This window comes from Frischella japonica, from assembly GCF_014489845.1.
Taxonomy (GTDB): Bacteria; Pseudomonadota; Gammaproteobacteria; order Enterobacterales; family Orbaceae; genus Frischella; species Frischella japonica.
This window is the reverse complement of record NZ_JABURY010000018.1, coordinates 115,343-173,013: the sequence shown is the minus strand read 5'-3', so window position 1 is coordinate 173,013 and position 57,671 is coordinate 115,343. Positions and strand designations below refer to the sequence as shown.

At 34.7% G+C, this 57,671-nt stretch carries 55 protein-coding genes and 2 tRNA genes (2 of these 57 running past the window's edge); 37 read left to right on the top strand and 20 right to left on the bottom strand.

The genetic code is table 11. From position 1 onward, the window contains the following. The 6 genes from FcAc13_RS09325 to tssE form a co-directional block, all read left to right on the top strand. A protein-coding gene (locus tag FcAc13_RS09325) for an ImcF-related family protein (protein ID WP_187755945.1) crosses the window boundary here: on the top strand, positions 1–371 show its 3' portion. It extends 3,004 nt beyond the left edge of the window; only the last 371 of its 3,375 coding nucleotides appear in the window; its start codon lies beyond the left edge, outside the window; the stop codon is at positions 369–371. A gap of 175 nt (positions 372–546) precedes the next feature. Continuing rightward, on the top strand, positions 547–2,157 hold the full coding sequence (gene tssA / locus FcAc13_RS09320; RefSeq protein WP_187755944.1) for a type VI secretion system protein TssA: 1,611 nt from the start codon (positions 547–549) through the stop codon (positions 2,155–2,157). A gap of 69 nt (positions 2,158–2,226) precedes the next feature. After that, the gene (gene tssF / locus FcAc13_RS09315) at positions 2,227–3,990 is read left to right on the top strand and encodes a type VI secretion system baseplate subunit TssF (protein WP_187755943.1); all 1,764 of its coding nucleotides are present in this window, start codon (positions 2,227–2,229) and stop codon (positions 3,988–3,990) included. Further along, complete coding sequence (gene tssG, locus FcAc13_RS09310; protein WP_187755942.1) at positions 3,954–4,973, top strand: type VI secretion system baseplate subunit TssG; 1,020 nt, start codon at positions 3,954–3,956, stop codon at positions 4,971–4,973. The genes tssF and tssG overlap by 37 nt, the downstream gene beginning before the upstream one ends. Positions 4,974–4,992: 19 nt before the next feature. Beyond that, positions 4,993–5,508, top strand: a complete 516-nt coding sequence (gene tssJ, locus FcAc13_RS09305; RefSeq protein WP_187755941.1) for a type VI secretion system lipoprotein TssJ — start codon at positions 4,993–4,995, stop codon at positions 5,506–5,508. Between the two features lies 1 nt (position 5,509). Beyond that, complete coding sequence (gene tssE / locus FcAc13_RS09300; protein WP_187755940.1) at positions 5,510–5,935, top strand: type VI secretion system baseplate subunit TssE; 426 nt, start codon at positions 5,510–5,512, stop codon at positions 5,933–5,935. 132 nt (positions 5,936–6,067) lie between these two features. Here tssE and FcAc13_RS09295 read toward each other — a convergent pair whose 3' ends face one another. Beyond that, complete coding sequence (locus FcAc13_RS09295) at positions 6,068–6,607, bottom strand: hypothetical protein (protein WP_187755939.1); 540 nt, start codon at positions 6,605–6,607, stop codon at positions 6,068–6,070. 129 nt (positions 6,608–6,736) lie between these two features. On the opposite strand from FcAc13_RS09295, the gene ffh reads away from it, so the two are divergent. After that, positions 6,737–8,119 (top strand): signal recognition particle protein, encoded by a 1,383-nt coding sequence (gene ffh, locus FcAc13_RS09290; RefSeq protein WP_187755938.1) that lies wholly within the window; start codon positions 6,737–6,739, stop codon positions 8,117–8,119. A gap of 105 nt (positions 8,120–8,224) precedes the next feature. Here the strand turns inward: ffh and FcAc13_RS09285 are convergent, their stop codons facing one another. Further along, the gene (locus FcAc13_RS09285; RefSeq protein WP_187755937.1) at positions 8,225–8,971 is read right to left on the bottom strand and encodes a M48 family metallopeptidase; all 747 of its coding nucleotides are present in this window, start codon (positions 8,969–8,971) and stop codon (positions 8,225–8,227) included. 334 nt (positions 8,972–9,305) lie between these two features. On the opposite strand from FcAc13_RS09285, the gene queA reads away from it, so the two are divergent. Further along, on the top strand, positions 9,306–10,334 hold the full coding sequence (gene queA, locus FcAc13_RS09280) for a tRNA preQ1(34) S-adenosylmethionine ribosyltransferase-isomerase QueA (RefSeq protein WP_187755936.1): 1,029 nt from the start codon (positions 9,306–9,308) through the stop codon (positions 10,332–10,334). A 51-nt stretch (positions 10,335–10,385) separates the two neighbouring features. Here queA and FcAc13_RS09275 read toward each other — a convergent pair whose 3' ends face one another. After that, on the bottom strand, positions 10,386–11,066 hold the full coding sequence (locus tag FcAc13_RS09275) for a M48 family metalloprotease (RefSeq protein ID WP_187755935.1): 681 nt from the start codon (positions 11,064–11,066) through the stop codon (positions 10,386–10,388). A gap of 159 nt (positions 11,067–11,225) precedes the next feature. Here FcAc13_RS09275 and tgt point away from each other — a divergent pair, with 159 nt between their 5' ends. The 3 genes from tgt to FcAc13_RS09260 all read left to right on the top strand — a co-directional run bounded on the left by tgt (position 11,226) and on the right by FcAc13_RS09260 (position 14,773). Continuing rightward, complete coding sequence (gene tgt / locus FcAc13_RS09270; RefSeq protein ID WP_187755934.1) at positions 11,226–12,368, top strand: tRNA guanosine(34) transglycosylase Tgt; 1,143 nt, start codon at positions 11,226–11,228, stop codon at positions 12,366–12,368. 612 nt (positions 12,369–12,980) lie between these two features. After that, positions 12,981–13,057 (top strand) — tRNA-Pro (locus tag FcAc13_RS09265). Positions 13,058–13,609: 552 nt separating this feature from the next. After that, positions 13,610–14,773, top strand: a complete 1,164-nt coding sequence (locus tag FcAc13_RS09260) for a M20 aminoacylase family protein (protein WP_187755933.1) — start codon at positions 13,610–13,612, stop codon at positions 14,771–14,773. A gap of 59 nt (positions 14,774–14,832) precedes the next feature. On the opposite strand, the gene FcAc13_RS09255 is transcribed toward FcAc13_RS09260, so the two are convergent. Genes FcAc13_RS09255 through FcAc13_RS09240 form a run of 4 tightly spaced genes read right to left on the bottom strand, consistent with a single transcriptional unit; the run spans position 14,833 to position 17,473 of the window. Next, positions 14,833–15,657, bottom strand: a complete 825-nt coding sequence (locus FcAc13_RS09255) for a PTS system mannose/fructose/sorbose family transporter subunit IID (RefSeq protein WP_187755932.1) — start codon at positions 15,655–15,657, stop codon at positions 14,833–14,835. Positions 15,658–15,671: 14 nt separating this feature from the next. After that, positions 15,672–16,514 carry a PTS mannose/fructose/sorbose/N-acetylgalactosamine transporter subunit IIC gene (locus FcAc13_RS09250; RefSeq protein ID WP_187755931.1) on the bottom strand — a complete coding sequence of 281 codons (843 nt, stop codon included), beginning with the start codon at positions 16,512–16,514 and terminating at the stop codon, positions 15,672–15,674. A gap of 23 nt (positions 16,515–16,537) precedes the next feature. Continuing rightward, positions 16,538–17,029 carry a PTS sugar transporter subunit IIB gene (locus tag FcAc13_RS09245; RefSeq protein WP_187755930.1) on the bottom strand — a complete coding sequence of 164 codons (492 nt, stop codon included), beginning with the start codon at positions 17,027–17,029 and terminating at the stop codon, positions 16,538–16,540. Between the two features lie 24 nt (positions 17,030–17,053). Beyond that, positions 17,054–17,473 (bottom strand): PTS sugar transporter subunit IIA, encoded by a 420-nt coding sequence (locus FcAc13_RS09240; RefSeq protein ID WP_187755929.1) that lies wholly within the window; start codon positions 17,471–17,473, stop codon positions 17,054–17,056. A gap of 190 nt (positions 17,474–17,663) precedes the next feature. Between FcAc13_RS09240 and deoC the strand changes: the two genes are divergently transcribed. After that, the gene (deoC, locus tag FcAc13_RS09235) at positions 17,664–18,377 is read left to right on the top strand and encodes a deoxyribose-phosphate aldolase (RefSeq protein ID WP_187755928.1); all 714 of its coding nucleotides are present in this window, start codon (positions 17,664–17,666) and stop codon (positions 18,375–18,377) included. 111 nt (positions 18,378–18,488) lie between these two features. On the opposite strand, the gene FcAc13_RS09230 is transcribed toward deoC, so the two are convergent. Then, positions 18,489–19,220 (bottom strand): GntR family transcriptional regulator, encoded by a 732-nt coding sequence (locus FcAc13_RS09230; protein ID WP_187755927.1) that lies wholly within the window; start codon positions 19,218–19,220, stop codon positions 18,489–18,491. A gap of 266 nt (positions 19,221–19,486) precedes the next feature. On the opposite strand from FcAc13_RS09230, the gene FcAc13_RS09225 reads away from it, so the two are divergent. Next, complete coding sequence (locus tag FcAc13_RS09225) at positions 19,487–21,610, top strand: TonB-dependent receptor (protein ID WP_187755926.1); 2,124 nt, start codon at positions 19,487–19,489, stop codon at positions 21,608–21,610. 245 nt (positions 21,611–21,855) lie between these two features. On the opposite strand, the gene hemH is transcribed toward FcAc13_RS09225, so the two are convergent. The 3 genes from hemH to orn are packed head-to-tail and all read right to left on the bottom strand — an operon-like array spanning position 21,856 to position 24,651. Next, the gene (gene hemH, locus FcAc13_RS09220; protein ID WP_187755925.1) at positions 21,856–22,809 is read right to left on the bottom strand and encodes a ferrochelatase; all 954 of its coding nucleotides are present in this window, start codon (positions 22,807–22,809) and stop codon (positions 21,856–21,858) included. A 7-nt stretch (positions 22,810–22,816) separates the two neighbouring features. After that, positions 22,817–24,094 carry a lipid IV(A) 3-deoxy-D-manno-octulosonic acid transferase gene (gene waaA / locus FcAc13_RS09215; protein ID WP_187755924.1) on the bottom strand — a complete coding sequence of 426 codons (1,278 nt, stop codon included), beginning with the start codon at positions 24,092–24,094 and terminating at the stop codon, positions 22,817–22,819. A gap of 5 nt (positions 24,095–24,099) precedes the next feature. After that, on the bottom strand, positions 24,100–24,651 hold the full coding sequence (gene orn, locus FcAc13_RS09210; protein WP_220679986.1) for an oligoribonuclease: 552 nt from the start codon (positions 24,649–24,651) through the stop codon (positions 24,100–24,102). Positions 24,652–24,992: 341 nt separating this feature from the next. Here orn and rsgA point away from each other — a divergent pair, with 341 nt between their 5' ends. Continuing rightward, on the top strand, positions 24,993–26,027 hold the full coding sequence (gene rsgA / locus FcAc13_RS09205) for a small ribosomal subunit biogenesis GTPase RsgA (protein ID WP_187755923.1): 1,035 nt from the start codon (positions 24,993–24,995) through the stop codon (positions 26,025–26,027). A 66-nt stretch (positions 26,028–26,093) separates the two neighbouring features. Here rsgA and FcAc13_RS09200 read toward each other — a convergent pair whose 3' ends face one another. Together FcAc13_RS09200 and FcAc13_RS09195 are read right to left on the bottom strand one after the other, a co-directional pair. After that, positions 26,094–26,651, bottom strand: coding sequence for an HdeD family acid-resistance protein (locus tag FcAc13_RS09200; RefSeq protein ID WP_187755922.1), 558 nt, complete (start codon positions 26,649–26,651; stop codon positions 26,094–26,096). 163 nt (positions 26,652–26,814) lie between these two features. Beyond that, a complete protein-coding gene (locus FcAc13_RS09195; RefSeq protein ID WP_187755921.1) occupies positions 26,815–27,093 on the bottom strand; it encodes a helix-turn-helix domain-containing protein in 279 nt (92 codons plus the stop codon). Positions 27,094–27,262: 169 nt separating this feature from the next. On the opposite strand from FcAc13_RS09195, the gene FcAc13_RS09190 reads away from it, so the two are divergent. The 6 genes from FcAc13_RS09190 (at position 27,263) to FcAc13_RS09165 (ending at position 33,093) form a co-directional block, all read left to right on the top strand. Beyond that, a complete protein-coding gene (locus tag FcAc13_RS09190; protein WP_187755920.1) occupies positions 27,263–27,625 on the top strand; it encodes a DNA-binding protein in 363 nt (120 codons plus the stop codon). 252 nt (positions 27,626–27,877) lie between these two features. Further along, complete coding sequence (proQ, locus tag FcAc13_RS09185; protein ID WP_187755919.1) at positions 27,878–28,531, top strand: RNA chaperone ProQ; 654 nt, start codon at positions 27,878–27,880, stop codon at positions 28,529–28,531. A gap of 24 nt (positions 28,532–28,555) precedes the next feature. After that, on the top strand, positions 28,556–30,652 hold the full coding sequence (gene prc / locus FcAc13_RS09180; RefSeq protein WP_187755918.1) for a carboxy terminal-processing peptidase: 2,097 nt from the start codon (positions 28,556–28,558) through the stop codon (positions 30,650–30,652). A gap of 185 nt (positions 30,653–30,837) precedes the next feature. Beyond that, positions 30,838–30,925, top strand: a tRNA-Ser gene (locus tag FcAc13_RS09175). Positions 30,926–31,717: 792 nt separating this feature from the next. Continuing rightward, complete coding sequence (gene lpcA, locus FcAc13_RS09170) at positions 31,718–32,296, top strand: D-sedoheptulose 7-phosphate isomerase (RefSeq protein ID WP_187755917.1); 579 nt, start codon at positions 31,718–31,720, stop codon at positions 32,294–32,296. A gap of 29 nt (positions 32,297–32,325) precedes the next feature. Further along, positions 32,326–33,093, top strand: a complete 768-nt coding sequence (locus tag FcAc13_RS09165) for a class II glutamine amidotransferase (RefSeq protein ID WP_187755916.1) — start codon at positions 32,326–32,328, stop codon at positions 33,091–33,093. Between the two features lie 39 nt (positions 33,094–33,132). On the opposite strand, the gene mdtH is transcribed toward FcAc13_RS09165, so the two are convergent. The 5 genes from mdtH to pncB form a co-directional block, all read right to left on the bottom strand. Further along, the gene (gene mdtH, locus FcAc13_RS09160; RefSeq protein ID WP_187755915.1) at positions 33,133–34,362 is read right to left on the bottom strand and encodes a multidrug efflux MFS transporter MdtH; all 1,230 of its coding nucleotides are present in this window, start codon (positions 34,360–34,362) and stop codon (positions 33,133–33,135) included. Position 34,363: 1 nt separating this feature from the next. Then, positions 34,364–34,822 carry a methylglyoxal synthase gene (locus FcAc13_RS09155; protein ID WP_187755914.1) on the bottom strand — a complete coding sequence of 153 codons (459 nt, stop codon included), beginning with the start codon at positions 34,820–34,822 and terminating at the stop codon, positions 34,364–34,366. Positions 34,823–34,996: 174 nt separating this feature from the next. Next, positions 34,997–36,043, bottom strand: a complete 1,047-nt coding sequence (locus FcAc13_RS09150) for a porin (protein WP_187755913.1) — start codon at positions 36,041–36,043, stop codon at positions 34,997–34,999. 265 nt (positions 36,044–36,308) lie between these two features. Further along, a complete protein-coding gene (asnS, locus tag FcAc13_RS09145; protein ID WP_281382625.1) occupies positions 36,309–37,712 on the bottom strand; it encodes an asparagine--tRNA ligase in 1,404 nt (467 codons plus the stop codon). A gap of 39 nt (positions 37,713–37,751) precedes the next feature. Beyond that, positions 37,752–38,954 (bottom strand): nicotinate phosphoribosyltransferase, encoded by a 1,203-nt coding sequence (pncB, locus tag FcAc13_RS09140; RefSeq protein ID WP_187755911.1) that lies wholly within the window; start codon positions 38,952–38,954, stop codon positions 37,752–37,754. 131 nt (positions 38,955–39,085) lie between these two features. Here pncB and pepN point away from each other — a divergent pair, with 131 nt between their 5' ends. The 8 genes from pepN to FcAc13_RS09100 all read left to right on the top strand — a co-directional run bounded on the left by pepN (position 39,086) and on the right by FcAc13_RS09100 (position 45,902). Next, positions 39,086–41,698, top strand: a complete 2,613-nt coding sequence (gene pepN / locus FcAc13_RS09135; RefSeq protein WP_187755910.1) for an aminopeptidase N — start codon at positions 39,086–39,088, stop codon at positions 41,696–41,698. Between the two features lie 203 nt (positions 41,699–41,901). Beyond that, positions 41,902–42,231, top strand: a complete 330-nt coding sequence (locus FcAc13_RS09130; protein ID WP_220679976.1) for a rhodanese-like domain-containing protein — start codon at positions 41,902–41,904, stop codon at positions 42,229–42,231. A 114-nt stretch (positions 42,232–42,345) separates the two neighbouring features. Further along, a complete protein-coding gene (gene mlaF, locus FcAc13_RS09125; protein ID WP_187755908.1) occupies positions 42,346–43,176 on the top strand; it encodes a phospholipid ABC transporter ATP-binding protein MlaF in 831 nt (276 codons plus the stop codon). Beyond that, on the top strand, positions 43,176–43,952 hold the full coding sequence (gene mlaE / locus FcAc13_RS09120) for a lipid asymmetry maintenance ABC transporter permease subunit MlaE (RefSeq protein ID WP_187755907.1): 777 nt from the start codon (positions 43,176–43,178) through the stop codon (positions 43,950–43,952). The genes mlaF and mlaE overlap by 1 nt, the downstream gene beginning before the upstream one ends. Positions 43,953–43,968: 16 nt before the next feature. Continuing rightward, positions 43,969–44,520: an outer membrane lipid asymmetry maintenance protein MlaD gene (gene mlaD / locus FcAc13_RS09115; protein WP_187755906.1), complete on the top strand. Its 552-nt coding sequence runs from the start codon at positions 43,969–43,971 to the stop codon at positions 44,518–44,520. Between the two features lie 38 nt (positions 44,521–44,558). Next, positions 44,559–45,218 carry a phospholipid-binding protein MlaC gene (gene mlaC, locus FcAc13_RS09110; RefSeq protein WP_187755905.1) on the top strand — a complete coding sequence of 220 codons (660 nt, stop codon included), beginning with the start codon at positions 44,559–44,561 and terminating at the stop codon, positions 45,216–45,218. 27 nt (positions 45,219–45,245) lie between these two features. Then, entirely contained in the window at positions 45,246–45,515 is a 270-nt protein-coding gene (locus FcAc13_RS09105; RefSeq protein WP_187755904.1) for an STAS domain-containing protein, read from the top strand. Between the two features lie 129 nt (positions 45,516–45,644). Beyond that, positions 45,645–45,902, top strand: a complete 258-nt coding sequence (locus FcAc13_RS09100) for a BolA family protein (protein WP_187755903.1) — start codon at positions 45,645–45,647, stop codon at positions 45,900–45,902. A 96-nt stretch (positions 45,903–45,998) separates the two neighbouring features. Here FcAc13_RS09100 and FcAc13_RS09095 read toward each other — a convergent pair whose 3' ends face one another. Both FcAc13_RS09095 and FcAc13_RS09090 read right to left on the bottom strand, forming a co-directional pair. Then, complete coding sequence (locus tag FcAc13_RS09095; RefSeq protein ID WP_187755902.1) at positions 45,999–47,033, bottom strand: CobW family GTP-binding protein; 1,035 nt, start codon at positions 47,031–47,033, stop codon at positions 45,999–46,001. A gap of 35 nt (positions 47,034–47,068) precedes the next feature. Beyond that, complete coding sequence (locus FcAc13_RS09090) at positions 47,069–47,266, bottom strand: YbdD/YjiX family protein (RefSeq protein WP_187755901.1); 198 nt, start codon at positions 47,264–47,266, stop codon at positions 47,069–47,071. Positions 47,267–47,481: 215 nt separating this feature from the next. Here FcAc13_RS09090 and murA point away from each other — a divergent pair, with 215 nt between their 5' ends. The 9 genes from murA to rfbB form a co-directional block, all read left to right on the top strand. Next, the gene (gene murA, locus FcAc13_RS09085) at positions 47,482–48,741 is read left to right on the top strand and encodes a UDP-N-acetylglucosamine 1-carboxyvinyltransferase (RefSeq protein ID WP_187755900.1); all 1,260 of its coding nucleotides are present in this window, start codon (positions 47,482–47,484) and stop codon (positions 48,739–48,741) included. 156 nt (positions 48,742–48,897) lie between these two features. After that, positions 48,898–50,157, top strand: coding sequence for an oligosaccharide flippase family protein (locus FcAc13_RS09080; RefSeq protein ID WP_187755899.1), 1,260 nt, complete (start codon positions 48,898–48,900; stop codon positions 50,155–50,157). A 158-nt stretch (positions 50,158–50,315) separates the two neighbouring features. Continuing rightward, positions 50,316–51,431: a glycosyltransferase gene (locus FcAc13_RS12430; protein ID WP_187755898.1), complete on the top strand. Its 1,116-nt coding sequence runs from the start codon at positions 50,316–50,318 to the stop codon at positions 51,429–51,431. 5 nt (positions 51,432–51,436) lie between these two features. Next, on the top strand, positions 51,437–52,612 hold the full coding sequence (locus FcAc13_RS09070; protein ID WP_187755897.1) for a hypothetical protein: 1,176 nt from the start codon (positions 51,437–51,439) through the stop codon (positions 52,610–52,612). A gap of 16 nt (positions 52,613–52,628) precedes the next feature. After that, a complete protein-coding gene (locus FcAc13_RS09065; protein ID WP_220679970.1) occupies positions 52,629–53,678 on the top strand; it encodes a glycosyltransferase family 4 protein in 1,050 nt (349 codons plus the stop codon). Positions 53,679–53,681: 3 nt separating this feature from the next. After that, the gene (locus tag FcAc13_RS09060) at positions 53,682–54,770 is read left to right on the top strand and encodes a glycosyltransferase (RefSeq protein WP_187755896.1); all 1,089 of its coding nucleotides are present in this window, start codon (positions 53,682–53,684) and stop codon (positions 54,768–54,770) included. Further along, on the top strand, positions 54,767–56,179 hold the full coding sequence (locus tag FcAc13_RS09055; RefSeq protein ID WP_187755895.1) for a mannose-1-phosphate guanylyltransferase/mannose-6-phosphate isomerase: 1,413 nt from the start codon (positions 54,767–54,769) through the stop codon (positions 56,177–56,179). Before FcAc13_RS09060 ends, FcAc13_RS09055 begins: the two co-directional genes overlap by 4 nt. Positions 56,180–56,204: 25 nt before the next feature. Continuing rightward, complete coding sequence (locus FcAc13_RS09050) at positions 56,205–57,575, top strand: phosphohexomutase domain-containing protein (protein ID WP_187755894.1); 1,371 nt, start codon at positions 56,205–56,207, stop codon at positions 57,573–57,575. Between the two features lie 22 nt (positions 57,576–57,597). After that, positions 57,598–57,671: the beginning of a dTDP-glucose 4,6-dehydratase gene (gene rfbB, locus FcAc13_RS09045; protein ID WP_187755893.1), read on the top strand. It continues 982 nt past the right edge of the window; the window shows 74 of its 1,056 coding nt (coding positions 1–74); the start codon lies at positions 57,598–57,600; its stop codon lies beyond the right edge, outside the window.

Sequence of the window (57,671 nt, the reverse complement as noted above, 5' to 3'; positions counted from 1 at the left end):
ATATTGATAAACAAAAACTGGATTATTTTAATCAAATGCCAGTTTGGCAACGTTTTACTTGGCCAGGTGATGGTTATGCACCCTATGCTCAAATAAATTGGAGTAGTAATGAAACTGGGCAACAACTTTATGAATATTATTCCGGAGATTGGGCATGGATTCGATTGTTGGAATCGGCGACGATTCGTCAGATTGATTCAGGTCGTTACGAAATAATCTGGCGGCTACCAAATCGAGGTAAACTAAAATATATCTTGCGTAGTCAGTCTGGTGAAGGTCCATTAATTTTACTTAAATTGCGTGATTTTAGTTTACCGGAAAATGTATTTGAAATTCGTAAAATGGATGAAACAATGAAAATGACATTATGATTAAGTTTATGTTAACTATTGGAAACGCCAAGTTAGTTTTTTCAAACTTATCAGAAGTCGGAAAGCGTTATCATTAAGATTAGAAAAAAATTGCTCAATCAAGTGAAATTATTAGGCTAATAGCATATTGCCAGTATAACACGATAAATAATAATAAAAGATGTAAGGAATCGTTATGCTAAATCAATTAATTAGTCGCTTCTTTAGTAAACAAGATGCGCAGCAATCGATAGAATCACGGCTCAGTGAGCAATGGGCGGATTGGTTATTACCGATTAGTCCAGAAAAACCTGCTGGCGAAGATTTAACTTATCATGATAATTTTCAAGAAATTAAAGAAGAAGTTGCGAAATTGTCAGGTGTGGATTATCCATTAATTGTCCGTATCAGTGAAGATATCTTAAAACAAAATAGTAAAGATATTCGTGTAGCGACGTATTATTGTTTAGCGCGCTTACAAGTTGATGGAGCATCTGGTTTTGCCGATGGTTTAGAACTCTTAGCGGGGTTATTACAAAAATTTGGTTTAACGCTTTATCCATCACGAAGCAATATTCGAAAAAATGCTATTGAGTGGTTAGCCAGCGCCAAATTTACTGACATTTTAAATAAGTTACAACCCATTGCGGAAGTAAATTTAACGCGGATTGTAGCTGCACTCAATCTAATTAATGATTGTAATCAAGCATTATTCCATAATGATAATGCAACAGAATCATCAATACCTAATTTAGATGCATTAATTCAATTTTTTGCTAATAGTATCAAACAACCTGTGAAAATCGAATCGTCCCGAGCTATTCAGCCGGATGCTCAACAGCAAGAAACACCTTTGCCAACAAGCCAAAATAAGAGTGATTTTACGATAAGTTCGCAGCGAGATTTGCTTGAACAAGCCAGACGAATGGCGGCTTATTTGCGTGAGAAACCGAGTGGTTATTTAGCTGCTGGTCGAATGTTACGTGCGCTGCGTTGGGATATCATTGATCAATTACCGCCAATGGATCATCGTGGTAAAACTCGGTTACCCGCGCCACGGACTGAGCTCAGACAAAATATCAATCGTTTAATCATTTCGCAACAATGGGATGAGTTATTCGAACGCGTTGAAGCTGCGTTTATGGAAGGCGCAAATCATTTTTGGTTAGATCTACAGCGCGCAGCGGTATTGGCATTACATAAAAAAGGAGGAGATTTTCAGCGTTGGGCAGAAATCTTTTTAACAGATGTTGGTCTATTTTTAGAACGTCTACCTGGCATTGAACAATTAACCTTTGATAATGGCGTACCATTTGCTGATGCTGACACGTTACAGTGGATTGAAACACAAGCTAAAATTCATCATTTAGATGAAGATACCAGTCTAGTACCCATTATTGTTTCTGGCGATAACGACTGGAATGAAATTGAAAAACAAGCGTTAGAATTAGCAGAAAGTGGCGGATTAGAGAAGGCATTTGTGTGGTTACAAAATTTACCAACGATACGTTTACCTAAACAAATCTTCTTATTGCAATATACCCAAGCGCGTATTGCTGAACAAGCTGATAAAGTTGAAATTGCCTATAAGTTATTAGTTGGTTTAGACAACAAACAGCACGACATCCATTTGAGTGAATGGGAACCAACATTAATTTTTGATATTAAACAACAGCTAATTCGCTTAATTAAACAGAAAATGCAACATAAAGATAGCGATAGAACACAATTGATGAATGAAATAGAACGATTACAGCAGGAACTTGTCTATTTAGATCCGGCACGCGCTATTACGGTGATCGGTTAACAACTTGGTAATAATTTGCTATCACGTAATAGCAATCAATACTACTAAATAAGATAATAGAGAACAACAATGAACGATTTAATCCAGCGTTATTATGAATCTGAAATGCGTTATTTGCGTGAAGCCGGTAAAGAATTTGCGAAAATTCATCCTGATAGAGCCGCGCAATTAAATTTAGATAAAGTAGGGGATCGCGATCCATATGTGGAACGTTTATTTGAAGGATTCGCCTTTTTAATGGGGCGTTTACGGCAAAAAGTGGATGATGATTTACCTGAACTAACCGAAAGTTTAGTTAGTTTACTCTGGCCACACTATTTGCGGTTAATACCATCATTATCGATTGTTCAGTTACAACCTGATTGTGCCACTTTATCACGTCTGGAAAAAATAGATGCGGGGTTAATGGTACAAACCGAAGCTGTAGGGCCAGCGAGTACACGTTGTAAATATCGTACTACTCAAGCCGTCAATTTACAGCCATTGGAAATAACCCAGGCCAAACGCTCGTTCGGTTCTGACGGGCGAAGTATTATATCCTTACGTTTGAGCTTTGGGGAGTTAGCTGATTTTGAACAGTTAGACTTGTCGTGTTTGCGATTGTATTTTAATGCCGATGCGCCGATTGCCAGCCATTTACATTATATGTTTATCCATCAAGTTAGTTCAATGCATTTACGTTATTCTGACAAACCAGAAAGCCGAATAGCGTTTAATGGTCATATTACTCCCGTTGGTTTTGCTGAAGATGAACGTTTATGGTTAAAACCGGATAACGCATTTGCAGGCTATCAACTGTTATTAGAGTATTTTTCCTTCCGTGAAAAATTCATGTTTGTTGATCTACATGGTTTAGAAGTACAGCAACTTTCAGAGTATTGTCGTTATATTGATATTGAGTTAGTGTTAAACGAAACATGGCCGTCAGATATGCCTTTTGATCACCATAATATCTGTTTACATTGCGTACCCGTGATCAACTTGTTTGCGCTTGAAGCCGATCCAATTATTGTTAATCAATTAGAAAGTGAATATTTGCTTCGTCCGTTGTTGCGTCAAGATGGTCATGTTGAAATTTATTCTATTGAACATGTTGAAGCAATTACGCGTAATGGGCGTTATGATTATGTGCCTTTTACCAGTTTTAAACATCGTGGCGGTATGTTACGGCATGATGCACCAGAACGTTATTATCATACTCACGTTCGCAAAGGTGCATCAGGTTTACATGATACTTGGCTGATTTTAGGTGGCAAAATTTGGGATAAAAAGGAAACGTTAGAAACTGAAACGTTATCGCTACGCGTTACTGGGACCAATGGTATGCTACCGCGTAAAGCATTGCGCAATGCCAGTATTAACCACTTAGCAAGTGCGCAAGCTTACATCAAAAATGTGAAGAATCTGTCGGCCTTGACATTACCTTGTTATCCACCAACCGAAGATCGCTTTCATTGGCGTATATTGTCACATTTGGCGCCGAATTACTTATCATTGATGAATGCTGAGGTATTGCGCGGTACACTCGCACTGTATGATTGGACCGATAACGAGCTTAATCGCCGTCGCCTCGAAGGTATTGTGGAAGTTAATCATCGTGAAATTAAACGTATCGAAAAGGGTCTATTGCAACGTGGTGTTGAGATTGAAGTAACCCTAAATACTTATCAATTTACCGGGGAAGGCGACGTTAGATTATTTGGCGAATTACTTAATCAATTTTTTGCACTTTATGCGGATATGAATTTATTTACTAAACTTGTTTTGATTTTATTACCCACTGGAGAAAAGGTGACATGGAACAGCAGCAAGACATCACGACCAGCCCTTTGATGCAGCAACTTGAAGCTAAGTTAGCTAAAGTCAATTTTTACCGGTTTTGTCAATTATTAGAACAAATGACTGATTATGAACTTAAAATGGGTACCAGTGAATCGCCGGCAGATGATCCGTTACGTTTTGCTCCGTCTGCTGAAATGAGTTTTCCTGCCGCTGAGTTATTGTGTATTGAACGGGAACCATATTTAAATCGTCCAGTAACGGTGAGAACACGTTTTCTTGGTTTATATGGGGTGGATTCGGTATTACCGCCGATTTTATTGGATGATATTGTGTGTAAAGTTGATGGTTATCAAACTGTTATTGATTTTCTGGATATTTTTAATCACCGAATTTTGACACAGTTTTATCGAATTTGGTTGAAATACCATTACCCAGCAAGCTATTTAAGTGGTGGTAAAGATCCTATTTCTCGTTGTTTGCTCGGGTTAACTGGATTAGGTATTAAAGGTACACATGAACAAATTGGCACGCCGATTTCAAGATTTTTAGCTCTGTTAGGTCTGGTGACACAGCGCACCCGTACCGCAGGCGGAATTATTGGTGTGATTAAGGTGTTGGTGGCGGATTGTGATGTCGAAGTTGAGGAATTCAATACCGTTTGGGTCAATACGCCAGACTTAGCTAAATTAGGCGATGGTAATACGGCTTTAAACGGCAATATGGTATTAGGACGTCGTTTCAGAGAGTGTAACCAAAGTGTTAAGGTCATTATTAAACCACGTAAGGCATCAATTGTTGAATCGTTACTGCCTGCAGGACAATTACACCAAGATATTATGACCTTATTGCGACTGTATTTAGGATATCAGATTGATGCTTATTTGATTTTATCTATTTCTAGCATTTTTTTACCCCGAACCCGATTAGTTCATGCAGGGGCGAGATTAGGGCAAACAGCATCTTTAATTCAATTAAATACTAAACCAAAAGAGATTAGAGTTAATATCGGGCGTTACCGTGGGTTGGCGGCATAATATTTTAATAAGGAATAACATGAAAGCGTTTAATAATATCATTTATTTAGCACTATGCATTGTGTTAACAGGCTGTGGGTTGGCTCAATCGGTGTCGGAAGGAACGGCAAACGTTGCGAAAGCAATTTTCATTTGGGACGTTAGAACCGTTCATTTGGATTTTACTGCACGCGCAGAACTTAATATCGATGATAATCATCAATCATCACCAGTGATGATTCGCATTTATCAATTAAAAGAACCCAAGAGCTTTGAATCTGCAACATACTCTTCGTTAGTTCAAAATGATCAAGAAACGTTAGCTGCATCATTATTGGCTACAAAAGAGATTGTACTTAAGCCAAAGACATCTATTTCGATCGATATGCCTTTTGATAAAGAGGCCGATTATGTTGGTATCATTGCGCTTTTCAAAGATCCGGATATTAAAGCTAATAATTGGCGGATTTTACTAAAACGTGGTGATCTTAATATCAATAGTCCACGGTCGATAATTGCCAATAAATTTTCTATTACGCTAGTTGCAGAGGAATAAAATGGGCGCGTCAATCTATGATACATTATTTGGTTTTTTTCAATCAGGCACATCGGTTAATGATACTGATGAAAAAATGCAGACGATTATCAGTGTGATGGATAATATTGGTCGTATTTTAAATAGCCGAGCGGGAGCTGTTAAGCATTTACCTGACTATGGTTTGCCGGATATGTCGATGATCTACCAAGCTTTACCGACATCGGCCTATGGGTTAATGCGAGCCATGCAGGTAACCTTGTTAAAGTATGAACCTCGTTTATCAGCAGTTGAGATTGAGCTACTAGATGACGATGACAAAATGGTATTAAGCTATGAGCTAACCTGTCATTTTAAAGAAGGTGGTCTGGTAAAATATGGCACCTATTTTACGCCGGATGGCAAAGCGCAAATGGAGTACACCCATCGAAAACGCCGGCAGTCATAAGTATGAATTTCAAACCATATTATTTAAAGTTTAGACTAATGGGTAGTAGCCAAATAGGGTTAATACAGGGGCGGTTGCAAAAAATCAGTGCAGTGATTTTTTGCAATATTCAATTAGTGAGTAAAGTTTAAATTATAGAATCACACTAGTACCATCAAGCTCCTTTTTGATTTGTTCAGTACTTTTTTCCAAAGCGGGAATTAATTGCTGTTCAATAATATCAATTTGCGCTTGAAATTGTTTAATGCCACTAGGGATGGAAATATCGCCTTTGGCAATTTTTTGTTGGGTTGTGGCAATGTTACGGTAAAATTGTTGAGCAAGACGTAAAAATTCTGGCGGTGTACCTAATGTTGTTTTAGAATACTTCATGTTTTCCCAAACTAATGAGTAGAAATTAGGTGATTCATTGCGAGCACCAAAGTAATTTGGGTCTTGTAAGCGAATCATTAACTCTTTAAGAATAGCAATATTATCTTGTAGTTCGTATTGAAGCGATTTTTGTAAATAATAATTTTCTTTGTAGCTGGTCATATTTTCAAATTGCACCGCTTGTTGATAACCTTGATTTGCGGCTAAAAAAACACCGACTACGGTTGACACTAAGATAAACAGCTGGCTAACCCAAAAGCTTGTTTTTTTTATTTCATTAAAATTTTCTACAGACATCATGGTTTTCCTTGCAAGTTTTTTTTATTAAAATTAAGCAAAATATGTGATCAGATAACACAATCACATCACCCAATATTATAATTTTCTGTTATTATTGTACAAAAATTTTTTAGTGTGATTGAGAACATTATGTTTGAGAATTTAACCGACAGATTATCACAAACGTTACGTAATATTAGCGGTCGAGGTCGTTTGACTGAAGACAATATTAAAGATGCACTCCGTGATGTGCGTATGGCATTATTAGAGGCCGATGTAGCGTTACCGGTGGTACGTGAATTTATTAAACAAGTTAAAGAAAAAGCACTTGGTTTAGATGTCAATAAGAGCCTGACACCGGGGCAAGAGTTTATTAAAATTGTTCAGCACGAATTAACGGTAGCGATGGGGGAAGTTAATAGTACCTTAAATCTTGCAACTCAACCGCCTGCAGTTATTTTGATGGCCGGTTTGCAAGGTGCCGGTAAAACGACCAGTGTGGCAAAATTAGCTAAATTTTTAAAAGAAAAACAGAAGAAGAAAGTATTAGTGGTATCCGCTGACGTGTATCGTCCAGCAGCGATTAAACAGCTTGAAACACTGGCTAATGCGATTCAAGTGGAAGTTTTCCCTTCAGAAATCAATCAAAAACCACTTGATATTGTTAACCGCGCCATTGCACACGCCAAATTACAATTTTTTGATGTTCTGATCGTCGATACAGCAGGGCGTCTGCATGTTGATGGCGAAATGATGGCTGAAATTCAAGCATTACATCAGGCGGTTCAGCCGATCGAGACATTATTTGTTGTTGATGCGATGACCGGGCAAGATGCTGCCAATACCGCTAAAGCATTTAATGATGCCTTACCATTAACGGGTGTGATTTTAACGAAAGTCGATGGTGATGCGCGCGGTGGGGCAGCATTATCAATTAGACAAATTACCGGTAAACCGATCAAATTTTTAGGGATGGGGGAAAAAACCGACGCCTTGGAGCCATTCTATCCCGATCGTATTGCGTCTCGCATCTTAGGAATGGGGGATGTGATCTCTTTAATTGAAGAGTTAGAAAGTAAAGTTGATCGTGAAAAAGCCGAGCGAATGGCAAAAAAATTCAAAAAAGGTGATAAGTTCGACTTTAATGATTTTTTAGACCAACTCAAACAGATGCGAAATATGGGGGGAATGAGTGCGATGCTGGCTAAATTGCCAGGAGCCGGCCAATTGCCTGAACATATTAAAGCGCAAATGGATGATAAAATTACTGTTAAAATGGAAGCAATCATCAATTCCATGACATTCAAAGAACGCTTAAATCCAGAATTAATTAAAGGTTCGCGTAAACGTCGTATCGCACAAGGTTCAGGGACCCAAGTGCAAGATGTAAATAAGTTGCTCAAGCAGTTTGACGATATGCAGCGCATGATGAAAAAAATGAAGGGTGGTGGCATGATGAAAATGATGCGCAATATGAAAAGTATGATGGGCGGAGGTATGGGCGGTTTTGGTGGTGGCTTACCACGTCGTTAATATATAAACATCGTTACTATATAAGAGATAAATATTGCAACCAAACTATTTATCTCTTTATTGGGAGCAAAAAAATCTTGGTAAATTAAACATCATCAAGTGAAGTTATTGCGTTTTTTTCATCTGGGCAATTTTTTGCCGAATATTGTCTGCCCGTTGTTTGGACGACGGATGTGAGCTTAAAATCGAAGCATCGCCACCACCTAGTTTATCAAATGCATTAGCTATGCCTATTGGATTGATCCCTTTTTTGACCAGGAAATTAAAAGAGTAATTATCGGCTTGTGTTTCTTGCTTTTGTGAAAACTGGGAATTAATCAGCTGCTCAGCCAGATCACCGATTTGTGATTCGGTTAAAGTTGCCAAGGTTGAATTGGTGGATGTTGCGATGAGCCCGCGTGTTATCTGTGTTGCATAGGCTACTTGCATAGCTTTTTTACTATGACCCAGCGCAACATGACCGAGTTCATGACCCAATACACCTTGAATTTCGTTATCAGTCATTTTATCCATTAATCCACTGTAAACACGTACGCAACCATTTGCCATTGCCCATGCATTGACATCTTGGGTTAAATAAACTTTATAATTAATTTTTGTACCATTAATCGTATAGCCTAAAGTTTTAGCAATTTGATTCAAACGCTGAGTATAAGGGCTATTTTCGGGAGCGATGTGAGATTTTTCATCCATTTGTTTGCAGGAATCATCGCTTAATTGTTTAATATCTTGATTAGATAATGTGGCTGTTTCATACGCTTCTGCCCCTACTGTTACTAATTTTTCAGGGGTGATTTGGCATGCGGTGGTCGATAATCCTAACATCAATAAAACCATTAATTTTACTTTCATCTTATCATTCCTATCAGTCAAAGTTAAATGAACATACTTTTAGTATGTAATTAATTTATATATATTTTAACATAATACTCTGTGTGTTTTGGAATCAATTTTTTAACAAAAAATAAACTTTCATCAATATAATAAATAGGTTAAGGGTGTTTTGAATGAAAAAATAATTACGGCGATTTTTTGCTAACGTTATATATAAGGTATAAAATTGCTTGGGTTAAATATCATTATACCTCTGCGCACGATTGCTTTATCAATTGTCAAAATTTTATTCTTGCATCATGAAAAATAGCCAATTAGACTAGTGAGCTATTTTTGATATGTGGTTTATGTTATGCAGCTTTCAGATTTTCATTTTGATTTACCTAATGAGCTTATCGCTCGATATCCAACCGAAAAACGGAGTGAATGCCGTTTACTTAGTTTAGATGGAGCAACGGGGCATCTGGATAACGGTGTTTTTACCGATATTGTTAATAAATTACAAAAAGGTGATTTATTAGTCTTTAACAATACACGCGTTATTCCCGCTCGTTTATATGGGCGAAAAGCTTCAGGCGGTAAGATTGAGATTTTAGTCGAAAGATTATTGGATAATAATCGTGTATTAGCGCATATTAAAGCATCTAAATCACCTAAAGTCGGCGCCGAACTGTTTCTAGGTGAAAATGAGCAATTTAAAGCGATCATGATAGCCAGACAGGATACGTTATTTGAATTGCAATTCCCTGATGATGTGTTAACTATTTTAAATCAAATTGGTCATATTCCGTTGCCCCCTTATATCGACCGACCGGATAACGAACACGATCGCGAGGTTTATCAAACGATTTATAATAAAGTACCCGGCGCCGTTGCTGCACCAACGGCCGGTCTGCATTTTGATGAATCTTTGTTGGCGCAATTACAACAGAAAGGGATTGAAATGGCATTTGTTACATTGCATGTTGGTGCCGGAACATTTCAACCGGTTAGAGTTGAAAATATAAAAAATCATGTTATGCATGCCGAGTATGCTGAAGTATCGCAAGAGGTTGTTGATGCTGTCAAAGCTTGTCATGAGCGAGGTAATCGGGTTATTGCGGTGGGTACAACGTCAGTGCGTGCGTTAGAAAGTGCGGCGCAAAAAACGGGACACATTGCGCCATTTTTTGCCGATACCCGAATTTTTATTTATCCAGGTTACCAATTTAAAGTTGTTGATATATTAATTACCAATTTTCATTTACCTGAATCAACATTAATTATGTTAGTTTCGGCTTTTGCCGGTTATGAAAATACCATGTGCGCTTATCAAGAAGCCGTGAAACAGCGATATCGCTTTTTTAGTTACGGTGATGCAATGTTTATCACCAAAAAGTAATTCAATATTAACCTTAGGCATTTTTTTGCATAAGGTTAATGGCGTAATGTATCAATCAGTTGATGGTGAATGGATTTTCTCAATGAGGATATTCTTTCTAGCGATAGCATCGGGATGTGAATAGCTGGTTTGTTTTTGATGATGATTGAGTTTATCCATCATGGTGATTAATCCATTTGGGTCAATATGGGATTGCTTTAATAAACGAATCGCAAATTCATCCGCTTCTAACTCTTGTCGTTGTGATAGTGATTGTGGGGTAAGCAGGATAATTTCGCCATTACTCATAATTTCGGCTGATTTAGCCGCGTGGAATGCATTGATTGAGTGGTTTAAGGCAATATGTCCAATTTCATGAGCGATAACTGCCTGAACTTCATTGTTATTTAATGTTTTTAATAATCCACTGGTAACCCTGATACAACCATTTAATGATGCCCAGGCCGCAGGTTGTGTATTTAAATAAACTCGATAATTTAACACTTTTCCATTTATCGATTTGGGTAATAATTGGGTAATTTGATTCAACTGTAATTGTAATGCATGTGATGGGCTGGTTAAAACTTCATAACGATCTTGTCTGGCACAGCTTTGTTGATTGAATTGAATAATTTGTTGTTCCGTTAATTGCGCGAGTTGTTGTTGATTCATAATGACTTTTTTATCAGCCTGACATGATGCGAGTATCATCGTACAGCAAGCTAACACAACTGAAAAACTCAAACCTTTCATTTTTTTCCATTTGTACCTTATCGTTAAATGATGGTGAATATGGTATCATAATCTGCTTAATTGAGGGGATTTTATGTTATAAAAGGCGTTTTTATAATATAAGTTCATGAGTAATAGTAATAGCGCGCCAAACTGTATATTTGGTTGCAAGAGGTTGATATGAAGTTTGAATTAGATAATACCGATGGACTCGCTCGTCGTGGAAGAATGAAATTTGATCGCCGAGGGGTGGAATATACAGTCGAAACACCTGCTTTTATGCCAGTAGGGACTTACGGCACGGTAAAAGGGATGACCCCAGAAGAAGTTGCAGCAACGGGGGCACAAATTTTATTAGGTAACACTTTCCATTTGTGGTTAAGACCAGGTCAAGCGGTTATGCGTAAACATGGTGATTTGCATGATTTTATGCAATGGCAAGGTCCTATTCTCACCGATTCTGGTGGTTTTCAGGTATTTAGCTTGGGTGATCTACGTAAAATCAAAGAAGAAGGCGTCTATTTTCGTAATCCTATCAATGGTGATGCAATTTTCTTATCACCTGAAATTTCAATGGAAATTCAATACGATCTGGGTTCTGATATCGTGATGATTTTTGACGAATGTGCGCCATTCCCAGCTGATTGGGATTATGTGAAACGTTCGATGGAAATGTCATTACGTTGGGCTAAACGCAGCCGTCGACGATTTGATGAATTAGGTAACCAAAATGCACTATTTGGTATTGTGCAAGGAGGGATTCATCAAGAATTGCGTGATATTTCAATTAAAGGTTTAACCGAAATTGGTTTTGATGGTTATGCTGTTGGTGGGCTTGCTGTTGGTGAACCGAAGGCAGATATGCATCGTATTTTAGAGGGTACTTGCCCACAGTTACCGGCCGATAAACCACGTTATTTAATGGGGGTTGGTAAACCGGAAGATTTGGTGGAAGGTGTGCGGCGGGGAATTGATATGTTTGATTGCGTCATGCCAACCCGTAATGCCCGTAATGGTCACTTATTTGTTACTAATGGGGTGATTAAAATTCGCAATGCGAAATATCGCGATGATACCACACCACTCGATCCAGAATGTGATTGTTATACTTGTAAAAATTATACTAAATCTTACCTGCATCATTTAGATAAATGTGGCGAGATTTTAGGGGCTAGATTAAATACTATTCATAACTTACGTTATTATCAACGTCTGATGGCTGAAATTAGACAGGCAGTGGCAGATAAACGTTATGAAGAATTTGTCAGTGATTTTTATCAACGGATTGGTAAAACACCAGCACCTTTAAATCATCAGGAATAATGGCGAATTAATTATTATTTAATATCATATTGGTTTAAGTACATAGAACGGTAATTACACCGTTTTATGTCGTTCTTTTATGATATCATGCACACGATGATTTACCTTAAATTTGTTGTTTAATAATGTTTCAATTTTAGTCGATATATAATCAATATCATTCCACAATTATAATGATGTTTGATTATCACTGTATATATAGATAGAAATAAGAATAAATACCAGATAAACCAGAGTTCTACATTCAGCATAATTTGTTACCTTATAACAATCCCGCCATCGAAGCTCAATTTTCAGTCATGATAAAAGTTGTATCCAACACAATGTTGATGATTTTTGTTTTTACAGGAATAAGGACCACAAATTATTGGCGTAAGTATTACAGCATGTTGTTAATGGTTAAATCATATATAGCGAAATAGGCACCGATATATTAATGAGTTGGTGGTAATAAGTTCATTTTAAGCGCCGTGCATTTTATTTATTCCTTCAAGCCGGTGGTAAGTTTTCTGATACTTATCAATTAATTGCTATCTTTTACGCTAATTTAATGTAAAATGAATCAATAACTATTGACAGTTTTAAATAAGCAAGATATCATGCGCATCCTAACGGCGAGTAGCGCAGCTTGGTAGCGCAACTGGTTTGGGACCAGTGGGTCGGAGGTTCGAATCCTCTCTCGCCGACCAATTTCAAATAAAAGAGCCTACTTAATGAGTGGGCTTTTTTATTGCCTATAGTTTGATAGGTTGAAACCGCTAGGAAGTTCATGCCAATCGCCGCAAGATAAAATGGTTTTGGCAATGCTCCACCGTACTAGCATAAAATATTAGTAATCCGCTCTTGCCAACCAATCCTAAGTTTTTCATATTCTCTGATTCTCGCTCATAAGTCATTTTTACATTACAAATTGATGTAAACTATTTTTGTTGTCGACATGGTTTATCTTGACGCAAATAAATTGTAGGCAATATTTTATCTGGCATTGATGGTTAATTTTATGATGTCTTTTTTGTAATAAGATAAACTATTTAACAATATAACAAATAAACATAAATATATTCAAATTCATCATTTCTGATTTATTCTTGACTGGATTTATAGTGTGTGTATTAAAATTTACTTTGATGATAAGCAATGAGATGATTTTCATTAACCACAACCATTTTGCTTATTCTGATAAAGTGTTTAATTAACCAGCAATTTAATCTATTGAATTTATACTCACAAGGATATTAAATATGACCCAAGATTTGCATCCAGAAATTTTACGTTTAAAGCAAGAGATGATTCAATGGCGTCACCATATTCACAGTTATCCCGAAACGGCGTTTGAAGAACATAACACAACGGCATTTATTATTGAAAAATTACGATCATTTGGTATCGATGAATTGTACACGGAGTTTGCGCCAACGGGTGTTGTAGCTATCATAAAGGGAAATAAAGCCGGTAAATGGATTGGTTTACGAGCAGATATTGATGCATTAGATATTATTGAAGATAATCAAATAGATTATTGCTCAAAGATCAAAGGTAAAATGCATGCTTGTGGTCATGATGGTCATACCGCCATGTTATTAGGTACCGCAAAATATTTGGCCAGCCATCGTGATTTTGCTGGAACAGTGGTGGTTATTTTTCAACCTGCTGAGGAGAATGAAGGTGGTGGTCGCGTTATGGTGGAACGTGGTTTGTTTGATCGCTTCCCAATTGAGGAAATTTATGGTTTGCATAATCAACCGAATATGGCATTTGGTGAATTTTATATCCGTAAAGGACCATTTATGGCAGCTTATGATGTTTTTGACATCAAGATCGTCGGTAAAGGTGCGCATGCTGCCGGACCACATAATGGTTATGATACCATAGTCACAGCAACCCAGGTGGTTAACTCTTTACAAACGATTGTTAGCCGCAATATTAATCCTATTGATTCAATTGTTATTAGTGTAACGCAAATTCATAGTGGTGATACCTGGAATGTTTTACCCCAAGAAGCGGTGATTCGTGGTACAGTTCGTACCTTCAAACCAGCGGTACAAGATTTAGCGGAACAACGTATTAAGGAAATTGCGCAAGGCATTGCAAATACGTTTCACGCTACGGCACAAGTTAATTATCAACGACGTTATCCAACCACTGTAAACCATGAATATGCAACTGATTTAGCGCTTGATGCTGCTATTGCACTTGTTGGTAATGATAAAGTACATTGTGATATTCCACCATCAATGGGGTCGGAAGATTTTGCTTTTATGTTACAAGTTAAGCCAGGTGCCTATATTTGGTTAGGTACCGGTCCTGGCGCGAATTTACATCATCCTCAGTTTAATTTTAATGATGAGATTCTCACGACTGGGGTAGCCTATTTTGTAAAACTGGTGAAAAATCAATTAATTTGATTAGTGAATTGCGAAAGTTTAATAATGCCAACCTTTTAGGTTGGCATATATATTAAAATTTAAAATAGACCAATTACAACACCAACAGAAGTAATGGCGGTTAATATTAAAATTACAGTTGTGGCTGTCATTTGTTTAACCGAAATTAACCACCAGGCTAATAACACCATGCATAGTGGTAAAATTTTCGGAAAAATGCCGTCTAAAACCTCTTGTAATGGTTTAATTGACTCGCCCATTGGGATTTCTAGTTGGCTATTTAAAATAATATTTCCAGCAGCCAAACCACCTACTACCATTATACCCAGAACATTAAAGGCATCAGTGATACGTTTTACATTATCACCAATAATATTATCAATTGCGTTAAGACCGAGTCGATAGCCATTGAAAAAACTCAGATAAGAAATTAAAGGTCCTAAAATACCATAGGCAAGGATATAAAAGATGGGACCGATAGGATTACCATTTGTCGCCATCCCCATAGCAATCGACAGCAACACAGGTACAATAATTCCTTGAATTAATGAATCACCAATCCCAGCTAAGGGACCCATTAATGTTGCTTTGATGTTGATAGGTAATTCTTCGGGGACATCTTTACCTAGAGCGATTTCTTCTTCCATTGAAGCCACAATACCGTTAATAATTTGCCCGGTTTGCGGTTCAGTATTATAAAACATAGAATGACGGACGAGTAATCGCTTTTTGGCATCAGGAGCATTTTTATAATATTTTTCCACAAATGGAAGGTAAGAAAAAGCCCAAGCATGAGCTTGTAATTTTTCATAACTCATTGAAGAAAGATGGGTAAATCCCCAACGATACCAAATCTGACGTAATTCTTTTTTGGTTAGCCTTGGTTTTTCAGTTTGCTTGTCCATTATAGATTCTCCACTCAGAATAGATCTTCATCTTCAAAAACTTCATTGGCGGTATTGCCACTATTGGTATTTGTTGCTGGTACATTTGATGCAGCTACTTTATTGTTGGCAACAAAGTATAGATAAGCGATTAAAGCTGAAATAAATACCAACGCAATCATACTGATTTCAGTAAAGGCCAACAGAACAAAACCAAAGAAAAAGAAAATAAACTGGATCCTTGACTTAATTACAATATTCATCAGCATCGCAATACCAAGTGCAGGTAATACCCCTCCTAATACTGAAATAATGTGGGTAATGACTTGCGGTACGTTTTTTAATAACCAATCAACAAGATTTGCACCATAATATATAGCTAAAAATATCGGTACGGCACGAATAAGGAAGGTGGTAATCTGAGGATAGATAAGATGATTAAGGACAATTCCTCGGCTATTACCATTTTCTGCTGCTTGTTGGGCGCGGTTATTCCAAAATGAATAGAGTGCCATACGAGTATTATAAAAGATTAACCCGAAGGTTTGTCCTAACAGAACAGATAGCGTTACAGCGATAGCGGGATTTTGGGTTGTAGCAAGCGCGAGTCCAATACCACCATATGCGGCATAAGTGATCTCGCTGTTTGTTGCGCCACCAGTGGATAAGTTAGCGATGAATACCGTTTGTACAGCTAATCCACACATAACACCTGCTTGTATATTACCAAATGCTAAGCCGACAAGTAGCCCGGCAACAAGTGGTCTACCAACAATATAGAATCCCCCCGACATTCCAAATAACCAAGGTGATTCTATTGCACCTAAATAACAAAATAGGCCAGTAAATAAAGCTGGAATAAAAAGTGAAACTTCCATAATATTTTCCTTTATGTTATTGGTTAAGCTGCATCATATTTTTTCTTCATGCTATCCCAACTTTTAGCATCATCATCAGGCAAAAGTTGAAATTCAATATTAACGCCTTTGCTTTGAATGTAGTCGAAAGCTTGGTAGTCGTTGTCGTCAATTGCGACTGTTCTACCAATAACTTTTGCCCCAGCACGCGTATTCATGCAGCCAACATTAAGCGTTTTGCCAATGTTGCCACCGGCTGCTAATAATTTGGCAAAAGTTTGTGGTGAATCACTAATTAAAAAAAAGTTTTTTGATGATTCGATACCTTGTTGAATTTTTTCTATACCTTGTTGCACCGTATAAATACCGATTTTAAGGTTCCCTGCTGCGGCTTTAAGGACTCGTTTACGTAATTCATCAGCTGCGATGTTGTCTCCGATCACTAAAATGCCATCAACAGGCCTAACTTTAGACCAGCGAGTGGTAATTTGACCATGGATTACGCGGTCATCTACTCGTGTAAATGTAATTGTCATAATGAATTCTCCTGCTTATAACAGCTAAAAAATCGAATCTTCGGTAAAATTATTCGTTAATGGAGGTGTGGATATTGACGAATGTCCAGTTTCTAATGCGATTTTAACGAGTTTATCGATATCCGTTTCTGTTGCAGAGACGGTACCAACTTCTATTAAGATTGGTAGGTTATAGCCGGTAACAATTCTTATTTTATTTGGGTTGGCTAATGCATAGCGATAGCTTTCATTATAGGGAGTACCACCGATTAAATCACAAAATACTAATACGGGTTCTTTTTGTGTTAAAAGATCTAACATATTAATTAATCGTTGACTAAAATCAGCAATACCATTGTCATCAAGTTTTATAGCTGTAAAAATATCAGGATTTCCGGCAATCATTTGATAGCTTTTTAATATTGCTTCGCATAGTTCACCGTGTGATGTTATAACGATTTTCATGACTTTTCCTTATATAATAAAAGTATTATATGTTTTATATCTTTACATATTAAAAATTTAATAACAAACGATAAAAATTAAATTATTTTATAAATGAGATTGTTATCACATTTTTATACTTTTATTTTATTGACAATAGCATGTAAGTTTATATTATATGTCATTACATATTAGGTAAAAGGAAAGTATTATGGCTCACTATACTTTACAGCAACTCTGTCAATTTATTGATCATACAAATTTAAAACCAGACGCTACACCAAACGCCATAGAAAAGCTCTGTCGGGAGGCGAAAGAATATCAGTTTAAAATGGTGGCGATTAATCAGGTTCAGTCTAAACGGTGTGCTATATATTTAAGTGGCACAGCAGTCGATGTGGGGGCGGCAATTGCTTTTCCCTTAGGTCAAGTTACCCTTGAAGTAAAATGTTTTGAAACATTAAATGCGATAGAAAATGGTGCAACAGAGATTGATTATGTCATTAACATAACAGAATTAAAGGTCGGCAATTTTACTTATATTGAAAACGAGATGCAAAAAATTGTTGCTATCTGCCGACAGCATAATGTGATATCAAAAGTCATATTCGAGAATTGTTATCTCACAGATGATGAAAAAATAGCATTATGTAAAATCGCCAGTAAAGTTAAACCCGATTTTATTAAAACATCCACTGGTTTTGGTGTATCAGGGGCAACACTAGCGGATGTTAAATTGATGAAACAACATGTTGATCCAAGTGTTAAAGTTAAGGCAGCAGGTGGTATTCGTGATGCAAATACTTTCAAACAAATGATCGCCGCTGGCGCACAACGGATTGGGACCAGCGCAGGTATCGAGATTATTGAACAACTTAAACAGGAGTTAATAATAGCAGCGAAAGATACCATTGAAATTGTCTAACAGGGCTAAACCTATTAAGACTATTACATTAATAACCTGTTGCTAAAATCAATGTAACCAAATGGATTTGATTAGCGATTCAATATAAGTGATTGAAAATAAATGGCTATCTCATTCAACTTTGTTATTAAGTTCAAAAACAAAGGAATTAATATCACCGCGATATTTTGATATCGAGTATTCAATTGGTAAACGATTTTTAGTAAAACCTAAGGAATGAAAGTAAAAAATAGGATCATTTTCGTCTATATCTAAAAGATGGGCAGTGGTTTCATCTGCTTTTAATACATCGAGTTTGCGACGTATTTGTAAAATAGGAAATTGCATTTTTTTTAAAACTTCATAAAGTCTTTCTGAAGTAAAATCAATGTTAAGTAAATTAGGTAAATGCGTTAACGGTAGATAGGTTGTTACAAGAACAATCGGTTTATTTCCAGCATAACGCAAACGTACTAATTTATAAATTTCATCGTTTTGAGCAATATTAAGATTGGTAGCAATCTCAGAATTGGCCCTATCAATTTTAAACGTTAACACATGGGTTCTTGGAATTAAACCTTTACGATTCATTTCAGAATCATAACTTTCGATAACATGTGTAAATTCCTGTTTGATTTTCGGTTGGCATACCACGGTGCCACGTTTTTTTCGTCGTTCTAAATAACCTTGATTAACTAAAGATTGTATGGCTTGCCGGATAGTAGGACGACTCACTTGATAAATTTCAGTAAGCTCATTTTCCTTTGGAATTAATTGACCTTCGCTATATTCGCCTGATTGAATTCGGTTAAGTAGATCTTGTTGTATAAATAAGTGTCGGGGAGTTTTATTGCTTTTATACATAAAATAAATCACATATCTTAATTATGTTATAGCATATTAGTTCAAACCGATGATTATGTAAAATTTTTATTCACTGAAGTTTAATTGAATCCCTTTGTTTGAATTTTAGCTTTTGATTTTAATGAAAATTACTACTTGGCTATATTTTTAATAAATATGATTTCTTAACTTTTCCATAAATAAAAATAATTTGCATTTATAAATAATAATCATTACCATTTAGAGTGTTTAAAAATTAATCTAAAACATAAAAAATGGGAATAACAATGCAGCGAAAGTATTTTAATCAATTTGTTATATTGACCTTAAGTAGCACGTTATCAATAGCCGTGAATGCAACCGATAAAAAATTAGCGCAAACCGATATTGAAACAATGCAAGTTACAGCAAATATAAAAGATGATAATGATCAGCGACTAAAAAACTCATCTACCGCGACTAAAATGCCATTTGATGTTAAAGATATTCCTCAAACCATTAATGCGATTAATTTAGAACAACAAAAAGTCTATGGTCAGACTGACTTGGGGGTAATTGTTAATCGGCTTCCTGGGGTAGATACGACTTACGATATGCGTGATGAAGGAATTAAAATTCGTGGTTTTTCAGCAAGTTCCGGTGATATCTACCGTGATGGTGTGCGAGCGAGTGGGCAGGTAAGACAAAGTACAGCTAATATTGAGCGTATAGAAGTGTTAAAAGGGCCAGCATCGGTACTTTATGGTAGAGGTTCCGGTGGTGGAATGATTAATATGATCAGTAAACAGGCCAATTTTGATTCACCCACAACATTAAATTTACGCGGTGGTTCATGGGATAAATACGGTGGTATGGTTGATATTAATCGAATCTTAAATGATAAGTTGGCAATTCGAATGACTGTCGATCACCAATCAGATGGAAGCTTCCGTAAAGGTATCAAACAGCGAGATACCATGGTTTCACCAAGTATTTTTTATGATAACTTAGATGGCGTTAATTGGTTAGTACAATATACCAGTGATCATCTATGGCGTAAACCGGATAGAGCCCCAGCCTACTATACTTTACCGAAAGGTGTTTCCAAAAAGACCGCATATGCGCATCCCGATGACTATGTAAAGGATAAATTTAATTCTTGGCGTTCAGTCTTAGGATTAGAATTCAACCATAATTGGTCAGTGAAATTAACCAATGTATATCGTAAAGCGGATCAAAATTTCGACCATCTATATGCTGGAAATTATTGTGATTTGAATGGTAGATTATCAAATGGCAGAGCTTGTCAGTATCAAGGTAAAATACAATTTCGCCGAGCCTGGCAAGAAACAGCCAATAAAACGTATGGTAATACTTTAGATTTAATAGGAAAATTTGATACAGCTAATATTAATCATGATATGTTGTTAGGGATTGAATATAATATTGAAAAACGTCAACCGCGGTTAGCATTAACTAATATTTATCCTGAGTTGGTTGATCCATTTCATCCACATTGGAATAGTAAAAAACCACATCATAATCAGTTAAGTACTAAAACCGATCATCAGTCCACCTCAAAAGGATTCTATTGGCAGGATTTAATCACCTTTAATCCGCATTGGAAAATTTTAGCTGGCTTACGTTATGATAATTATGATTTTTCTTCAAAGGACCGGCTTAGACATCAAAGCCGTTCTTACGATGGGCATTCGTTAAGTCCTCGCGTAGGCTTAATTTGGCAACCGGTTGAACAACATAGCCTTTACGCCTCTTATAGTAAGAATTTTGCGCCTTATGGTGGTCGAGGAATCATTACCATTTCAACCAATCAACAAACTGTTTTTGATAATAAACCACAGTACTCACGTCAATATGAATTGGGAGTCAAAAGTGATTGGTTAAATGATAAACTTTCTAGTCAAATTGCTGTATATCAGTTGGAACTATATAATGTTCGTTATCAACCTGATGCAGTGAATGATCCTTATAACTGGCAAGTAAAAGGAAGTGATCGCAGCCAAGGTATCGAATTGAGTGTGACTGGGCAGTTAAGTTCTCAATGGTATATTAATAGTGGTATCAGTTATCAACAAGCGAAAGTGCATAAAGATAAAAAGACACCAGCTAATGAAGATAAATATTTACCAAATACGGCAAAACACAGTGGTTATGTTAATTTACGTTATTTACCTTATGAAAATTGGTTTACTGAGCTAGAAGTGAATTATAAAGGTTCAATGTATAATGATGATAAAAACACCTCTAAACGCCCTGGTTATGTGTTATGGAATGCAGCAGTTGGTTATCAATCTCCTTCATTTGATGTCACATTAGCATTAACTAATTTGTTAGCTAAAACGTATTGGCGTTCAAGTAGTATGCCAGGTACTCCCCGTGCTTTTTTAGTCACGGCTAGCTACAAACTGTAATCATAATAATAATTTGTACACTAAAATGTTGCTTACTTATCGATAAGATAAGTAAGTAGCTATAAGATTAGGGGTATTTAGTGTAATAAATTTTAAAAGAGAATATTTACCTTAACTGATGGTGCAGTAGATGTTTTTCTCGAATGGTTGATTAAGACGTTTTTTATTAATTATGTGAATGAGCTATGAATACGCTTCACTTAAAATAGTTTAGCAATGCTGAGTTGTTTTGCTATATATTAATGCTAATCTTGATTAATTAAACTTTTTAAAAGCTCAATCTGTTGATCACTATCGTTTAATGCCAATATATAATTAAATTTTTTTCCGCCATGTGCCATAAATAATTGGCGATTTTCAATATTAATTTCATGTAAAGTTTCTATACAATCAACAGCAAATCCAGGGCAAACTACCGTGACAGATTGACCTTGTTTAGCTAATTCGATCAAGACATCACAAATGTTAGGTTCTGTCCATTTACCGTTACCAAAACGTGATTGATAACAGTGGATAATATTTAGATTGGGATAATATTTAGCCAATCTTGATTTTAGTAATTCGGTAGTGAGTAAACAACGATCAACATAATCATCCCGACGATGAGCAATATAACGCATAGGTATACCATGGTATGACAGTAATAATGTATCGGGTTGATCAATACAAATTTGGTTGTCAATATGATGTACTAATGCGGATATATAACTAGGGTGATCGGCATAATCGCGTATAAAATTTAATGTTGGTGGGGATTGCCAATCTTTTATGATGGATTGGATTTTGTCGCTAACGGCCAGTGTGGTGGTGGTCGAGTATTGTGGAAATAGGCTGATAACATCAATTTGTTCACACTGTTGCATTTGTTTTAAAGTTGATGCTAAATCAGGTTCACCATACGTCATGGCGAGTTTGCAATTTAACATCGGATAAGCTTTACTAAGTTTTTGCAAAATTTGCTGGCTATAAAATAATAATGGTGATTGATGGTTTAACCAGATTGCCTCATAGTATTGCGTAATATATTTGAGTCTTTTGGGAATGACAATGCCATATAGAATGGGTAACCAAATAATTGGATTAACATCAACCACATGACGATCAGTTAAGAATTCTCCGAGATAGCGCTTAATTGCTGATGGCGTCGCTTGGCTCGGTGTGCCTAAGTTGACCAGTAATAAACCCTGTTTCGACGTCATAAAATTGCTATCCTTTTATTGGATTAATCGTACTGTCTATTAAGTCTAATAAACGTTGTAATGCACCTTGATTTTGTTTCAAAACTTGGTAAGCATTATTTCCAATATCTATGCGTAGCTGATTGTCAGTTAATAACGTGCTAATTTTTTCAGCTAAATCTTGTTTGTTTGTTTCTGTTATCCAAAGACCGTTGGCATTAATTAACTGTTCACAAATCACTTTGAAGTTATAAGTGTATTTACCCATGATAATGGGTAAATGATGTAAAGCCGGTTCTAGCGGATTGTGTCCACCGCGATCGACCATACTGCCCCCCACAAAAGCAATATTGGCAAGACCATATAGTAACATTAATTCACCCATGGTATTACCGAGAATAACTTGAGTTTGTGTTGTTGGTATAGCATGCTTACTACGTAATTGATAGGTTAATCCATGATCAACGATCAGATTCTCAACACTGGTAAAACGCTCAGGATGCCGCGGAACAAGAATTAATAATAAATCAGGATAGTGCTTTAATAACATTTTATGCACAATTAAAATAATGTCGTCTTCACCATGATGAGTACTGGCAGCAATCCATATTGGTCTATTGAGTTGCCAAGTTGATTTTAATTGAGCGATAGCTTGCTGTTGCTGTGAATTGAGATGGATATCGAATTTAATGCTGCCAGTAATTGTTAATTGTGATTCAGGTAAACCTAATTGAATAAAACGTTGACCATCAAATTGATTTTGTACCGCAATATGGCTAATTTTTGGTAACAATAGTTGCATCGTTTTCTTAAATTTGGCATACCCGCGTGCTGAACGTGCGGATAATCTGGCATTAGCAATAATTAATGGAATATGGCGTTTATATAATGCTGTGATTAAATTAGGCCATAATTCAGTTTCCATAATAATCACTAATTTTGGTTGTAACGTATTTAAAAAACGGCTAATTGCATCAGGTAGATCGTAAGGTAAATAAACATGACTAACACGGTTACCCCAAGATTTTATCACTTGTTGTGAACCTGTCGGCGTCATAGTGGTGATTGTAATAGGTAAATCTGGATATCGTTGTTGCAATTGTTTAATTAACGGTATTGCGGCAATCGTTTCTCCTACCGAAACACTATGTACCAATATACCATTGGGCTGTATTTTACCTTTACAAAAACCATAACGTTCTAACCATCGTTTACGATAATCGGGAGATTTCAGGCTACGCCACAATAACCTCAACCAAATTAGAGGTTGGATAGCATAAAAAAGGCAAGTATATAAAATCGTCATATGTTTTATTCTTTGAAAAAATATTTACGATAATAAGCCAATTCAGCTATAGAATCTTTTATATCATCTAGCGCTTGATGCGTACCTTGTTTTTTTAATCCTTTGAGGATATCTGGCTTCCAGCGATGAGCTAACTCTTTAACGGTACTAACATCTAAATAACGGTAATGAAAATATTTCTCCAGTTTGGGCATATAATTAAATAAAAATCGACGATCCTGACCGATGGTATTACCACAAATTGGTGAACAGTTTTCCGGTACCCATTGTGAAATAAAATCAATAGTCAGTTGTTCCGCTTGTTGCTCATTGATCGTACTTTGTTTAACGCGCTCTAATAAACCTGTTTGGGTATGAGTACTAACATTCCAATCGTCCATTAAGGCTAATTGTGAATCGGGTTGTGAGATAGCTAAAACCGGTCCTGATGCGAGAATATTCAGATTGGAATCGGTAATCATTGTTGCGATTTCGATAATACGATCACGATTAGGATCTAAACCCGTCATTTCTAAGTCTATCCAAATCAAATTGTTTTTATTTAATTGTATGGTCATAACTGTTCTTAATTGAATAATGTAAATAGATACGATAAAACTTTAATTATTCTATCACTTTTGGTAGCGTTTTTAGTAAATAAATCTGAAAAGTTATGCCTTTATATTCTTCTTTGATTTAAAAATAGGGTAAGTGATAAACAAATTAATAAAACGATTAAATTGATTATGTACTCAATTGGTAATATCAAAAACGGCTAAAATAGAATTAGCTTGACTGAAAACGGTTGCTTATTCCTTCATAGCAATATACTCTTAAGCAATGGTGGTGATGTTATTCATTAATGTCTACTTGTAAAATGAAATATTAGCTATCTTTTGAAATGTAATAATGAGGATTTGTGGCAAAAAAACGATTATCTAAAGTTCAGCAACGTCGTGTTGAAGCTAAACATGAGCAACGTTTGTTAAGCAATCATGAACAGTATGATGAAAATCTTTTTCTGACTCCTGAAGAAGGAATCGTTATCAGTCGGTATGGTAAGTTAGCCGAGGTAGAAGATAAGCAAGGGCAAAGTTATCGATGCAATATTCGTCGAACACTTGCTTCAATTGTCACAGGCGATCGCGTTATTTGGCGGAAAAGTAGAGATCTGCATACTAATAGTGTGATTGAAGCCATTCATCCACGTCATTCCGAGTTGGTGCGTCCAGATTTTTATGATGGTATTAAAACGGTTGCCGCCAATGTTGATCAAATTATGATTATTTCAGCAGTATTGCCTGAGTTATCTCTAAATATTATTGATCGTTATTTAGTCGCTTGTGCAGTTACAAAGATCGAGCCTGTCATTGTATTAAATAAAATTGATTTGTTAGATAAAATCCAACAACAAGCGGTATTTAATCAGCTAGCTTATTACCAAAGTCTTGGGTATCGAGTTTTATTCATCTCTTGCCTTAAACAACAGGGATTAGAGATTTTTAAGCAAACATTACAAGCAAAAACATCTATTTTAGTAGGGCAATCCGGCGTTGGAAAATCCAGTTTGATTCATCAATTATTACCGCATTTATCTACACAAGTCAGTGTTGGTGAGGTGTCAGACGTATCTGGCTTAGGTCAGCATACAACGACCGCAACGCGTTTATATCATCTGCCAAGTGGTGGGGATATTATTGATTCGCCAGGTATTCGTGAATTTGGTTTATGGCATTTAGAACCACAACAAATTATGCAAGGTTTTAAAGAGTTTTATGATTACTTAAGTGATTGTCAGTTTCGTGATTGTAATCATTTAACCGATAAAAATTGTGGATTACAAAAAGCAGTCGCCAATGGGAAAATTGCACAATGGCGTTTGGATAATTATCATCGTATTTTACAAACAATACGGGACGTAAAAGTTAAAACAAACAAAACCTTTAAGGCATGAATAAAGAAATTTATTAATGGAGCCAAAACCGCAACAAACTATATTGCGGTTTTCTTTTAAAATGATTTAATTTGCTTTCAATCCAAGCCCTATGATCACATAGGCCCAACCCTGAAAAATTAAATCGACTCCTAAAAACATACCTAATATGGTTAAACTGTCTGCAGGCCATCCAAACAGAATGATAAGCCCTAATAATAATGTTAAAATACCTGAAAATAACCACCATCCCCAACGGGGAAAATGACGATTATTTAATGCACCAATACACTGAGTTATGCCACTAGCAGTTAATAAAATGGCAATAATTAAAGTAATAGCAATCGAAGTTGTAATGGGTTGTATAAAAGTGCTTATTCCCGCTATGATGTATAATGCACCAATGATCGCCCAAAGCGTTGTTTGACCAATGCCTTTAGTGCGAAAAGCATGGATACTTTGTGTAATACCAGCGATTAACAGTAAAGAGCCAATAAAATAGGTTGAAAATATTGTGGCAAAAAATTGGTACGTTAGGGCGAATAAACCTAAAATGATTAAAAGAATACCGATTGTCAGAAACCAACCCCAGTTTTTTTTAAGTTGTAAGGTTAGATCGGTTAAATTTTGCGTTAGTGGTGTCATAAAAAATACCTTTGTGGAAAGTTGAATAGCTAAATTAATTTTACGCTAAATTTATAATAGATCTAATGTTTTTATATAAATAATCGATAGTAGCAATAATTATTATTGCTACTATTTAGATTTTTTCGTAATTTGAATAAACGATGTAAAAGAGGGTTAAGTATTAAGATTTGGGATGATTTGTTATTTTTGCACGCAATACACGTTTTATCGGTTTTTTATTTAACATATTTACATAGCGGCTTGGCCAGATCTCTTCTGGTTTGACACCAATTGCATTAGATATGATTAATTCACCTTTGGTCCAAGGTCTAACTAACGCATTATTTAAAGTTGTAGAACTTAAACCTGATTGACGTGATAATTCTGAAAGTGTTAAACCTTGCTTTTTTAATGCGGCAATAATATCGGCACTATGCCAGTCTTGTATGCAATTTTCCATTGGTCTTTTCCTTATTTTCTATCTATGTTATTCTCTATTTTTTATTACTTATTTTAGTAAGTTTTCGTATTTACAAATATAGGTAAAATAAGTTGCTTATAAGTTTATTGTAACATGTTTTCTTAAAAGTTTAATATTTTTTCTTTATTTTCTTAAAGTGAGATGGAAAATGATAAAACAATGGTTTTCTTCAAAAGATTTGATTATGTTCGACGGTCTACCTTCCACTCCTCAAGGTATCAATCGTAAAGCACGTGTAGAGGGTTGGAAAAGCCGAAAACGTAGTGGTATACAGGGAAAAGCGATTGAATATCATATCGATAGTTTACCTGAGTTTGTTAAATCAACCTTACAAGCAAAAGAAATTTCAGCCGCTTATATGGTCGGTGAAATTGAACCTTTGCAGCTCTGGATTTCAGCATTTATAGCCTTAAAAGAAGAGCAGAAAGAATTTGTCAAAACATGGTTAATACACAACGGTATTAATGATCTCATGCGAGTTGTCGAACAACAAATGAACACTAAAAAATAATCAATTTAACTTGATGTAATTATGCTTTTATTGGAATTGAGCATGTAACTTATTAGATAATATTGCTTTTATTATATTCGATTCTTGATAAATCCTTATTACTCGTCTGAGTAATAATAATCAATGTATTATTTAAAATGAATAATATTACAGCTGATATTTATAATAATTATTTGCTAAAGATTTAAGCTAGGATATACTTTAGCATCTAATACTTTAATTAATATAAAAATCGTTGTTATGGAATTCATAATGGATACACAATCAGAATTATCAAGTAGTAAAACAATTATTGCTTTTTTAGCGAATCAGTTTCCTAATTGTTTCACAGCTGAAGGTAATGCCAAACCGTTAAAAATAGGTATATTTCAAGATATTATTGATCGGTTTGCTGATAACGTTCAGTTTAGTAAAACTAAACTAAGACTTGCATTGCGTTTATATACCGCAAGTTGGCGCTATCTTTATTGCATTAAAGAAGGTGCAAACCGTGTTGATCTAGATGGTAACGCTTGCGATACCGTAACGAGTGAACAAGCCTCACATGCTGCAGAATTATTAAAAGCGAGTAAAGCTAAGGTCAAAGCGCAACGAGAAAGTAAAAATAAAGAACAGGCTAATGCCAATCCGCCACGTTCACCGAAGGGAACATCCAATAAATCCGTTGCCCAAAATGTACGTGTATCAACAAAACATGTTACAAATATTAGCCGTCCAAAGTTTAAATCGACACCAAAATTAAATAAACCAACTGTTGAACAATTACAAATTGGTAGTAATGTGAAAATCATATTAGGTAGCAAACCAGTTTCGGCAATTATAGCTAATATTGAAAAAGAAAATATTAAAGTAAAAGTACCTTCTGGTATGGAGCTAACGGTTACAATTGAGCATATATTAGTATAGCTCTTTGTAAAAATGGGATTTTGAATGAAAAAAATAAACCTATATTTGTCTGTAAAAAACTATTTGTACAGTTTAATTATTGTTACTGCATTTTTCAGCATATCAATTCAGGCAAAAGAATATTCAATTAATGAATTACCCAAGCTGGAATCTGATCCTATTCATGAGGTCGTTTCTAAACGTGTCACTAACTACTTTACCCAATCACATTATCGTAAATTTGAATTAGATAATGCTTTTTCTGCTAAGATTTTTGAACGATATTTGAAATTACTTGATAGTAATAAAGCTATTTTTATAAAAAGCGACATTGATATATTTAGAGATAAACAAACTCAATTAGGACAAGAACTGCGCAATGGCGATCTTAAAACAGCTTTTGATATCTATAATTTAGCACAGGAAAAACGTTTCAAACGTTATCAATTTGCTTTAACGCAATTAGCGTTACCGATGAATTTTACCGCACAAGAATCGATAGATTTTAAACGTGAAAATTTACCTTGGCCAACAACAGAAGAAGAATTAGATGATTATTGGCGTAAACGGGTTAAATTTGATGAGCTTAGTTTGGCATTATCAGGTAAAACGGAACCACAAATTAGAGAAGTGTTAACGAAGCGCTATAATCGAATTTTACGCACGTTAGTGCAAAGTAAATCTGAAGATGGATTTCAAGTTTTTATGAATGCATTTGCGCGTGAAATCGATCCTCATACCAGTTATTTAGCTCCGCGTATCAAACGTGAATTTGATTCAGAAATGAGTCTTTCATTTGAAGGAATTGGAGCAACATTAACACAAGAAGATGATTATACAAGTATTACGTCGTTTATTACTGGTGGACCTGCTGAAAAAAGTAAACAATTAAAAGTTGGTGATCGAATTATCGGTGTTGGTCAAAAAGGTAAAACGATCGAAGATGTGATCGGTTGGCGCTTAGATGATATTGTCGATAAAATTCGTGGCCCTAAAGGGACGATTGTTAGGCTAGAAATCTTACCAGCGGGAAATAATAGTAAATCTAAGATCATTGAAATTAAAAGAGATAAAATACATTTTGAGGATCGTGAGGCAAAACTTACTATTAAAGATACTGATCAAGGTAAAGTTGGATTAATCGATGTACCAAGTTTTTATATGGGATTAACTGACCGAGTTTCAAAACTTATCGTTGAGGCTAATGCAAGTCATGTCAAAGGAATTGTTATTGATTTGCGAAATAACGGTGGTGGTTCTTTAGCTGAAGTGATTAATTTAACAGGATTGTTTATTGAAAAAGGACCAGTTGTGCAGGTTAAAGATAATATGCAAAAACTGGTTATTTATGAAGATAATGATTCAACTATTCAGTATGGCGGCCCTCTTGTTGTTATGATAAATCGGTACAGCGCCTCTGCATCTGAAATTTTTTCAGCCGCATTACAAGATTATGGGCGTGCAGTTATCGTTGGCGAAGAAAGTTATGGTAAGGGAACGGTGCAGACCTCACGGAGTATTGCTTATCCAATAGATGCTAGAATGCATCCAGATTGGCCAACATTAGGCGGTATTCAGTATACTATTCAAAAGTTTTATCGCATAAATGGTGGTAGTACGCAAATTAGAGGGGTAACGCCGGATATTGAAATGATACCTATTCACTATGTAGATGATACTGGTGAACGCTTTCAGGATAATGCATTACCATGGGATAGTGTAACCAAAGCAAAATATCAGGTATTATTTGATATTAAACCATTGTTGCCAAATTTAATTCAGCGACATATCGAACGGATAAAAACAAACCCTGAGTTTAATTATATTTTAGCGGACATAAATAAATACAATGATGAAAAAGATAAGCATTATATTATTTCATTAAATAAAGCTGAACGTGAAAAAATTCAAAAACAGAGCGATAAAGAAGAATTACAACGCATGAATGAACGTTTAAAACGAGCCGGAAAACCAGCGATAACCAAACTCGAAGATTTACCGAAGGATTTTAAAGTTGAAGATTCATATTTAGATGAAGCAGTTGAAATATTACTCGATTTGTCAGAAAATTACCCAAGATTAATATCTAAATTGCCGTCAAATGCGGTATCGCTAGATTTTATTCCTCAACTTGATAAATAAAAGGAACTAACAATTATGAATACTGATTTAAAACTTGCTTTATTTACCGTTGTAAGTATTTTTACTGTAATTGGTATTTTTGCTTATTTTGTTGCACTACATTGATAGTTTATTCAGCAACTAGCTATAATAATGGCTTGACCTAATGTTAAGCCAACGTTATAGTATGCACCATCAAAATTGATGGTGAGGTGTCCGAGTGGTTGAAGGAGCACGCCTGGAAAGTGTGTATACGGCAACGTATCAAGGGTTCGAATCCCTTCCTCACCGCCATTATAGAATAACCACATTGATTATAAAGGGATGAGGACCAAGGGGTCGACCAATTCGTCAGGAACGAATTGGAACGTTGCTTTAGCAACGACCTTGCAAAGGCGAGTGTCAGGACGACACGAGTAATCCCTTCCTCACCGCCATTATAGAATAACCACATTGATTATAAAGGGATGAGGACCAAGGGGTCAACCAATTCGTCAGGAACGAATTGGAACGTTGCTTTAGTAACGACCTTGCAAAGGCGAGTGTCAGGACGACACGAGTAATCCCTTCCTCACCGCCATTATAGAATAACCACATTGATTATAAAGGGATGAGGACCAAGGGGTCGACCAATTCGTCAGGAACGAATTGGAATGTTGCTTTAGTAACGACCTTGCAAAGGCGAGTGTCAGGACGACACGAGTAATCCCTTCCTCACCGCCATTATAGAATAACCACATTGATTATAAAGGGATGAGGACCAAGGGGTCGACCAATTCGTCAGGAACGAATTGGAACGTTGCTTTAGCAACGACCTTGCAAAGGCGAGTGTCAGGACGACACGAGTAATCTCCTATCCACTCACATTACAGTATATCATTCCTAATATTTACCAACTGTAACTCTCAATTTTAATAAATAAAGTATACTTATAGCTAACGTTTAAATATCATAAAAGAAATCATTGCGCTATAATAAATTATCAATTGATATTAGAAATATCGTAAAATTTCATTTAAAAACCATTTAGTGAACAAATTATTATTCCTAAATGCTATTTTCCAGAAATTAAAAGGCTGAATTATTATGTATGTTAATGATATTCGCGCTGAGTTAAATCAAGCCGTTGATGTATTAGTTAAATTTGTTGAAGATGATAATAATCTTCAGGCTATTCAACAAGCAGCGTTGTTAATAGCTAATTCGTTTAAACAAGGTGGTAAAGTGCTTTCATGCGGTAATGGTGGTTCCCATTGTGATGCAATGCATTTTGCCGAAGAATTAACCGGACGTTATCGGGAAAATCGCCCTGCCTATCCAGCAATTGCCATTTCTGATGTCAGTCATATTTCATGTGTGGGTAATGATTTCGGTTATGATGCGATTTTCTCTCGTTATGTAGAAGGGGTTGGTCAGACTGGGGATGTTTTGTTAGGGATATCCACTTCAGGCAATTCAACCAATGTTATCAATGCGATACAAGTTGCGAAAGCGAAGGGAATGAAAGTCATTGCTTTAACAGGGAAAGATGGTGGCAAAATTAATGGATTAGCCGATATTGAAATTCGCGTTCCTCATTTTGGTTATGCAGATCGAGTACAAGAAATTCATATTAAAGTAATTCATATTTTGATTATGCTAATAGAAAAAGAGATGGCAAAATAAATACTAAATCCACTCATGAGGTTGATGCGATGTGTGAACTTTTGGGGATGAGTGCAAATGTTCCTACTGATATTTGCTTTAGTTTTAAAGGGTTGGCCCGACGAGGTGGTGACAAAGGGCCACACAAAGATGGTTGGGGTATTACCTTTTATGAAGGAAAAGGTTGCCGCTCCTTTAAAGATCCGCAGCCTTGTTGCTCGTCGCCAATCGCTAAACTTTTGCAAGATTATCCCATAAAATCACAAGTTGTTATTGGACATATTCGCCAAGCTAATCGTGGTAATATTGCTTTAGAAAATACCCATCCTTTTACCCGTGAACTTTGGGGAAATAATTGGACATTTGCTCACAATGGTCAGTTAACAGGTTATGAACGATTAGCAACAGGAGGATTTTTACCTATAGGTCAAACGGATAGTGAATATGCATTCTGTTATTTACTGGCACAATTAACTAAACATTTCCCAGCAAAACCACTTAATTTATTTGATGCATTTCAATTTATAAAACAATGCGCCGATTATCTTAATACGCTTGGTGTGTGCAACTTGTTGATTTCTGATGGCGAATATTTATTTGCCTATTGCTCAACCAAATTACATTGGATTACTCGTCGAGCACCATTTGGAAAAGCAAAATTACTCGATGAAGATGTTGAAATTGATTTTCAAATTCATACTACACCTTCAGATGTTGTCACCATGATCGCTACAATGCCGTTAACTTCTAATGAAGTTTGGCATTCAATTGCTGTAAATCAGGCAAAATTATTCAAGAATGGTGAAATAATTTTTTAAGCAAAAGGTTTTATTGCCATTTATTGCTAACTTAATTTATTAAACTTTATTAAGTTTATTAGGTTGGTTGGTTAAATCTGTTTTACTCATTAATTCTTTATTTTTGAAGAGTATATTTAGATAAATAATGGTTAATGTGCCAATTAAGGATAAAATAATCCAGGGTAATTTGGGTACATCAAGTTTAATGGCAATGTCATGTAACCAACCGGCACCAGAATAGCCAATAAATCCGCCAATTGCTAAGCCTAAACGACTAAAGCCCATATAACTGCCTTTTGCTCTTGGATTGGCTAGCATGGTACTGAGTGTTTCTCTGGCGGGTTCTGCTATGATAGCGCCTAAATAGAAAATAGTAATGAGAATAAATAATAAATCTAATGTGGAGACAAAAACGATAAGTATAAAGCTTATTGTCATTAACAATAAACCACATTTTAATCGTTGATCTAATCGGTAACGTTTTTCACTCCAACGCGCAATAGGATACAGTAATATCAAAGATATGACTGCTTGAATACCGTACATCCATTTTACGTAACTAAGGTTTCCAGAGATATTAGTAACCGTTAACGGTAACATCAACATTACTTGAACCCATAAAATATAATAGCCAGTTAATGACCAAACATAAGATGAAAATAGCTTATCTTTTAGTACATCTTTTAATCCTCTTATCATGGGCGTTTTACCTAATGCAATATGATAAGCAGGTAAATAAAAGATATTAAAAATAGCACAGAGTATGAAAACTAATGCACCTATCCAACAAACGAACTGAAAATCATAATCAATCAGAAAGCCACCGATTAATGCACCAATAACCGCACCCGAATTATCCTCAATCATTAATAATGAGATAAAACGACCTCGTTCATGGGGGCGAGTAAATTTAATGGCAAGTCCCATTCTTGGTGGATCGAAAAGTAATCCCCCTAAAGCTGATAATAAACATGAAAAAATGAGTATCCAGGGTGTTGTTGCTAATGCCATAGCGATAAAGCCAATAGCGCGCAAAAACATACCAATAATAATCATTGGTTTGGCTCCAAATCGGTCAGCAATGGCACCACCAATTAAGCCAAATCCTTGTTGTACAAATTGACGAAATCCTAGTGCAAAACCAACAAATAGCGCACTCCAACCAATTTGGCTAACAAAATGAGCTGAAACTAATGGGAAAACAATATAAAAACCTAACACGATAAATAAGTTATCGAATAATAAAATAACTTTTCCTGTCTTACGTGCCTGCGAAGGGATTGGCATTTTATTCAGTCCGTTCAGCTAAATATTGTTGATAGTCAGGAATATCGATAGTCACTTCGTTCGTGAATATAGGCGATTGAATCAGTGCATTAGCGGTTGCTTGATTGGTGGCGACGGGGATATTCCACACTGTGGCTAAACGTAATAGCGCTTTTACATCGGGATCATGGGGTACGGCATTAAGTGGATCCCAGAAAAAAATTAAGATATCAATTTTTCCTTCCGCAATAAGTGCACCAATTTGTTGGTCGCCACCCATGGGACCACTTAGCATTGTTGTTACGTTTAATTGAGTTTGCTGTTTAATAAGCGTACCGGTTGTGCCCGTCGCGCATAAATTATGCTGCACTAATTGCAACTTATTTTTGGTACACCATTTTAGTAAGGAATCTTTAAGATGATCATGGGCAACTAAAGCGATATTTTTTTTAGTTGATAAAATACGAGTGGTTAATTGCATTTTGATTAGAGTGTCTTAATATTAGTCAACTTGAGTAAACCTTTTATCAAAATTTAATCATTGGTGCAACATCAAACACAAAAATAATTGTGTTATGACCATTTTAAAAACACATTAATGCAAAAAAGGCACCCGCGGAGTGCCTTTTAATATAATTAATTCTATCAGATTTAATTAGAATTGGTAGATTAAACCAAGTGCTAAAGTATCTTTTGTTGCGCCTTTTGCAGTTCCGTCAGTATTAGTTGAGAAAACTTTGCTAGAAAGCTTGTCATCATCAAGTAGATTGATTTTATAATCAACAATAGCAGTTAAGTTTTTGTTGAAATCATATTGTACACCAACTTCAACATATTTCGCGATTTGGTCTTTTTTCTTTTCATCAGTTTTATGTTGAACATAAGCTAAAGAAGGTGTTAAACGACCAACTTCAAAATCGATACCGTATTGTGCAACAAGTTCAAAGCCTTTAACTTTTTCATTGTCATATTTAGAATGGCTGTATAGAGCACCTAAGTATAGGTTGTGTGCATCATATTTCACACCAGCCATGTAAGTTTTAACGCGTTCTTTATCACCAGCTTTAGTTGTAGTCGCATAACCACCACCAACACTTACACCAGTGTCAAGAATAGCATATTGTGCATTTAAACCGTACGCTTCTTTTGAATCACCTTTTGTGCTACTATCAGATTTGTTGTCACCATATTGAACAGCGAAATCTAAACCATCAACTAAACCATAAAAACCGTTATTACGGTAGGTAGCAACTGCATTAGTACGAGCAGATAAAACATATAAACCATTATCAGAAGCATTACCACCAAATTCTGGTAAAACGTCAGTATAAGCAGTGATTGCTTTTAACACACCGTCGTTACGACCGTAGTCGAAAGAACCATATTGACCAAAGTTTAAACCAGCAAATGCATAACGCGTTTCTTTAAAAGAATTTCCGCCTGTTTTAGTTTCCCACTCTGCACGGCCGTAACCAGAAAGTGAATCAGTTACTTGTGTTTCACCAGTGAAACCGATACGCGCAGTGGTTTTATCGCCTTCGCCGTCAACTCCATTGTTGTGATTACCAAGATAGTTTAATGCATATACACGACCGTTTATGCTTAATTTGTTACCATCTTTATTCCAAACTTCGATAGATGCGTTTGCTGCACCAGCAACTAAAAGTGCTGGGATAGCGATAGCTAGTAGATTACGTTTCATTTTATACCCTCATTGGTGTTGTTATTAAGACACCTGCCACTGCTCTATGTATATTCATTGACAGTTTGGTGTCAGTTGTTATGAATGACCACTCAGCATAAGTAGTCATTGTTTGAATATTTATGCGTACAAATTATATTGAATTTTTTTTAAAATCAAGTGAACTTTTCATAAAAGCCGTTGTCTAACCGTAAAACGATGTTTGTTTGCTTAAAAAATAAGCATGCTTTAGCCTGTTTACTACTTAAGCGTGGTCAATTTAATATTAAAAATTAGCATTTCGTGGTGTTCTTGGGAACGGAATAACATCACGTACATTTTGTACACCAGTAATGTAAACAATTAACCGTTCAAATCCTAATCCAAAGCCAGAATGAGGCACTGTGCCATAACGGCGTAAATCGCGGTACCACCAATAATCTTGTTGTTTTAATCCCATTTCTAACATGCGTTTATCTAACATTTCTAAACGTTCTTCACGTTGCGAACCACCAATGATTTCACCAATACCTGGTGCTAATACATCCATCGCCGCAACAGTTTTGTTATCATCATTCATACGCATGTAAAAAGCTTTAATATCTTTTGGATAGTTTTTAACGACTACCGGAGCTTGAAAATGTTTTTCAGCTAGATAACGTTCATGTTCAGAAGCAAGATCAATCCCCCAACTTACTGGATTTTCAAATTTAGTATTACAATTTTGTAAAATGCTAATCGCATCACTGTAATCAACTTGAGCAAAATCTGAATTTATAAAGTTTTCTAAGCGCGAAATGGCTTCTTTATCAACATGTTGGGCAAAAAATTGCATATCATCAGCACGTTTTTCTAACACTGATTTAAAGACATATTTCAGCATATCTTCAGCTAATTTAGCGATATCATTTAGATCTGCAAAAGCCACTTCGGGTTCCATCATCCAAAATTCTGCTAAATGACGCGTTGTATTGGAGTTTTCAGCCCTAAATGTAGGACCAAAAGTATAGACTTTTGAGAGTGCGCATGCATATGCCTCGGCATTTAATTGTCCTGAAACAGTCAGAAATGCTTCTTTACCAAAGAAATCTTTATCAAAGTCAATGTTACCTTGGTCATTTCGCGGTAAATTAACCAGATCTAAAGTTGAAACACGGAACATTTCACCAGCTCCTTCGGTATCGGAAGCCGTAATAATTGGAGTGGAAATCCAATAAAATCCGCGTTCATTAAAGAACTGATGAATAGCATTCGCTAATGTGTGCCGTATTCGGGTAATTGCACCGACAATATTGGTTCTTGGTCTTAAATGTGCAACTTCACGTAAGTATTCAATGGAGTGACGTTTAGCTGCCATGGGATAAGTTTCTGGGTCATCGACAAAACCAAATACTTTAACAGCAGTGGCCTGTAATTCAAATTGTTGACCTTGACCAGGGCTTTCTACGACGATGCCAGTAACTTGTACCGAGCAGCCAGTAGTGAGTTTTAAAACGTCACTTTCGTAATTCGCTAAGGTTTTTTCAACCACAGCTTGAATTGGGTTAAAGCATGAACCATCATAAATAGCTAAAAAAGATATTCCTGCTTTAGAATCACGGCGGGTTCTAATCCAACCTTGTACGGTAATTGAACTGCCTACAGCAATTTTACCTTGTAAAATATCCGTAATCGGTGCGATATTACTCATGTTTGTCATTTCCATTATGCTTTGTCTAGCCTTTAATATTTAATTGTTGCCTGTTACATTAAACGTTTTTTTCAATTCTTCAATAAATCCAATATCATGAGATATCGTTTTTCCCGGACTATCTGATAACTTTGCGACTGATTGTCCGTTACATTCGACTAACTTGATCACAATATTTAATGCTTTAGTCTGAGAATTTAAGGTGGCTGGAATATCACAGGCAAGATGCCCTCCCATACCAAAAGATAGTTTAACACGATTAAAAAAATGTTGATAAATCTTGATTGCTTTATCAAAATTCAAACTATCTGAAAAAACTAAAATTTTTGTTTTAGGATCAATACCAAGTTGCTGATAATGTGCAATGGCTTTTTCTCCCCATTCAATGGGATCACCTGAATCATGGCGTAATCCTTGATAACGATTTGCTAAATCACTATCAAAATCCTTTAAGAAAGCGTCCATAGTAATGCAATCGGTTAAAGCAATGTCCAAATCATGGGGATATTCTTCAAGCCAAATTTGCAATGCCTTGCGCTGACAATTTGCTAAATCATCTGTTAATCGCTGATGCGCTTGGAACCATTCATGCGCTTGCGTTCCTACTGGTTTTAATCCATATTTATAAGCTAATAAATAATTACTGGTGCTGTTAAAGTTTGGAAAATGGTTTTTTAAATAGCAAACTACGGCTTCTTGTACTGCATAAGAGTAGCGTCTACGGCTACCAAAATCCATTAAAAAAAATTGTGACATATCAAAAGCTGCAGTTTTATGGTGATAATTAGCCAATTTAGCTTCGAGATGGCTTATTGCTTGCTCAATACCTACCTTTGGGGTTCTGTCCATATGGGCTATTTCACTGATTACTGCTAATAAAGGGACTTCCCATAAAATTACATCTAACCATCTGCCTTCAATACGAATATAAAGATCACCATTATCATTACGAATGGTAACCAGTCGATGATCAAAATGCCAATTTTTCAACCAACTTAAATAATCTGGTTTGAAATAATTGATTTGATTTAGGTAATTAAATTCATCATCGGTTAAAGAAAGCTGTTCCATAAAATGGATTTGTTGCTTAATGGCTTCGGTATAAATGCCAAGTTTTTCATGATTTCGACAACGAAACTCAGCGGCAACAATAACATTAGGATAATGATGAAATACCGCCTGCTGCATATGTAATTTGTAAGCATCAGTATCTAACAATGATGTTAATATTGGAGATTGCATTTAATTTATAAAGTTCAGAGAGTTGTTCTACCAAATTTGATAAATTATAGCAGAATAAAAATCAAGGAGTATATTATTTCCTAATAAAGCGTAATATACTTTAGTAATTAAGTCGGACATTCGAGTGAATTATGAACAAAAATAGCCCAATAGCAAAATATCGTTTAGATTATAAAAAACCTGATTTCACCATTACTGATATTGATCTTGATTTTAATCTTGCGCCTGAAATTACTACTGTAACGGCACGTAGCCATATTGTGCAACTCAATAAGGCGACGAATACGCTGATTCTCGATGGTGAAGATTTAAAATTATTAGCAATGAATATTGATGAGCAACCATGGCAAGACTATAAAATAACCGCATCTGGCATTGAAATTTATCACGTTCCGAGTGAATTTACTTTAACGATTGTTAATGAAATCAAACCGATTGATAATACAGCTTTAGAAGGATTATATGTTTCGGGCGAAGCATTGTGTACGCAATGTGAGGCTGAAGGTTTTCGCCACATTACCTATTATTTAGATCGACCTGATGTATTGGCACGTTTTACGACACGTATAACTGCAAATAAAAACTCATATCCTTATTTGCTTTCTAATGGTAATCGTATTGCCCAAGGCGATCTTGAAAATAATCAGCATTGGGTTCAATGGCAAGATCCTTTTCCAAAACCGTGTTATTTATTTGCCTTAGTCGCTGGCGATTTTGATATATTACATGATCAATTTATTACTAAAAGTCAACGTAAAATAGACTTAGAAATTTATGTTGATAAAGGCAATTTAGATCGCTCACATTGGGCCATGACCAGTCTTAAAAATGCCATGCAGTGGGATGAGAAACGTTTTGGTCTTGAATATGATTTAGATATTTTTATGATTGTTGCGGTTGATTTCTTTAATATGGGGGCAATGGAAAATAAGGGTTTAAATATCTTTAACTCGAAATATGTGTTAGCGAAACCAGAAACAGCAACAGATAATGACTATTTAGGCATTGAAGGTGTAATTGGTCATGAATATTTCCACAACTGGACAGGTAATCGCGTGACGTGTCGTGATTGGTTTCAACTAAGTTTAAAAGAGGGATTAACGGTTTTTCGTGATCAAGAATTTAGTGCTGATATGGGGTCACGTTCAGTTAAACGTATTGATGATGTAAAAATATTACGTACAGTGCAGTTTGCTGAAGATGCCAGCCCTATGGCTCATCCAATTAGACCGGAAAAAGTCATTGAAATGAATAATTTCTATACTGTTACTGTGTATGAAAAAGGTGCTGAAGTAATTCGAATGTTGCATACTTTACTGGGAGAAGAAAAATTTCAAGCCGGCATGCGACTTTATTTTGAGCGTCATGATGGCAGTGCGGCAACATGTGATGATTTTGTTCAAGCAATGCAAGATGCATCTGGCATAGATTTAACCCATTTTAAATTATGGTACAGTCAGTCGGGAACGCCAGAAGTTACCGTCACAGATCAATTTGACAAATTAAATCAACAGTATATTTTAACCGTTAAACAGACCACGCCACCAACGCTTGATCAAACAGAAAAGCAACCTTTGCATATACCGTTAGATATTGAATTATATGCAAAAGATGGCAGTGTCATAGATTTACAGTATCAAGGTAAATCCATCAATCATGTTCTTAATTTACATCAAACTGAACAGCAATTTATCTTTGATCATGTACAAGAAAAACCTATCATAGCTTTACTACGTGACTTTTCAGCGCCAGTAAAAATACATTATGATTATCAAGATGATGAGTTGATCTTTTTGATGCAAAAGGCAAGTAATGCTTTTAATCGTTATGATGCAGCTCAAATGTTGCTTGCCAAGTATATACGCCTTAATGTGAGTTATTACCAACAAAACCAGGCGATGATGCTTCCTGAAAGTGTTATTGATGGTTTTCGTGCAATTTTGCTCTCAGATACTCTAGATCCGGCATTAATTGCTCAAATTATTACATTACCGTCCGAAAATGAAATAGCCAATTTGTTTGCTGTAGTCGATCCGCAAGCCATTCACGTAGTGCGTCAATTTTTACTGAAACAATTTGCTAATGAATTATATGATGAATTATATGCCATTTATCGTCATTGCTTGTCTGAATATCGTATTGATCATGCGAATATGGCAAAACGAGCTTTGAAAAATAGTTGTTTATATCTACTAGCTTATGCTGATAACAAAAAAGAAGTCAATTTATTAGTCAACAAACAGTATCAACATGCGGATAACATGACAGATAGTTTGGCAGCATTGCAAGCCGCGGTTATGGGGCAATTATTGTGTAAAGATAGTTTATTAGCTCATTTTGATGAACGTTGGTATCAAGATGGTTTGGTGATGGATAAGTGGTTTATATTACAAGCAACTAGTCCAGATCACGCTTTAGATACGGTAAAACAGTTACTGATGCATCGCGCCTTTTCGTTGAATAATCCGAATCGTATTCGTTCACTTATTGGTGCTTTCGTTAATAATAATCCAGCAGCTTTTCATGCGATAGATGGTAGCGGATACCATTTTTTAATTGAAATATTAATCGAATTAAATCTGAAAAATCCACAGGTTGCTTCGCGGCTTATTGATCCGTTAATTCGCTTAAAACGTTATGATGAGCAACGTGCTTCGTTAATGCGTAGTGCACTGGAGCGACTTTTAAAGTTGGATAATTTATCTAATGATCTTTATGAAAAAATTAGCAAAGCCTTAGCATAACCTTTAAGGTTAATTAGATTTCATTAAAGAAAATGTTTAATCATAAATATAGGTGATTTTTTAAAATAGGCATCAGATAACATGCCGTGCGCCATAAAGAATTTTTGTGGCGACTTGCATGCGGTGTTTAAAATAGGATTATGAGATTGTTGTAATGTTTATACTATTAAAAAATTCATATAGCCAATGGAGTAATGCATAATATGATTCAACCTATCTCAAGCCAACAATTAGCACAAATATTAAATCAACAACCTAATGATATCTTTTTATTGGATGTGCGGGAAAATAATGAGGTTGAAATTTGTAAATTGCCACATGCCCATCATATTCCGATGAATCTGATTCCCTTATATTTAAATGAAATTCCCGATGATAAACAAATTATTATTTATTGCCACCATGGGATCAGGAGTTTGAATGTTGCGAATTACCTGATAGCAAATGGTTTTGATGAAACACAAATTTATAATTTAAATAAAGGTATTGATGATTGGGCATTAACCATCGATAATACGATGGTTCGCTATTAAATTTTAAATAGAATTGTTTGTTTATATTAGTTTTATTTTCATAAATTAAAAAGATAATGTAAACTAAATAAGTGATATTGTTAACTGGATGGTCTTTACTTTGAGAAACTACAGATGACAGAACTAAAAAGCAACTCAACAAAATTTGATAATTTGGTTGAAATCCATGATATGTCATTTTATCGTGGGGCAAGACCAATTTATAAAAATATGAATTTGACGGTACCTAAGGGCAAAATCATTGCGATTATGGGACCTTCAGGCATTGGTAAAACTACTTTATTAAAATTAATCGGTGGTCAGCTTAAACCACAATCTGGCAAAATATTATTTGATGGCGAAAATATACCCACTTTATCTCGTTCGCGTTTATATGAAGTTCGCAAACGGATGAGTATGTTATTTCAGTCAGGTGCATTATTTACGGATTTAACAGTATTTGAAAATGTAGCCTATCCTTTACGTGAGCATCTTAACTTGCCTGAACCCGTGTTACGTAATTTAGTCTTAATGAAATTACAATCAGTTGGATTACGAGGGGCTGCTAATTTAATGCCTTCTGAATTATCAGGTGGTATGGCAAGGCGAGCAGCATTAGCTCGTGCCATTGCTTTAGATCCCGATCTCATTATGTTTGATGAACCATTTGCTGGGCAAGACCCCATCTCAATGGGTGTGATTGTTAAATTAATCGCTGAAATAAATCAATCGTTAGGATTAACTTGTATTGTCGTTACCCATGATGTCAATGAAGTGTTAAGCATTGCAGATTATGCATATATTGTTGCTGAAAAACATATTATTGCCGGTGGTACCTCAGAAGAACTGCGCCAGAATGACGATATGCGCGTCAAACAGTTTTTAGAAGGTTTAGCTGACGGACCAGTTCCGTTTCACTATCCTGCTGAAGATTATCTAACTGATTTAAGTCGAGGTATATCTTAATGTTAAATATTCTTGCCAGAATCGGGCAATCGGGAATTAATTTTATTGCCTTGTTTGGTCAAGCCGGAATCATGTTATTTGGTGCATTGGTTGGCAAACCTGAGTTTAAAAAACAGTTTCCCCTTTGGGTCAAACAGTTTTATTTTGTAGGTGTGCAATCACTAACAATTATTGTGGTTTCTGGTTTATTTATTGGCATGGTTCTAGCATTGCAAGGTTATTTTATTTTAACCACATTCAGTGCTGAAGCCAGCTTAGGTATGTTAGTCGCTTTAGCGCTATTACGCGAATTAGGACCCGTTGTTGCCGGATTACTGTTTGCCGGAAGAGCGGGATCAGCTTTAACGGCGGAAATTGGTTTAATGAAAGCAACCGAACAGTTATCTAGTATGGAAATGATGGCCGTTGACCCTTTAAGAAGAATTATCGCTCCACGTTTTTGGGCAGGATTCTTTTGCTTACCTTTTTTAACTGCAATATTTATCGCTGTGGGTATTTTAGGCGGTGCTTTAGTCGGTGTTGATTGGAAAGGTATCGATTCAGGATTTTTCTGGTCATCTATTCAAAATAATGTTGATTGGTGGCATGATACTGTCAATTGCTTCATTAAAAGTTTTGCTTTTTCAATCGCAGCCACTTGGATTGCATTATTCAATGGCTATAATTCTTTACCAACCTCTGAAGGGATCAGCAAAGCCACTACCAGTACGGTTGTGTATTCATCATTGGTTATTTTAGGGTTAGATTTTATTCTAACTTCATTAATGTTTAGTTAATCGAGGTCACATAAACATGAGTCGCAAAATCGAAATCATGGTTGGATTTTTTATGATTATTGCTATCTGTTCAATACTGTTTCTATGTTTCAGAGTAACGGATGTCTCTACATTTAGTCAAAATTCAACTTATCGGGTCTATGCTATTTTTGATAATGTTGGTGGTTTGAAAGCACGTTCACCGATTAAAATTGGTGGTGTTGTAATTGGAAGAATAGCTAATATCACTTTGAAAAATTATAAACCTTATGTCACGATGGATATTGATGCTAACTATGATCGTATTCCAAGTAATAGTAGTTTATCAATTAAGACTTCTGGTCTTTTGGGCGAGCAATTCATTGCTATTAGTTTAGGTATCGCTAAAAGCTCCGAAAATGAACTTGATATTGAAGATGCTCAGGATCGTGGTATAAATGAAGATCCATCTGTAAATTTCGAAGAAAAAATACCAGATTATTTTGAAGAAGGATTTGTTATTCATAATACTTCGCCGGCAATGGTAATTGAAGATTTAATTGGTCAATTCTTGTTTAGCTCTGGTAATGCAAAAGATAAAAAAGCTTAAATCAAAGAATACCGTTTTAATTAAGAGGATAATGATAAATGTTAAAGAAATGTATTTGTATTTGTTCCCTGTTTTTAGCTTCTTTTGTTATGGCAGCTGAAGCTGATTTACAAAATCCTTATCAAAAAACTCAAAATGCAGCAGATAAAATCTTTGTGGCGATTAATGAACAAAGTGCTCAAATAAAAAGTAATCCTGACATTTTAAAAAATGTGGTAAGAAGTGATTTATTACCTTATGTTCATGTTAAATATGCTGCAGCTTTATCATTGGGCGATAATTATAAAGATGTATCCAAAGAGGATCGTGAAGCTTATTTTAACGTTTTTGAAAAATACTTGGTTCAAGCATTTGCTCAAGCATTATCGATGTATAACGGTCAAACTTATCAAGTTGAAACTGAAAAAGATATCAGTGGCAAAAATATCGTTTCAGTACGGGTGCTATTACTTAACCCAGACAAAACTCAGCAACCTATTCGATTAGATTTTCAATGGCGAAAAAATACGGCGACAGGTGAATGGCAAGCTTATGATATGGTGGCAGAAGGCGTTAGTATGATCACAACGAAACAAAGCGAATGGTCGACCGTTGTTAGACAGCAAGGTATTAAAGCTTTAATTGCTCAATTGCAGTCACAAGCTAACCAAAAAATTGATCCAAATGCTAATCAAAGTAAAAGTACCATTTCAAAATAACATGTTTTAGGGTAAGGAGTTGTTGTTATGCAAGTAATTACAGTACAAAAACAAGATAAAATATTACATCTTAGTGGCGTATTGGATTGCGATACACTTAATCAACTTTGGCATAACAGAACTGAGCTTCTTAAGGATATTACAGGTATAGATGTGTCAGCGTTAAACCGTGTTGATTCTGCCGGTTTAGCGCTATTGACTTATTTTTGTATTAAACAAAACATTAAATTAATTGCAATAAATCAGCAGCTTAAAACATTGATCGTGCTCTATGATCTTGATGCGTTATTAGTTTAGATTTACTCTTAAAGTGTTTTAAGTATAATAATGTTTTACCATAAATTGATTTATAATAATTGAACAAGTATCTAATATTATTGGTTCAATTAGTTCAAATTTTAAATAATATAAGCGTTGTTTTCTGATATGGATAAGAAAGAAATTGAAGAGAAGTTAAAACAATCACTCAATTTAGATGAGGTATATGCTATCACTGATGATGGAAGTCATTTTCAAGTGATTGCCGTAGGTGATATGTTTGCTGATTTAAGTCGAGTAAAAAAACAACAAGCAGTCTATGCTCCGTTATCCCCTTATATTGCGGATAATCGTATACATGCTTTATCAATTAAAACTTATACACCGGCGGAATGGCAACGTGAACGCAAGTTATTGGGACTTTGACACTAAATTGTTATAATATTTTATATAATTATTTTTCTCCTTAGCATTATCTTACGCGCCCATTTAAGGGCGTATTTTATTCATTCGGTAGTTTTATTAATCGGCAATAGTCGCTAAAAACTGTTGTTTTAATTCTTCAAAAGGCAATTTACGGCTAATCACAACGAATTTAGATTCTTTTGGCGTTATGTTATCCCAAGCAGACCCATAATCAAATCCGACAACTTTATGTACTCCTTGTATAATTAATTTCTGTGATTGATTTTTGATTGCTAAAACGCCTTTATAGCGCAACATATCATTACCATATTGTTCGATCAGTTTTTCAATAAAACTGCCAATTTTTTTGAGATCTAATTCAGTAGCTTCAAATAAATAAGAGAAAATATTATCATCATATGATTGATATGAATGTAATTTTGATGTAAAAGGTGTAAATTTAGTTACCAACTGTTTACTCATATCGACTGTAAAAAAACCTTTACTAATCGTTAATTCATCATTTAAATCAAAAGTATGTAAATCAAGCCATTGTGTTTTGGCAATTTGACCATGATTAGCTTCAATGATCATGGCCTTATTATTAATCGCATTGATTCGAGCTATAACCGATAATTTATCTGCCGTTTTAACACGATCTGTTTTGGTTAAAATAATACGATCAGCAAAACCGATTTGTGAAGCGGCAACACGATGATTTTTTAAGTGTGTTGAGATGTGTTCACAATCTACTGTAGTGATAACGGCATCAAGTTGAATTGTTTCACGGATCACATCATCAATAAAAAAGGTTTGCAAAATAGGGGCAGGGTCGGCAAGACCAGTTGTTTCAATAATTAAACGGTCAAAATTAATTTCACCGGCTAATCTTTTTTGATGTAGTTGATGTAATGCAGTAATTAACTCGCCTTGTACACTACAACAGATACAACCATTAGTCATTTCAATGATATCGATATTGGTATCGTGTTTTAATAAACCACCATCAATATTAATCGGACCAAATTCATTTTCAATTATCATAATTTTCTCATTATGATTATGATTTAGTAAATGATTTATTAAAGTCGTTTTACCAGAACCTAAAAATCCAGTCAGAATAGTCACCGGCATGTGATTTGTTATTGTCATTATTGGCCTTTTTAAATTTGTTTGAAATGACTAAATCAACAACATTTAAAGCCGCCTTTACCACTATATTTGGCTTCTTGACGTTCTTTAAAAAACGCTTCATATGTCATTGGTTTTTGATCAGGATGAGTTAATTTCATGTGTTGTACATAATTATCATAATCGGGAATACCGATCATTAATTTAGCTGCTTGACCGAGATATTTTCCTGCTTTAGCTAAATCATCAAACATTTTGTTTTCCTTCTATATCGCCATGAGGTGAATATTAACATTTTTTTTAAATCTAATCACTTGCTTCGTTTTGAAAAATGCGATTGAAAAAATATATTTTTTATTATTAAACATACATTTTCATGTTTTAATTAAATTAATAATTACAGATTTTGTTATTCCATTTATAATGATGTATCGTTTCATGGTCATTGCATATAAAAGATAATTATTTTATGGATAAATTTAAAATCATAGGACCAACCTCTTTAAATGGTGAGGTAATCATTTCTGGCGCTAAAAATGCTGCTCTACCTATTTTATTTGCTTCTTTGTTAGCAACAGAGCCCGTTGAAATAAAGAATGTTCCTAAATTAAAAGATATTGATACTACCTTAGAATTATTAGAGCGTTTAGGTGTGAAAGTTGAACGAAATGATGGTATTCGAATTGATGCCAGTCAAATTAATCATTTTTGTGCGCCTTATGAATTGGTTAAGACGATGCGTGCTTCGATTTGGGCATTAGGTCCGTTAGTAGCCAGATTTGGTCAAGGTCAAGTTTCTTTACCTGGCGGATGTGCTATTGGTGCTCGTCCAGTTGATTTGCATATTTCTGGTTTACAAAAATTAGGTGCGACAATTCATCTTGATGAAGGGTATGTTAAAGCGACAGTCAATGGTCGTCTTCAAAGTGCACACATTGTTATGGATAAAGTGAGTGTAGGTGCTACGGTAACTGTCATGTGTGCAGCGACTTTGGCTGAAGGGACAACCGTTATTGAAAATGCTGCTTGTGAACCAGAAATTGCAGATACTGCGAAATTCTTAAATGCCTTAGGTGCAAAAATTACAGGAGCAGGGACTGAGCATATTACGATTGAAGGTGTTGATAAAATTGGTGGTGGTGTTCATAAAATTTTACCAGATCGAATTGAAACGGGTACTTATTTGATAGCAGCAGCAATTTCTAAAGGTAAAATTACTTGTCGTAATACTGCACCGTCTACATTGGATGCGGTAATTGCAAAATTACGTGATGCGGGTGCCGAAATTGAAACAGGTGATGATTGGATTAGTCTGGATATGCGAGGCAAACGCCCCAAGGCTGTAAACATTTATACCGCTCCTCACCCAGGCTTCCCAACCGATATGCAAGCACAATTTACATTACTTAATATTGTTGCTGAAGGAACAGGTATCATTAAAGAAACAATTTTTGAGAATCGCTTTATGCATGTTCCAGAATTGATTCGAATGGGTGCAAAAGCTGAAATTGAAGGTAATACGCTTATTACCCATGGCGTTGAAACCCTAACAGGTACTGAAGTCATGGCAACCGATTTACGTGCTTCTGCATGCTTAGTTTTGGCTGGTTGTATTGCTAAAGGGACAACCATTGTTGATCGTATTTATCATATTGACCGTGGCTATGAGGCAATTGAAGAGAAATTAAGTATTTTAGGGGCAAGTATAACAAGAATTCATAATTCGTAAAATAGAAGAAATTCTTAACAATTAAATCATAAAAGACTTTTCTGATTTAAAATTGCAGAAATTGTAAGGAACAAATTTTTATAAAATTTTGTGACTAAATTAACTGTCTCCTTGGATTGGGAAAAATATAAAGTGTTGGATGAGATTAATTAATTTATGATTAAATTGAGTGTTATTAAAACCAAATTATCTGAAAATCAAGGGATTTTTGAAAATTTTTTATTTTTATCTTTAACACAGTTATTTAATTTCTTATATCCTTTAATTACTTATCCTTACTTAATTAAAACACTAGGCGCCACTATGTTTGGTTCGGTGGTATTTGCTCAATCGCTGTGTAGTTTTTTTTCTTTAATGATTGATTGGGGATTTGAAGCAACAGGGACTAAAGCAATATCAATTCATCGCAATGATAAACAAAAGCTATCTCAGATCATCTCAACTATAATGATCACAAAATTTTTCTTATGGATTACACTCTTTTTTTTCTTCCTAGTAATGATTTACTTTATTCCTTTTTTACATCAATACCAACTGCTCTATATATTTACTTTTTTCTTAACATTTAATGAACTGCTTTTACCAATCTGGTATTTTCAGGGTATCGAAAAAATGAAATATATTACTTATTTAACCATAGTGATTAAGTGTATATTTTTGATCGCGATTTTTTTATTTATTCATCAGCCTGACGATTATCTTTATGTACCTTTATTGAATGCAATAGGTATCTTCATTGGTGGATTAATAGCATTGTTTATTATGATAGTTAAACATAAAAATAATTTCTCATTCCAACCAATAAGCCAAATAATCCTTTATTTAAAGGATGGATTGCCGATTTTTATTTCTAATATAGCTGTTGCTGTCAAGGATCGTTTTAATATACTATTCATTGGTACTTTTTTAGGTATGACTGATGTGGCTATTTACGATTTAGCAACAAAAATTATGAATATCTTTATGCAATTGATTGTTGTAGCTAATAATGCTATTTATCCCAAGGTCGCAAAACAAAAGAATATGCAATTTGTAAGGCAATTTATATACTTATCTCTTATAGGGGTAATAAGTTTAATTATATTAATACAACCTTTTTTACCTTTCATGCTTGATTTTTTATCAAAAGGATTAACCGGGACACTTTTACCAACGGAAATTTTATTATTATCTCCAATTATTTTAGCTGTTAGTGTTCCATTAGCGCGTAATTGTTTAATTGTTTTTGGTTTATATAATTTTGTACTTAAAAATTGTTTTTTTACAACAATATTTTATTTGTTACTAATATTTGGTACCTATATTTTAGTTGGTTTTAACGCAGTTTATCAATTTACGATCATAGCTGTTTTGACATATTTATTTGAAATTACTCATCGATTATATTTTTGCCAAAAACAAAAATTCTTCAAATAAAATAATCTATTAATAATCATTTTTATAAAATTTAAATTTTATTTATATTTAGTTAGTTCCTATAATTATGTTAGAAAAGAATTAAACTTAAATTGTATTTTTTAATACAACATTTTGATATTATAGTATAATTTTTTAATAAGTGAGAGTTTGATTAAGTGAATTATGCTAACCATAAATTCGATGATACTCAATTAGTATTGGATCAACTAGGTACTCGAACTGCATTTATTTTTGTGACAGCTATAATTGGTGGCCATGAAAGTATGGCAATCAATATTATAAAAAAATTTAATGAAAATTGTACTATCGATTCATTTATACCTTCTAAAAATGAGAGTTTGAAAAAAGCATTTGCATTGAATCATTTAAGTTATCAACTGCATAATGTAAATCATAAAAAAGGGGAAATAGTTCAATCTTTTTTTAATTTTTCTTATCGTAAGAAAGCGGAAAAATTATTATTAGAATTGAATGAACAATATAATTCATTAGTTATCATTCAAGGAGATATTGAGCAAGGTAGTATTTTTCTTCTTATGGCTAACAAATTAAATATAAATGTTATTTCATATATCCCTTATACACATTCATTTCGGGAAATGGGAAGTAAATTTTGGATGATCAAAGATTTTCTTAGTCCCTGGGTCTATCGGTCATGCCAAAATTATATAACCATTGCACGTGTATTTAAGGAAAAATTAAAAGCCTACAATCCCAAAGCAAATATTTTTATACTTGAAAATTTTATTTTAAAAAAAGTTGATTTAAATTCACATTCTTTAACTAAATATGATTCCCAAACGATTAATCTTTTCATTATTGGCCGTATCATTTTCTCCCAAAAAGGTCATGATATTTTAGTGAAATCCTTATCACGAATAGAACCAGATTTTCCTTCGGGAAAAACAATTAGTCTTCATATTGTGGGTAATGGACCTGATTTAGAAAAATTAAAGTCAATGGTAGCTAATGAATTAAAAAAAACGAAGGTTATCTTCTATGGTTGGGTTAACAATGTATGGGAGCTAGACGTTTTACCTGATTTAGTCATTATGCCTTCACGATTTGAAGGTGTTCCTTTAGTTATGTTGGAATCCTTACAATATCATATTCCTGTTTTATCATCAGCTAGAGATGGTATGTTGGATTATTTACCTGAGTCTCATTTGTTTTCTGGTAAAAATGATCAGGAAAGAATAAATAATTTAGCGCTTTTGTTAAAAAGTTTTTTAAGTGGGCGTATTAATATAAATCCATCAACTAAATTGTGACCCCTATGCTAAAAGTAAATAATGTTTCTGTAAACAATCATTTTAATCGCATCGTAGCGAAAGAAGGTACAGGTTTATCTTGTTTAAGATGGTTAATCGCCTTCTTTTTTATAGCAACGCCATTTAATCCTTCTATCGATGACACAACAATTTATCTTTGGCTACCAATGATCTGTTGCGATAAAGAATTTGTGCTTAAATTAATAGAAAGAATTAATTTAAAATATGTTCTTTTATTATTTTTATGGTTAACTGGTTGTTTGTTATCTTTAAAATTTAACTTAACCATTAAATGTTTTTCGATAAGTTTAGGTGTTGCTTATATTTTCTTTATTGGTGAGGCAATAATAAAAAAAATATATGCGTGTTTCTTATTTTCAGCAATATTTTGTATTATTCAATTTGTTACTTATTTCTATTCGCCAGTACTAGCTAGTTCGTTAGGTCCAGAGCAAATGTCTTTGGCATTATGGGGGGAATATGCAACTCTTACTTTTACAAATCAGTATGTTTTGTTTCTATTTCCAAGAATGTCTGGTTTGTCTCGCGAAGCTGGTTTTTTTGTTTCTTTACTATGTATTGTTTTTTTAATAAGGAAACAATATGGAAAAATGACATTTGTTGAAAACGTCATTTTTTTACTCGGTTTTCTATTTAGTTTATCTAAAATTTCAATTTTAGGTTTATTGTTACCCATTTTATTTTTATTTAAAAATTTTATTAATAAGATTCCAGTATTTCTGACATTTTTAGTTTTGTTTTTAGTTTATTGTTATATCGCTGTTTATTTGAATATTGGATCGACCAATTATTTTTATGATAACGAATCTATTGCTCATCGTTTCTCTGCTGCTTATCTGGTCTTTAATATGCAAGAAAAATATTTGCTCTCAGGATGTCCTGTAGATTTTAATTGTTTTAATTCTGAAAGTATGGCATTAGTTGATTATCTGGTAAATGAACGTCATTTATATCCATCAATTGGTTTTATTGGTTTAATTTTAGATTTTGGCTTGTTTGGTATAATTTTAATTTGTTTTTCGGTTGTAATACTTAAATTAGATAGTTTTAAGTTTTTTATCTTAGTACTATTCACTTCTACGGTTTATATTCTGACAGTCGATAATTTTATTATCCTATTATATTATTATTTGATTATGTTAGATTCTAAAGAAAAATGAATTAGGAAAAAATATAATGGCTATGAAAGTATATGTTAATGCTCGTTTTTTAACTCAAAATATGACAGGCGTACAACGCTTTGCTTTAGAGATTTGTCAGGAGTTATTAAAGCTACGTCATGACCTTGTATTTTTAGTACCGAATGTGGAAAACATTGCTATTTTAGAAAGATCTTTTCCTGTACAAGTAGTAGGTAAAAAAAATGGTTTTTACTGGGAACAAATTGAACTACCAAAATTCCTCAAGAAACAGGGCAATCATCTATTAATTAATTTATGTAATCGAGCACCTATTTTTTATAAAAACAATATTATTGTATTGCATGATGTAATATTTAAACGTTACCCTAAAACTGTTTCATTGGGATTTGGTTTATTTTATAAATTAATGGTGCCGAACCTTATTAAACGAGCAAAGAAAATTTTAACTGTTAGCCAATTTTCTAAGCAAGAGATTTTGTATTTTTATCCAAAATATCATCGTGATATTAAGGTAATTTACAATGCTGTTGATAAAAAGTTTAGACCACATTATGATAATCATCATAATGAACTATATTTATTAGCGGTTTCTTCTGATTTTTCACATAAGAATTTCGAGTCGTTAGTAAAAGCTTTTTTATTGCTTAATCATCCTACATTGAAATTGAAAATTGTGGGAAATAAAGGTTCGATTGCTATTCAATATCAAAATGAAAAAAACATTAATTTTTTAGGTCGTGTTTCAGATGAACAGTTGATCGAACTTTATCAAAATGCTTATGCCTTCGTTTTTCCTTCATTATATGAAGGATTTGGTATTCCACCATTAGAAGCTCAGGCATGTGGTTGCCCAGTTATCTCATCTAATTTGTCAGTCATGCCAGAAGTATTAGGCGACAGTGTGATTTATTTTAATCCAAAAGATGTTAATGATATTAAAGAAAAAATAAATCTTTTACTTCAAGATAAACAATTATACAAAGGATTAGTAACCAAAGGTTTACAGAATGTGGCAAGATTTTCTTGGGCTGATTCTGCTCAAATTTTAAATGATACCATTAACCAACTAATGAGCCAGGAATAAGTAATGAAAATCCTACATGTTGCTGAAACAATTAAGGGCGGAGTTGCTTCAGTCATGCAACAACTGGTTGCTTATCAAGCAAAAAAATATGATGTCAGTGTATTGGTGCCTGATAGTCAAGCAGAAGAATTGGCTCATGTTCCGGAAGGAAAAAAATATTTGTTTCAGCGCACCGGTCGAAATTGCTTATCCTTGCTATCTTTATTAAAAAATTTTATTGTTTTAGTACTTAAAAATAAACCTGCTATCATTCATATCCACAGTAGTTTTGCTGGCTTAATTTGTCGAATTTCATTAATATTTTTATATCCCATTCAGCGACCGATTGTTATTTATTGTCCGCATGCTTTTTCATTTTTGATGGCGACGACCAGTTTTAAAGTCCGTTGTTACGCTGTTATTGAACGTTGTTTACAATTTATCACCCATCGAATTATCTGTACTAGCTATTTTGAACAGCAGCAAGCTATTAATTATGGCATAAATCGTGCCAAATTATGCGTCATATACAATGGTATTGATTTTATTCGTTGTGACACGGTTTCACCATATGACCCTTGTAATCATAAAAAGAAAATATTATTTGTTGGTCGTTTTGACCGGCAAAAAGGTTATGATTATTTAATTGAATTAATTAAAAGGTTAGACAAGCACCAATTTCAATTTACGATTATCGGAGATAGTGTTCACGAAAATGTAGAACGTTTAAAGGCAGATAATGTCAATTACTTAGGTTGGCTGAATTATCAATCTATTATACCTTATTTTCAGCATTCAATGGTGTTAGTAATGCCAAGTCGTTGGGAATCATTTGGGTTGGTTGCAGTAGAAGCTGAGAGTTTTGGTTTACCGGTTTTGGCAAACAACTGTAGTGCACTACCAGAAGTGGTTAATAATGGCAACACTGGATATTTATTTGATTTTGAAAGTGACATGTTAAGTATCATTAACTTATTAAATAGTAAAACGGAAGATGATTGGCGTTTGATGAAAAAGCATTGCATTGATTTTGTTACATCACGTTTTTCGGCGCTAACGATGAATAAATTAGTTGATGATTTATATATTGAATTAATTTCAAAGAGTAAATGATAATGAATAAAATATATCCTATCATAATGGCAGGTGGTACCGGTAGTAGGCTATGGCCATTATCACGAGAATCTTATCCTAAGCAATTTATCCAATTGTTTGGCGAAGATACCATGTTACAGGCCACAATTAAGCGTTTACATGGATTAGAAAATCGCTCAAATCCTTTAATCATTTGTAATGAGGAACATCGTTTTGTTGTTGCTGAACAGCTAAGAGAAATTGATCAATTAGCGAATAATATTATTTTAGAACCTTGTGGACGCAATACCGCACCTGCTGTAGCTTTAGCTGCACTTGAAGTTATGCGCAAAGATCCTAATGGTATTTTATTGGTATTAGCGGCTGACCATGTTATTCGTAATGAATTGGCATTCTATAACGCGATTCGAGATGCAGTTGTTCATGCAAGTAATGATAAATTAGTAACGTTTGGTGTCATACCAACTTACCCTGAAACAGGATATGGTTATATCAAAAAGGGCAAAAAAGTATCAGCAACCACCTTTGATGTAGCAAATTTTGTTGAAAAACCTAATTTGGAAACGGCTAAAGATTACCTCCAATCAAGGCAATTTTTATGGAATAGCGGAATGTTTATATTTAAAGCACAGCGTTATTTAGATGAGTTAGAAAAATATTGTCCTGAAATCTTAACACATTGCAAACTTGCATTATGCCATCAATCTATTGATTTGGATTTCATTCGTTTGGATAAAACAGAATTTGAAAAATGTCCCTCTAATTCTATTGATTATGCTGTGATGGAACATACACAAGATGCTGTTGTAGTGCCAATGGATGCACAATGGAGTGATGTAGGAAGTTGGTTATCACTATGGGAAATGAGTAAAAAAGATGATAGCAACAATGTTATTCAAGGCGATGTCATTGCTATAAATACCAATGATAGTTATATCCGCTCCGAAAATAAATTGGTGGCTACGGTTGGGATTAACAATTTAATTATTATTGAGACCAAAGATGCGGTATTGGTCATGCATAAAGAGCAATCTCAAGACGTCAAACAAGTTATTGAAAAATTAAAACAGAGTGATCGTATCGAATATCGCGATAATCGCGAATCCTACCGACCATGGGGTAAAACAGATTTAATTGATAGTGATAAATTTTATAAAGTAAGAAATACCAAAGTTAAACCTGGTGGTAAAATATCATTACAGTTGCATCACCATCGTTCTGAACATTGGGTCGTAGTGTCGGGAACTGCTAAAGTCACAATTGGTAGAAAATCTCAATTGTTGATCGAAAATCAGTCTGTTTATATCCCTTTGGGGCAAAAACATGCGATTGAAAATATCGGTAAAATTGATCTTGAATTGATTGAAATTCAATCCGGTCGATATTTATGTGATGATGATATCATTCGATTTGAAGATTTTTATTAATAAGTTTATATATGGAATGTCAAAAATGAATACTCATGAGGAACTAACTTGTTTTAAAGCATATGATATCCGAGGAAAGTTGGGTATACAGTTAAATGAAGATATTGCTTATCGCATTGGACGTGCTTATGGCGAATATTTACAGGCCAAAAAAGTTGTAGTTGGTAGTGATGTACGTTTGACTAGTGAATCGTTAAAAATGGCATTAGCGAAAGGTCTACAAGATGCAGGCGTCGATGTTATTGATATTGGGCAAGTTGGTACTGAAGAGGTCTACTTTGCAACTTTTTATTTGGGGGTTGACGGTGGTATTGAAGTAACGGCAAGTCATAATCCAATTGATTATAATGGGATGAAACTAGTGCGCGAAAATGCTAAACCTATTAGTGGTGATACAGGATTAAATGAGATACGTGCATTAGCTGAAAAAGGGCGATTTATCAATGTTGTTACAAGAGGAAAGTATCAAAAAATTGATATTATTAAACCTTATATCGATCACTTGATGAGTTATATTAAACGAGATAATTTAAATAAAAAGCTAAAATTAGTTATCAATTCAGGGAATGGTGTAGCAGGCCATGTGATCGATGCTATTGAACAACGTTTTAAGCTAGAAAATATACCTATTGAATTTATAAAAGTTCATCATGAACCTAATGGGCATTTTCCTCATGGTATTCCTAATCCATTATTACCTGAATGTCGCGAAGATACTCGGCAAGCTGTGATCAATAACAATGCAGATATGGGCATTGCTTTTGACGGCGATTTTGACAGATGTTTCTTATTTGACGAAAAAGGGCAGTTTATTGAAGGTTATTACATAGTTGGTTTATTAGCAGAATCATTTTTATTAAAAGAGCATGGTGCAAAGATTATCCATGATCCAAGATTAACATGGAATACAATTGAAGTTGTTGAAAAAAATGGTGGTATACCCATTCAATCAAAAACAGGCCATGCTTTTATAAAAGAAAGAATGCGCACGGAAGATGCTATTTATGGTGGAGAAATGAGCGCACATCACTATTTTCGTGATTTTGCTTACTGTGATAGTGGTATGATCCCTTGGTTATTAGTAACTGAATTATTATGTGTAAAAAAACAACCATTGAGTTTGTTAGTTAATCAACGTATTAAAGCTTATCCTGTTTCAGGTGAAATCAATAGAGTTTTAACCAATCCAGATCAAGCCATTGAATTGGTGAAACAGCAATTTTTATCTGTACCTCATACTATTGATATGACTGATGGGTTAAGTATGGATTTTGCTGATTGGCGATTTAATCTTCGAGTTTCCAATACTGAACCTGTTGTTCGACTAAATGTAGAAGCACGTGGAAATAAGCAATTAATGGAAGAAAAACTCCAACAACTTTTATCGTTAATGTAATTTTTAACGCAAGGTAACTAAAATGAAAATCTTAATAACTGGTGGTGCTGGTTTCATTGGTTCAGCCGTCGTACGTTATGTTTTACAAAAAACAGA

Bases quoted from the DNA above. Each gene is read 5' to 3' on its own strand.
- tssE (WP_187755940.1), top strand. From the start codon at position 5,510: ATGGGCGCGTCAATCTATGATACATTATTTGGTTTTTTTCAATCAGGC.
- tssF (WP_187755943.1), top strand. From the start codon at position 2,227: ATGAACGATTTAATCCAGCGTTATTATGAATCTGAAATGCGTTATTTG.
- prc (WP_187755918.1), top strand. From the start codon at position 28,556: ATGAAAAAAATAAACCTATATTTGTCTGTAAAAAACTATTTGTACAGT.
- FcAc13_RS09050 (WP_187755894.1), top strand. From the start codon at position 56,205: ATGAATACTCATGAGGAACTAACTTGTTTTAAAGCATATGATATCCGA.
- tssJ (WP_187755941.1), top strand. From the start codon at position 4,993: ATGAAAGCGTTTAATAATATCATTTATTTAGCACTATGCATTGTGTTA.
- FcAc13_RS09190 (WP_187755920.1), top strand. From the start codon at position 27,263: ATGATAAAACAATGGTTTTCTTCAAAAGATTTGATTATGTTCGACGGT.
- proQ (WP_187755919.1), top strand. From the start codon at position 27,878: ATGGATACACAATCAGAATTATCAAGTAGTAAAACAATTATTGCTTTT.
- FcAc13_RS09230 (WP_187755927.1), bottom strand. From the start codon at position 19,220: ATGTATAAAAGCAATAAAACTCCCCGACACTTATTTATACAACAAGAT.
- FcAc13_RS09070 (WP_187755897.1), top strand. From the start codon at position 51,437: ATGCTAAAAGTAAATAATGTTTCTGTAAACAATCATTTTAATCGCATC.
- orn (WP_220679986.1), bottom strand. From the start codon at position 24,651: ATGACCATACAATTAAATAAAAACAATTTGATTTGGATAGACTTAGAA.
- tssG (WP_187755942.1), top strand. From the start codon at position 3,954: ATGGAACAGCAGCAAGACATCACGACCAGCCCTTTGATGCAGCAACTT.
- tssA (WP_187755944.1), top strand. From the start codon at position 547: ATGCTAAATCAATTAATTAGTCGCTTCTTTAGTAAACAAGATGCGCAG.
- mlaD (WP_187755906.1), top strand. From the start codon at position 43,969: ATGAGTCGCAAAATCGAAATCATGGTTGGATTTTTTATGATTATTGCT.
- lpcA (WP_187755917.1), top strand. From the start codon at position 31,718: ATGTATGTTAATGATATTCGCGCTGAGTTAAATCAAGCCGTTGATGTA.
- FcAc13_RS09100 (WP_187755903.1), top strand. From the start codon at position 45,645: ATGGATAAGAAAGAAATTGAAGAGAAGTTAAAACAATCACTCAATTTA.
- FcAc13_RS09260 (WP_187755933.1), top strand. From the start codon at position 13,610: ATGACCCAAGATTTGCATCCAGAAATTTTACGTTTAAAGCAAGAGATG.
- FcAc13_RS09255 (WP_187755932.1), bottom strand. From the start codon at position 15,657: ATGGACAAGCAAACTGAAAAACCAAGGCTAACCAAAAAAGAATTACGT.
- FcAc13_RS09195 (WP_187755921.1), bottom strand. From the start codon at position 27,093: ATGGAAAATTGCATACAAGACTGGCATAGTGCCGATATTATTGCCGCA.
- FcAc13_RS09095 (WP_187755902.1), bottom strand. From the start codon at position 47,033: ATGACAATAACAAATCACATGCCGGTGACTATTCTGACTGGATTTTTA.
- pepN (WP_187755910.1), top strand. From the start codon at position 39,086: ATGAACAAAAATAGCCCAATAGCAAAATATCGTTTAGATTATAAAAAA.
- FcAc13_RS09285 (WP_187755937.1), bottom strand. From the start codon at position 8,971: ATGAAAGTAAAATTAATGGTTTTATTGATGTTAGGATTATCGACCACC.
- mlaC (WP_187755905.1), top strand. From the start codon at position 44,559: ATGTTAAAGAAATGTATTTGTATTTGTTCCCTGTTTTTAGCTTCTTTT.
- FcAc13_RS09105 (WP_187755904.1), top strand. From the start codon at position 45,246: ATGCAAGTAATTACAGTACAAAAACAAGATAAAATATTACATCTTAGT.
- FcAc13_RS09240 (WP_187755929.1), bottom strand. From the start codon at position 17,473: ATGAAAATCGTTATAACATCACACGGTGAACTATGCGAAGCAATATTA.
- asnS (WP_281382625.1), bottom strand. From the start codon at position 37,712: ATGAGTAATATCGCACCGATTACGGATATTTTACAAGGTAAAATTGCT.
- FcAc13_RS09200 (WP_187755922.1), bottom strand. From the start codon at position 26,651: ATGACACCACTAACGCAAAATTTAACCGATCTAACCTTACAACTTAAA.
- murA (WP_187755900.1), top strand. From the start codon at position 47,482: ATGGATAAATTTAAAATCATAGGACCAACCTCTTTAAATGGTGAGGTA.
- waaA (WP_187755924.1), bottom strand. From the start codon at position 24,094: ATGACGATTTTATATACTTGCCTTTTTTATGCTATCCAACCTCTAATT.
- FcAc13_RS09155 (WP_187755914.1), bottom strand. From the start codon at position 34,822: ATGCAATTAACCACTCGTATTTTATCAACTAAAAAAAATATCGCTTTA.
- deoC (WP_187755928.1), top strand. From the start codon at position 17,664: ATGGCTCACTATACTTTACAGCAACTCTGTCAATTTATTGATCATACA.
- hemH (WP_187755925.1), bottom strand. From the start codon at position 22,809: ATGACGTCGAAACAGGGTTTATTACTGGTCAACTTAGGCACACCGAGC.
- FcAc13_RS09130 (WP_220679976.1), top strand. From the start codon at position 41,902: ATGATTCAACCTATCTCAAGCCAACAATTAGCACAAATATTAAATCAA.
- mlaE (WP_187755907.1), top strand. From the start codon at position 43,176: ATGTTAAATATTCTTGCCAGAATCGGGCAATCGGGAATTAATTTTATT.
- FcAc13_RS09090 (WP_187755901.1), bottom strand. From the start codon at position 47,266: ATGTTTGATGATTTAGCTAAAGCAGGAAAATATCTCGGTCAAGCAGCT.
- FcAc13_RS09055 (WP_187755895.1), top strand. From the start codon at position 54,767: ATGATAATGAATAAAATATATCCTATCATAATGGCAGGTGGTACCGGT.
- mlaF (WP_187755908.1), top strand. From the start codon at position 42,346: ATGACAGAACTAAAAAGCAACTCAACAAAATTTGATAATTTGGTTGAA.
- FcAc13_RS09295 (WP_187755939.1), bottom strand. From the start codon at position 6,607: ATGATGTCTGTAGAAAATTTTAATGAAATAAAAAAAACAAGCTTTTGG.
- FcAc13_RS09060 (WP_187755896.1), top strand. From the start codon at position 53,682: ATGAAAATCCTACATGTTGCTGAAACAATTAAGGGCGGAGTTGCTTCA.
- tgt (WP_187755934.1), top strand. From the start codon at position 11,226: ATGAAGTTTGAATTAGATAATACCGATGGACTCGCTCGTCGTGGAAGA.
- FcAc13_RS09245 (WP_187755930.1), bottom strand. From the start codon at position 17,029: ATGACAATTACATTTACACGAGTAGATGACCGCGTAATCCATGGTCAA.
- ffh (WP_187755938.1), top strand. From the start codon at position 6,737: ATGTTTGAGAATTTAACCGACAGATTATCACAAACGTTACGTAATATT.
- mdtH (WP_187755915.1), bottom strand. From the start codon at position 34,362: ATGCCAATCCCTTCGCAGGCACGTAAGACAGGAAAAGTTATTTTATTA.
- FcAc13_RS09225 (WP_187755926.1), top strand. From the start codon at position 19,487: ATGCAGCGAAAGTATTTTAATCAATTTGTTATATTGACCTTAAGTAGC.
- FcAc13_RS09080 (WP_187755899.1), top strand. From the start codon at position 48,898: ATGATTAAATTGAGTGTTATTAAAACCAAATTATCTGAAAATCAAGGG.
- FcAc13_RS09250 (WP_187755931.1), bottom strand. From the start codon at position 16,514: ATGGAAGTTTCACTTTTTATTCCAGCTTTATTTACTGGCCTATTTTGT.
- pncB (WP_187755911.1), bottom strand. From the start codon at position 38,954: ATGCAATCTCCAATATTAACATCATTGTTAGATACTGATGCTTACAAA.
- FcAc13_RS09275 (WP_187755935.1), bottom strand. From the start codon at position 11,066: ATGAAAGGTTTGAGTTTTTCAGTTGTGTTAGCTTGCTGTACGATGATA.
- queA (WP_187755936.1), top strand. From the start codon at position 9,306: ATGCAGCTTTCAGATTTTCATTTTGATTTACCTAATGAGCTTATCGCT.
- FcAc13_RS09065 (WP_220679970.1), top strand. From the start codon at position 52,629: ATGGCTATGAAAGTATATGTTAATGCTCGTTTTTTAACTCAAAATATG.
- FcAc13_RS09165 (WP_187755916.1), top strand. From the start codon at position 32,326: ATGTGTGAACTTTTGGGGATGAGTGCAAATGTTCCTACTGATATTTGC.
- FcAc13_RS09150 (WP_187755913.1), bottom strand. From the start codon at position 36,043: ATGAAACGTAATCTACTAGCTATCGCTATCCCAGCACTTTTAGTTGCT.